The following is a 57085-nucleotide window of genomic DNA, read 5'->3' on the forward strand; positions in this document are numbered from 1 at the left end:
CACACTCCTGGCCCCCTACCAGGCCCACACCGTCGAACTCCCCTCCTACCCCTTCCAACGCCAGCACTACTGGCTCGCACTGGAAGCCCCCTCGGCGACGCCCGGCGCGCCCCGCCCGGCGGTGCCGGCTGCCGAGTCGGCGAGCCTGCTGGGCGTGCGACTTCCGTCGTCGCCGCTCGCGCAGGCGCAGTTCGCCCCGCCGCTCGACCCGTCGGCGCACCCCTGCCTCGGCGACTTCGTGGTCGGCGGGCGGCCGGTGGTCAGCGCCGGAGTGTTCGTGGAGACGCTGATCGAGGCGGTCACCGAACTCGCCGGACCGGGACCGGTGTCCGTCCAGGACCTGGAGCTGCCCGTCGATCTGGCGCTCGCACCGACCGGACCCGAGCACGCGGCTCAACTCATCGTGAAGGGGGAACAGTTCGGCTACTACGCGCAGGACTCGGCCGGTGGCTGGCAGCTGCACGCGCAGGCCCGGGCCCAGTCGGGCGCGGCGGCCGCGCCGACGGTGGCGCTCGCGGCGGGCGGGTCGGGCCGTGAGCTGACCGGCGACGAGCTGTACCGGCTGCTGTGGCAGCGTGCCCTGTACCTGGGCTCCGCCGCTCGCTGGGTGGAGCGGATCAGGCTCGGCCGGAACGAGGCCACCGCCGAGATCCGGTCCGCGGTGCCCGGCGAGACCGAGGCGTACGTGATCCACCCCGGGCTCGTCGACGCGATGTTCCAGACCGCGCTGGCCTGCTTCCCGGCGGACGGCCCGGCTCTCGTGCCGGCCGGTCTCGAACGCTTCGTCCACTACGACCGCGGCGGTCCCCAGGACGGGCTCCGATGTCATGCCGAACTGTTCGATGGCGGCGCCCGGGCACGTATCCGGCTCGTCTCGGCGAACGGCCGGCTGGTGGCCGAGGCCGACGGTGTACGGTTCGTCCCCGCCCTGACCCGGTCGGCGGCGGAGCCCGAGACGGCACAGGCGCCTACAACGCACCACGTACCCGCGGCGGCGCGGGCTCAGGTTCCGGCTGCCGGGGCGCGCCCGCGCGTCGTGGCCCCGGCTGCCGTCACCACGACGGCCCCGGCCGAGGTGGTCGAGGCGACACCCGCCGTGGAGCCCGAGGCGGCGCGGGCGTTCGTGACCCGGACCGTCGCCCGGGCACTCGGGACGACGGCGGTGCGGCTCGACGCCAAGCAGTCGCTGCAGGCGCTCGGCCTGGACTCGCTGATCGCGATGAAGATCCGGACGACGCTGAACAAGGAGTTCGACGTCCTGCTGCCGATGGCGGCGTTCCTCGAAGGCCGCAGCACCGAGGACATCGCCGACGACATACTGGCCGCCCTCGGCTCCGGCACGGGGAGCCAGGAGGGTGCGGAGGCGGATGCCCCGCAGGCCGGCGGTGCAGCCGTCGTGGTCGAGGACGACTCCGAGCGGTACGAGCCGTTCGGTCTGACCGACCTCCAGCAGGCCTACCTCGTGGGCCGCGGCGACGCCTTCGAACTCGGCAACACCTCCACGTACTTCCAGATCGAGATCGACCTGGAGAACGTGGACCTGGACCGGCTCGGCGCGTCCTTCCGGGCGATGATCGAGCGGCACGACATGCTGCGGGCGGTCTTCACCGCCGAGGGCGAGCAGCGCATCCAGCGTGACGTCCCGGCCTATGTGATCCGGGAGACCGACGCCTCCGCGCTGGCCCCGGCCGAGCGCGAGGCCGAACTGGTCGCCGTGCACGAGGAGATGCGGCACCAGGTCTTCGACACCACGTGCTGGCCGCTGTTCGACGTGCGGGTGACCCGTGTCGACGAGCGGGTGATCCGGCTGCACGCCGGCTTCGACGCCCTGATCATCGACGGTTTCAGCACGTCGATCCTGTTCAAGGAGTGGGCGGCGCACTACCGCGGTGAGACGCTGCCCGAACTGCGGCTGCACTACCGGGACTACGTCAGGGAGGCCCGCGCCCTGGAGGCCGGACCGGAGTACGACCGGGCGCTCGCCTACTGGCGTGACCGTCTCGACACCCTGCCGCCCGCGCCCCAGCTGCCGCTGGCCGTCAGCCCGTCGAGCCTGGACCGGCCGGTGTTCAACCACCGTGGCGCGACCCTGGCCAAGGAGGACTGGGACCGGTTCAAGCAGCACGCGACGGCGGCCGGGGTCAGCCCGTCGGCGGCCCTGTGCACCGCGTACGCGCAGGTCATCGCGGAGTGGAGTGCCACTCCCGACTTCTCCCTGAACCTGCTCTACTTCAACCGGCTGCCGCTGCACCCGCAGGTCGGTGACGTCATCGGTCAGTTCTCCACGACGCTGATGCTGGAGATCCGCGACTCGGCGACCGACTCGTTCGCCGCCCGCGCCTCCGCGGTCCAGAGCCGGCTGTGGAGCGACATGGAGCACAGCCAGGTCAGCGGTGTGCAGGTGCTCCGGGAGCTGAACCGGGCGCGCGGCGCCTCGGTGCGGGCCGCCGCGCCGGTCGTCTTCACCAGCCTGGTGAACATGGCCGGTCAGCAGGACGGCGAGCGCGGTGGAGTCGTGCAGTACCTCACCGGGATCGGTGAGAACGGCCGCCAGGTGAGCAGCTCGGTCCGCACCCCGCAGGTGTGGCTGGACCATCAGGCGGTCGAGGAGGCCGGTGAGCTCCTCCTGAACTGGGACGTGATCGAGGAGCTGTTCCCTGCGGGCTGCATCGACGCGATGTTCGCCGCGTACCAGCGGACGCTGCGCGATCTGTCCCGCGACCCGGCGGCCTGGCAGCGGCCCAGGCCCGCGCTCGCACCCGTCGCCGACCTGGACGTACGGGCCGAGGCCAACGCCACCGACGGGCCGGTGCCCGACGGACTGCTGCACGACGCCGTGCTCGCGCGGGCGGCGGAGACGCCCGACGCGCCCGCGGTCGTCACGGGGTCGCTGACCCTGACGTACGCGGATCTCGAGCGCAGGTCCCACCGGGTGGGTCACCGGCTGCGCGCGCTGGGGGCCGGCCCCGGTGACCTGGTCGGCATCGTCATGGACAAGGGCTGGGAGCAGGTCGTCGCGGCCCTCGGCATCCTGCGGGCGGGTGCGGCGTACGTGCCGATCGACGCCCGGGTGCCCGCCGAGCGGCTGCATGTGCTGCTCGACAGCGCCGGGATCAGCCGGGTGGTCACCCAGCCGTGGGTGGACGACATCGCCGACTGGCCGCAGGGCGTGGCCAGGACCGTGGTGCGGGCCGACGAAGGGGCCGGCGAGCAGGGCGACGGCGCGGGCCGGGAGCCGGGTGGCGATCTCGAGCCGCTCGGGCCGTCCGGTGCCAAGCCCACCGACCTCGCCTATGTGATCTTCACGTCGGGCTCCACCGGGCTGCCCAAGGGCGTGATGATCGAGCACGGCGCGGCCCTGAACACGATCGTCGACGTCAACGAGCGCTATCGCGTCACCGCGGCAGACCGGGCCCTCGGCCTCTCCGCGATGCACTTCGACCTGTCGGTCTACGACGTCTTCGGACTCCTTTCGGCGGGCGGCGCCCTGGTGCTGCCCGAGCCGTCGGCGCACCGCGAGCCCGCCCGCTGGGCGGAGCTCGTCACCGAGCACGGGGTGACGATCTGGAACAGCGTGCCCGCGCTGATGGAGATGTTCACCGAGCACGCCCTCGCGAACCGGCTCACCGGGCTGCCGCTGCGGCTGGTCATGATGAGCGGGGACTGGATCCCGGTGAACCTTCCGGGCCGGATCCGGCTGCTCCTCGAGGACGCCGAGCTGTGGAGCCTCGGCGGCGCCACCGAGGCGTCGATCTGGTCGATCCTGCACCCCATCGGGGAGGTCAACGAGGACTGCGTGAGCATCCCCTACGGCAAGGCGATGCGTAACCAGCGCTTCCACGTGCTCGACGGCGCGATGCGGCCGTGCCCCGTGTGGGTGCCCGGCGACCTCTACATCGCCGGGGTCGGTCTGGCCCGCGGGTATCTGAACGACGAGGCCAAGACCAGCGCCGCCTTCCTGCACCACCCGGTCACCGGTGAGCGGCTCTACCGCACCGGCGACCTGGGACGCTTCCTGCCGGACGGCACCATCGAGTTCCTCGGCCGCCAGGACTCGCAGGTCAAGATCCAGGGCTACCGCATCGAACTGGGCGAGGTGGAGGCCGCTCTCACCCAGTGCGAGGGCGTACGGGCCGCCGCGGTCGTCGCGGCGGGCGAGCAGCACGGGCCCAAGCGGCTGATCGCGTACGTCGTCCTCGACGACGGGCGCGACGACACCGAGCAGCGGATCACCGAGTCGCTGCGCAAGGTGGTCCCGCAGCACCTGGTGCCGCAGCGCATCCTCGTCCTGGACGAGCTGCCGCTCAGCGACAACGGCAAGGTCAACCGGGCGGCGCTGCCCGCACCCGACGAGGTCGCCGTCGAAGGCGCCGGCTTCGTCGCCCCCCGCGACGAGGTGGAACGCCGACTCGCGGAGATCTGGGCGGAGTTCTTCGGTGTCACCGATATCGGGGTGACGGCGAGCTTCTTCGACCTCGGCGGGGACTCGCTGCTCGCGGTGCGTCTGATGGCCAGGATCGCCCGCGGTCTGGGCCGCAGCCTTCCGCTGTCCAGCCTCTTCGCCCGGCCGACGATCGAGCTGCTCGCCCAGGCGGTCCGGGAGGCCGGCAGCGTCGAGGACGGCCGCAGGGCGCTCGTGCCGGTACGCACCACGGGCTGGCGGACTCCGCTGGTGTTCGTCCACCCGGTCGGCGGTGACGTGCTCTGCTACGCGGAACTCGCCGAACTCCTTGGCCACGACCAGCCGTTCTACGCGCTGCAGCTCCCGGACACGGAGCTGCTGAGCGTCGAGGACATGGCCGCCCACTACGTCGCCGCGGTCCGTGAGGCGCTGCCCGACGGCCCGTACCGGGTCGGCGGCTGGTCGATGGGTGGCGTGATCGCCCTGGAGATGGCGGCCCAGCTCACCGCGGCGGGGGCCGAGGTGGAGCTGCTCGCCGTGGTCGACCTGATGGAGCGGCCCGGCCCGGCCGAGGGTGCGCCGGTCTCCGACGAGGTGCTGCTGTCCTGGTTCGCCCGGGATCTCGCGGGCCTCGCCGGGGTGGAGTGGGAGCTGCCGGCCGAGGCGTTCGACGGCCGTCCGCCGGTGGAGGTGCTGCACGCCGAGGCACGTGCGGCGGGGGCGTTGTCGGAGGACATCGACCTCGACACGCTGAGCTCCATCGTCGGCCGGTTCCAGAGCAACTACCGTGCCCTGCTGCGGTACGCGCCCAGCGCCTTCGCCGGCCGGGTGCTGTCGCTGCGGGCGGCGGACGGCGGCGCGTCCGTCGACACCGCGTCCCGCTGGATGGAGTACTTCCCCGGCGACGCCGCCCTCGTCGACGTACCCGGCGACCACTACACGGTGATGCGCGGTGAGCGGCTGCGGGTCCTGGCGGACGAGCTGCGCCGGGCTCTCGACTCCAACTGAACCGACCCGGCCGGGCCGCCCCTCTGGCGGCCCGGCCGATCCACCCCGGACCGGTCCTTCGGGTTCCACGGGTCCAGGTCCAAGAAGTGAGGACAATCGGTATGGGAATTGATCAGGCCGACCCGGCACGGCGGCAGGCCGGTGAGCGGACGAGCACGCTGCCGGCCACCGTGCCGGTCGCCGTCGTCGGAGCGGGCCAGTCCGGGCTCGCCGTCGGGTACTACCTCCGGCAGGCCGGTGTGGAGTGCGTGCTGCTCGACGCGGGCAGCGAGGTCGGAGAGACGTGGGAACGGCGCTGGGACTCGCTGACGCTGTTCACGTCCGCGCAGTTCTCCGGGCTGCCGGGCCTGCCCTTCCCCGGTGACGGCCGGCACTACCCGGGCAAGGACGAGGTGGTGGCGTACCTGCGGGACTACGCCGAGCGGTTCGACCTGCCGGTGCTGCCGGACCACCGGGTGCTGTCGGTACGCCGGGACGGTGACGGCTATCTGCTGAGCACGACGCACGGCGACTGCCGGGCCGGGCAGGTCGTGATCGCGACCGGGGCGTTCGGCATACCCCGTCTTCCGGAGTTCGCCGCCGTGCTGAGTCCGGACGTGCCCACCCTCCACACCACCGAGTACCGGGGCCCCGCGCAGGTGGCGCCGGGGACCGTGGTGGTCGTCGGCGACGGCAACTCCGGCCGGCAGATCGCCGCCGAGCTGTCCACGACCCACGACGTGGTGCTCAGTTGCAGCGAGGCCGTCTCGCCTCCCCTGCCGCAGACGGTCGTCGGCCGGGACATGTTCTGGTGGATGAGCGTCCTCGGGGTGATGCGCCTGCCCGTGAGCATGCAGGCGCCCGACCCGGTCGTCGGCGACCGGGTGCCCGAGCTCGTCGCGGCGGGCGGGATCCGGACCGTGGGCCGGATCACCGCGGCCGACGGCGCCGAGCTCCTGGTCGCGGGCGGCGAGCGCGTCAAGCCGTCCACGGTGATCTGGGCGACGGGCTTCCGCACCGACTGGAGCTGGCTCGACCCGGAGATGCTCGACGACGACGGGCAGCCGCGGCACACCGAGGGCACGGGAGCCGTGCCCGGCAGCTACTACCTGGGGCTGTACCGGATGCGTACCCGCGGGTCGGCGCTGATCGGCTTCGTCGGCCGCGACGCCGAGCACGTCGCGACGGCGCTCGTCGCCACCGCCCGGGGCAAGGACACCACGACCACTCCGCCCACGACAGAAGGCCAGGCGTCATGACCAGTGCCACCTCCACCGAACTCGATGTGCTGGGGGCGCTGTTGGCGTTCGACTTCATCGGGTTCGCCCAGAAGTCGGCCGCTCTCGACCCCACCGGACCGCGGTACGGCCAGGCGGTCGGCACCGCCTTCGGTATCGCGGCCCGTCGGCGCTTCCCGCAGGGCGCGACGCCGCGGGAGATCGGCGACTACGTCGCGGAGGTCCTCGGCTCGCTGGACGCCGGTGCGGAGGACTTCGACCCGGCGTTCCTCCAAGGCCTGGTCGCCGCCGGACTCGACGAGGGCTCGGTGCCCGGCGGCGAGCACCCGGACCCCGAGACGACGATCCAGGCCCGGCTCGTGCTGACGCTCCGGCTGGTGCGGGAGCTGGGTCTCGACACCGACCGGCAGCGGGAGCTGCTGGCCGAGACGGCGGACCGACTGGCGGCCTGAGCGGCCCGAGGTCACCGGACCGGGCCTGGGATCCCGGAACCGGGGCCCGAGGCCGGCGGACCGGGAGCGGCGCCCCGGACGGTCCTGGTGCTCCAGGACGTCCGGGGCGCCGCTCCGTCGTTCACTCCCGGGGTGCCCCGGACCCCGTGGGCGCCTGCGCGTCGGAGTCACCCGGGCCCGGGAGCCAGACGTCCAGCGCCCCTTCCGCGTACAGGGTCCGTACGGCCAGCTTGTCGTACTTGCCGACGCTGGTCTTGGGCACCGCCTCCACGAAGGACCACCGCTCCGGCACCCACCAGCGTGCCACCCGCCCGGTCAGGAACTCCCGCAGCTCGTCCCCGTGGGCCTCGGCGCCCGGCACCAACGACACGCAGGCCAGCGGGCGTTCCTCCCAGCGCGGGTCGGGCACACCGACCACGATCGCTTCGAGGACCGCGGGGTGCTCGATGATCGCGTTCTCCAGCTCGATGGTGGAGATCCACTCGCCGCCGCTCTTGATGCCGTCCTTGAGCCGGTCGCTGACCACCACCCAGCCGCCCGGCTCGATCACGCCCAGGTCGCCGGTGCGCAGCCAGCCGTCGTGGAACTTCTCGGGGGAGTCCGGGGTGTTGTAGTACGAGCCGGTGACCCAGGGCCCGCGCAGCTCCAGTTCGCCCACCGAGGTTCCGTCCCACGGCTGTTCGGTGCCGTCCTCGGCGATCAGCCGTACGTCGACGTAGGGCATCACCCGGCCGCTCTTGGCCAGCCAGCCGACCTCCTCCTCGTCGGGGGTGCCGTACGGGGGGACCGCGAAGGTGGCGAGGGGGCTGGTCTCGGTGAGGCCCCAGCCCTGTGTCAGGAGGACCCCGTAGCGGTCCTTGAGCTGTTGCAGCAGGGCGCGCGGCGGGGTCGCGCCGCCGCAGCCCGCGAGCCGCACGCTGCTCAGGTCCAGCGGGTGCTGTTCGCCGTGGTGGACCAGGCTGTTCCAGATCGTGCAGATCGCGGCCACCGCGGTGGGCCGCTCCTCGTTGATGATGCGGACCAGGTCCGGGGTGTGCAGCTGCCGGCCGTTCATGATCAGGTCGGAGCCCGCCAGCCAGGCGGAGTACGGCCATCCCCAGGCGTTGGCGTGGAACATCGGCACGATCGGCAGGACGCGGTCGCCGTCGTGCATCGCGAAGCCGGAGCCGCCCGAGACGCCGAGGGTGTGCAGGGAGATCGAGCGGTGGCTGTAGGCCACGCCCTTGGGGTCCCCGGTGGTGCCGGTGGTGTAGCAGAGCGCGGCCGCCTCCCGCTCGTCCAGGTCGGGCCAGACATAGCCGGGCCGCTCGGCCGCGAGGAGATCGTCCCAGCGGTGCACGGCGATGTGCCCGGGCAGGTCGACCTCCGGCGGGCCGCCGATGACGACCACGTGGCGTACGCTGCCGAGCCGGTCGCGCAGGGGGATGAGCATGTCCTGGAGGGTCGAGTCGACCAGGAGGACGGAGTCCTCGGCGTGCTCGACGATGTAGCCCAACTGGTCGGGGTGGAGGCGGAGGTTGAGCGTGTGCAGTACGGCGCCCATGCTCGGTACGGCGAGATAGGCCACCAGGTGTTCGGGGGTGTTCCAGGCGAGCGTGGCGACGCGCTCGCCGATCTGCACTCCCAACCTGGCTATTGCTGCGGCGAGTTGTTCGGCCTGGGCGGCGATGTCGGCGAAGGTCTGTAAGGACCGTTCGTTCTGTGCGTCGGCACATCGGATCACCCGGCTGTCTGCGTAGACGCGTTGCCCGTGCGCGAGGAGGTCACGGACGAGCAGCTCGCGGTCCTGCATGGTGCTCTTCATGGTGCGGCCCCTTGGAGGTTGCGCCGTCAGAAGGGCGGAGCCGGCCCCGAGGGTGGAGCCGGCTCCGAGGGTGGCTGACGGCTCTGAGGGTGGTGAGGGTGAGGCGGGGGACGCCGAGAGTGGGTGACGGCAGGGCGCCGTCACCCACGTCTGCCTGGCCCGGGGCCAGTGCGTCGGATCAGCCCAGGTACTGGATGTCCCCCACCAGCGTGGCGCTGACGTGGTCGTGGTCGAGGAGGTTGACCCGGGCGTTCATCTTTCCGCTGCCGGCCACCATCGCGTAGTTGCCGGTTCCGCCGGTTATCTTGAACGTGCCGGTCGGGTAGACCAGGGTGGCCGTCGACACCGGCGCGGTGAGGGCGTAGCTGAGGTTGAGCTTGTCGCCGTCGGCCTCGGTGAGCGTCAGCGTCCCCTTGATGTCGTACTTGCCGGGGATGGTCGCGAGACACACCACCTCGGTCTGGGACCAGGTGGCGCTGCCGACCGGCTTGCCGGTGGCGGTCCCCGTCCCGACCACGTTGTAGCCGTTACAGCCCACGGTGTCCGGATGCGTGGTCGCGACCACGCCGAAGTTCGAGGCGATGTCGACGGTGGGCAGCCATGTGTCGGCGACGATGCCCGCGCGGTCGGTCTCGGTGGCGAACGTGACGCCGGCCGTCCCGCCGGTGATGAGTACCGCCGCGGCCGCCACCCCTGCGGCGCGCGCGAGCCATCGGTTCGTGAGTCTTGTCATCTTCTCCCCCGGAATGATGCAGAAATTGCCCAACTGCGCCTATATGAAGGCCTGTTGGGGACAGCTTCCCTGATCGAAAGCCCTTCCGTCGAGGCATTCCGGCATTTCCGTCCGGGAGGCTCGGATTCCGAAATGTGCCCTCTCCACGAATCCGCGCGGGGCGCCCGTCAGCCGAGCTGGCGGCGTACGAGCGCGTGGAACGGACCGCTCGTGTCGGCGAGCAGTTCGGCCGGCGGTCCCTGCTGGGCGACCCGGCCGTCCGCCATGACGATCACCCGGTCGGCGTCCATGACCGTGGACAGCCGGTGGGCGATCACGACGCGCGTGGCGCGCAGCGTGCGCGTCGACTCGATGACGACGCGCTGGGCCTCGTTGTCCAGGGCACTGGTGGCCTCGTCCAGGAAGAGGACGCGCGGCTTGCGGATGAGGGCCTGGGCGATCATGAGCCGCTGGCGCTGACCGCCGGACACGGTGCCGCCGCCGTCGGACAGCATGGTGTGCATGCCCATGGGCATGGCCTTGATGTCCTCGGCCAGACCGGCCATGGCGGCCGCCTCCCAGGCCTCCTCCGGCGGGTACGGCTCCGCCCCGCGGATGCAGTCGAGGATCGAGCCGGAGAACGGCTGCGCGTTCTGCAGGACGACGCCGCACTGCCGGCGTACGGCCGCCCGGTCGAGTGCCGTCAGATCCTGGCCGTCGTACAGCACACTGCCCGCGACCGGCCTGTCGAAGCCGATGAGCAGGCGGAGCAGGGTCGACTTGCCGCAGCCGCTGGCCCCGACGATCGCGACGAACTCGCCGGGTCGCACCTGGACCGACACGTCGTCCAGCACGAGCGGACCGTCCTCGGTGTACCGGTAGGACAGGTTCTTCGCCTCGACCGCCCCGCTCAGCACCCCCGGCCGGGTGCTGGAACCGCGCACCTCGGGGGTCTCCCGGAGGACCGGCCCGATCTGTTCGAACATCGGCTGCACGGCTGCGGCCGAGATGAGCGCGCCGGTCAGCTGGGTGACCGAGGACAGCAGGATCGTCACGGCCGTGCTGAAGGTGAGGAACTCGGCGGCGGACATGCTGCCCCTGGCCGGTCCCGCGAGCAGCATGAACATCACCAGCATGCACAGCGGCGGGCTGACCGCGTTGAGGACGGTGATGACGTTCTTGATCCGGCCGATCCGCTGCTGGAGCTCCCGGGTGCGGGCGAACTCCCGCGCCCAGGCGGCGTAGGCGAAGCTCTCGGCGGCGGCCACGCGCAGCTTGGGCAGCCCGCGCAGGGTCTGGAACGCCTGGTTGTTGAGCTTGTTGCCGAGCGTGAGCAGCCGCCGCTGGTACCGCAGCTGCCACAGCCCGAGCCCCAGGAAGAGCGCGGCGATGACGAACAGCATGGCGAGCGCGACCAGGGCCAGCGGCACGCTGTAGAAGAGCAGCAGGACGAGGTTCATCGTGCCGACGGTGCTCGCCTGCAGACAGACCGAGCCGATGCCGGAGAGCACGCTGCGGATGGCGCTGACGCCCATGGCGGCGCTCGCCAGCTCTCCGGTGGAGCTGCCGGCGAAGAAGGTCACCGGCAGCCTCAACAGCCGGTCCCAGACGGCAGGTTGCAGGGTGGCCTCGATGCGGCCCTCCACCCGCAGGATCGCGATGTTCTGCAGCAGCATGAAGGCGGCCGAGACGACACCGGCCGCGACGAGCGCGAGCGCCGTCTGCACGATGAGGCTGTCCTCGGCGCGCGGTACGTACTCGCCGAGGACCTTGCCGGTGGCGATGGGGACGAGCGCGCCGAGGCCGACCGCTACCAGGCCGCCCAGGAGGAGGCTGCGCAGGTCGCCGCCGGTCCCCCGCAGACTGAAACGGAGCAGGCGCAGCAGGCCCGGCCGGCCGTCGGGCAGCGGGCGGTAGAACATGACGGCTGCGGGTTCGAAGGTGCCCTCGTCGGCGGCGCCCACGCGCTCCCGGGTGCCGGTGGCGGGGTCGACGGCCTCGTAACCGCCGCGCCGCCACAGCAGGGCGACCGGTGCGCCGTCCTCCTCCCGCCGTCCCACCAGGGGCCCGCTGTTCTCGCGCCACCAGCGGCCGTGGAGGCTGACGACCCGGGTGCGGATCCGCGAGGCGAGTGCGATGCGTTCGACGGGATCGATCCGCCCGGCGTCGGCGCCGGTCCCGACCGGCGCCGACAGGGCGATGCCCGCCTCGCGTGCGACCAGCCGGCACACGGCGAAGGCCGCGTCGTCGCCCCCGCCGCGTCCGGACGCCCCGCGCGACCGGCCGCCGGAGCGGCCGATGGAGGCGATCAGGGCCTGGTCGGCCTGGGTACGGGCGGCCTCACCGGCCTCGATGCCGGCCGCCGTACGGTCCTCGTGGGCGCGCTCGACCTGTTCGATCCAGTTGTCCAGGGCGTACAGCAGCCGGTACTGCTGGTCGACCATGCCCTGCCACATCGCCCCGTCGACGAGAAGCGCGGCCGCGGTGTCGTATCCGTCGTACCCCTCGTACACGGCGCCGTACTGGACGCTGCCCGGGGTGATCTGCATCCACAGGACGTCGTCGTCGGCCGCGCCCGCGCCGGCGGTGGCGCGGCTCTCGAGCGGCGCCTGGTAGAGGACGCGCAGGCCGCGCCCGATGCCGAGCGCGAAGGCGTTCTCCAGGGGGCTCAACGGCACCTCGGCGACGCCGTACTCCCCCGGTCCGTACGCCTCCGGCCCGAACCGGCCCTGTCCGTACGGGTCGTAGCCGTACTCTCCGTGCCCGTACTCTCCGTGCCCGTAGCCCCCGTGGCCGTACTCCGCCTGTCCGTGTCCGTACTCCCCGTGTCCGTACGGCTGCAGCTCGCGCAGTTCGATGCGGCGCAGCAGGCAGCCCTGCAGGGGTCGGCCGATCAGGGTGTGGCCGGGGCCCTCGGCCGGGCCGAGCAGCAGCGTGCCCGGTGCGAGGCGGCCCAGGAAGTGCCAGTGGCCCTCCTGCGCCGCGTCGATCGCGAACAGGTCGAGCTCGCCCTCGACGACGAGCCACAGCACGAGCGGCCCCTCCAGGGACAGGCTGCGCATGCCCGTGCAGTCGAGGGGCGTACCGAGCCCGCCCAGGGCGGCCACGACCGGGTCCAGGACGGCGGGTGCGGGGTGGGAGGACGTCACCTCAGTGCTCCTTGACCAGTTCGGCGTAGGCGCCCCGCGCCGCGAGCAGCTGCTCGTGCCGCCCGCGCTCGACGACGGTGCCCCGCTCCAGGACGACGATCTCGTCGCTGTCGCGGACGGTGCTCAGCCGGTGGGCGATGACCACGCAGGCGCAGCCCCGGCGCCGCAGGTTGTCGATGACGAGACGCTCGGTCGCCGCGTCCAGGGCGCTGGTCACCTCGTCGAGGACCATGACGCTGGGGCGGCGTACCAACGCCCGTGCGATCTCCAGGCGTTGGCGCTGGCCACCGGAGAAGTTGCGGCCGTCCTGCTCGACCCGGCTGTGGATGCCGCCGGGGCGGCGCGCGATCACCTCGTACACGGCGGCGTCCTCGAGGGCGGCCACGACGGCCTCGTCGGGGATGGAGGGGTCCCAGAGGGCGACGTTGTCGCGGACGGTGCCCTCGAAGAGGAAGACGTCCTGGTCGACGAAGGAGACGGAGGCGGCGAGCGCGCCGCGCGGGATGTCCTCGAGACGCATGCCGTCGATGCGGATGGCGCCCTCCCAGGGGGCGTAGAGCCCGGAGATCAGCCGCGAGACGGTGGACTTGCCGCTGCCGGAGCCGCCGACCAGCGCGACCTGCTGCCCGGGGCCGACCGAGAGCGAGAAGCCGTTCAGGAGCGGGGCGTCCAGCGGGCTGTAGCCGAAGGTGATGCCGTCGAGCACCACATGGCCCTTGAGGCGGCGGGTGGCGGCGGGCGGCTCGCGCCGTGAGTAGATCGGGTCGACGGGGAAGTTCTCGACGTCCTTGAGCCGGGCGACGTCGGCCGCGAAGTCCTGGATGCGGCCTGCCACGCCGTTGAGGCGGGTGATCGGCGTGGTGAAGCTGGTGATGAGGGCCTGGAAGGCGACGAGCAGGCCGACCGAGAGGTGCCCCTCCACCGCGCGCAGACCGCCGATCATCAGGATCAGCGCGCTGTTGAGCGCGGCGAGTGTCGGGGCGACGATCGCCAGCCACATGCTGGGCACGCCGAGCCGCTGCTGCACGTCGAGGGTGACGGCGTGCTGGCCCGCCCAGCGGCGGAAGAAGCCGTCCTCGCCGCCGGTGGCCTTCATCGTCTCGATGAGCTGCAGACCGCTGTACGAGGTGTTGGTCAGCCGGGCGCTCTCGGCGCGGAGTTTCTGGGTGTCGGTGGCTCTCACATGGATCACGATCCGCATGGCCACGACGTTGAGCAGCGCGATGCCGATGCCGACGACCGTCAGCTGCGGGTCGTACGTCCAGAGCAGCACCGCGTAGAGGACCACGACCACCGCGTCCACGCCGGCGGCGGCCAGGTCCCGTGCCAGTGTCTCGGCGACCGCGTCGTTGGACTGCAGGCGCTGGACCAGGTCGGCCGGGTTGCGCTGGGAGAAGAAGGCGACGGGGAGGCGGAGCAGGTGCCGCAGGAAGCGGGCGCTGCCGAGCGTGGACGAGATGATGCGGCCACGCAGCAGGTTGGACTGCTGGAGGAGGGTGAGCACCGCCGTGAGCAGCAGGGCCGCCGCCATCGACGCGAAGAGCACGCCGAGGAGCGACGTCTGCTCGCCGATCAGGAACATGTCGATGTACGTACGGCTCAGCGCGGGTATCGCCGCGCCGACCACGACAAGGAGGAGGCTGGCGAGCACGGCGGCGAGGAGGGTTCCCGAGGTGCCGCGCAGGCGGGCCGGCATCGCGCCCATGACGCCGGGCCTGCGTCCGGTGCGGCGGAAGCCCTCGCCGGGCTCGAAGGTGAGCACGACCCCGGTGAAGCTGGTGTCGAACTCGTCCATGGGCACGAATCGCCGGCCCTTGGCCGGGTCGTTGATGTGGACGCCGCGGCGGCCGAGACGGCGCCCGATGCCCTCGTAGACGACGTAGTGGTTGAACTCCCAGAAGAGGATGGCCGGCGGCCCCACTCCGGCGAGCGCGGCGAGGTCCATCTGCATGCCCTTGGCCTTCAGGCCGTAGCCGCGGGCCGCCTTGAGGAGGTTGCTCGCGCGGGATCCGTCGCGGGAGACGCCGCAGGCGATGCGGAGCTCCTCCAGGGCGACGAACCGGCCGTAGTGGCCGAGCACCATGGCGAGCGCGGCGGCGCCGCACTCCACCGCCTCCATCTGCAGCACGGTGGGGGTGCGTACGGGGCGGGGCGTACGGCCCTTCGGGACGGGCCTGCGGCGCCGGGGGTTTCGGCCGTCCGGCTCGGGGCGGCGGCGCCGGCCGGCGCCCTGCGGCTCGGGGCGGTGCCGCCGGTGCCCGGCGGGCGGGAGCTGGGGGGTCTGGGTCGTGTCGGGCGACGCGGTCACGGGAGCGGCCAATCGAGCTGGGGGGTCGTGTCGGGCGACGCGGTCACGGGAGCAGCCAGTCGACGGGGCGTTGCGCGGCGAGGTGGACGGTTCCGGTGACGGGTGTCGTGGAGTCGACGGCGTACGGGGGCCCGTCGGCCGAGGACCACCGGTAGCCGGACGGGGTCGCGGCCGAGCGCTCCAGCTGGACGAGCACCGCGACGGGGTTGCCGTGCCGGGCGAACTGCGCGGCGAGCCTGCTGTCGCCGAGGAAGCCGCTGATCTGCGCCGGTGTCTGGGGGGCGCGGCCGACGGCCTTGACCCGGCCGCGGAGCACGCCGAACCGCTGCTGGGGTGCGGACTGGACGCCGAGGTCGACCTGGGCGCCGACGGGGATCGCCGCGCCGCTGTCGCCGGGCACGTAGAGCATGGCCGTCAGGGGGTCGTCCGGGTTCTTCACGCGTTCCACGGTCGCCACGTCGGCGCCGGTGGTGACGACGAGACCGGTCTTGGCGAGGAGGGCCGTCACCCGCCCTCCGTCGACCACGCGGACGTCCCGGTCGCCCTGCGGCGTCCGGACCGTGAGCAGGCGCGCGTCCGGGGACACCAGCTGCCCCTCCTTGGCGTGGACGGCGGTGACCTGTCCCGCGAACGGGCTCTGCAGGAGGTAACTGCCCTCGGCCCGGGTGAGAACGCCGGGTGCGCTCAGCTTGGAGGACACGGATCCGGTGAATGCCCAGAAGGTCGCGGCGGCCATCACGACGACGGTGACCGCGAGCACGAGCCGGCCCTGCGGGCGCGCGAACCGTACCGGCAGGTCGAGTTCTTCGGGCGATTGCAGCTTGGAAAGCGCCTTCTGACGGAACTGCACGGACTCTTCCTTCGACTGCATTCTTCACGGGGCTGCCGAATTGACCGGCGGAAGCCCGCTTGCGATGGGCGGGAAGGGCAGCCGTGAACCCCGGAACGGAAATGCGTTCCGGGGTTCACGGATATGCCGCTCAGAGACCGGCGACACCGACGTTGACACCGGCGAGGCCCGTGACGACGCCCGGCAGGGCCTGCACGCCCTGGACGGTCTGGAGCGAGGTCACGGTGCCGAGGACGGTGCTGACGTCGCCGACCACGGCGCCGGCGAGGCCACCGGAGATGGCGAGGCCGCCGGAAACGGCGTCAAGCTCGGCGTCGGCGATCTCACGGGTCTCGATGTCGTTACGCATGTGTGCGCACCCTTCAATTCGTGTGAATGTTTTTACCCCGGCTGGAATCAAGCACCGTTCCGACGGCGGCCGCGATGTGCAGATGTAAGCACGCGAACGGGTTGCCCGGCCAACCGAGTTGACGTGCTGCGGCACACGAATTCATCACCGAATCGAAGCACGTTTCGATCTATTTGGCAGATCGCCAGGAGATCACCACAGGTTCTCCGCAGGATCGAGTAACAGAAATCGGCCCTCCGTCGCCCCGGTGGAACGCAAGGGGACATAGACCCCTCAAACGACGGGAGCGCGGCCGTCATGTCGAGGGGCGACACAAGGGGAGGGGCCTCTTCCTCTTGCACGATGTGAAGATTCGCCGGAGCGACGCTCGGTGAGGAGGCCGACACCCCGGGTGCCGACCGAACTCCGAGCGCCGCTCCGGCGAAGAGACCTCGACCAGGGCCTCTCCGACCCTGATCGGCAAGACACTCCCTAGGACACCGACGTCTTCTCGGGAGCGGGGGCGGCGGCCGACGGCGTCCCCTCGGCCGGGCGCGCCGCCGCGCGCCCCCGCAGGCCGAGGCCCGCGATCAGTGCGACCAGGGCGAACGCCGTGGCGCCGATCCAGAAGGTGAGGGTGAAGCCGGACTCCGCCGGCAGCGGCGGGACGCCCGCCGGGAGGTGCTCGATGGTCTGCGAGGCCAGGATCGTGGTGACGACCGCGCTGCCGATCGCGCTGCCGGTGGAGCGGGAGATGGAGTTGATGCCGTTGGCGATGCCGCTCTGGTGGTGCGGGACGCTCGACATGATGACGGCCGGCATGGCCGCGTAACCGAAGCTGACGGCCGCGCCGACGACGATCCCCGCCCCGATCACCGAGGCCGTGTGGCCGTGGCCGAGGGCGAGCCAGGCGAAGCCGACGGCGCCGAGCCCCGCGGCCAGGGCGAGGGCCGTGCGCGGTCCGCGGTGGCGGACCAGCTGGCCGCCGATCGGGGAGGCGAGCAGCGAGACGATCGCACCGGGCAGCAGGAACTCCACGGAGGCGCGCAGGATGGACGCGTCGAAGCCGTAGCCGGTGAGGGCCTCGGGCATCTGGACGAGGTAGGAGACGCCCAGGAAGTTCGCGAACATGCCGAAGCCGACGAGGATGCCGGCCAGGTTGGCCATGAGGACCGGGCGGTGGACGAACATCTTCATGTCGACGAGTGGTTCGCGGACCTTCCGCTCCACGAGGACCCAGACGACCGCCATGACGGCCGCGCCGGCGAAGCTGCCGAGCGTCCGGGCCGAGGCCCAGCCCCATTCATGGCCCTGCGAGATGGGCAGCAGGAGCAGCAGCAGCGTGATGCCGAGGGTGAGCGCGCCGAGGAAGTCGGTCCGGCCGCCCGTCTTGTGGCGGGTCGCGGGGACGAGGAACACGACCGCGAGCAGGGCGAGCGCGGCGAAGCCGGTCGCCATCCAGAAGGCGCTGCGGTAGTCGGCGTCGGAGCCGGAGGTGAGCAGGCCGGTCGCGACGAGCGCGAGGCCGCTGCCGAAGGCGAGGGTTCCGCTCACCAGGGACATGGCGCCGGGCAGCTTCTGCGGCCTGACCTCCTCGCGCAGGACGGAGAGGGCGAGCGGGAAGATCGCGGTGGCGGCGCCCTGGAGGACGCGGCCGAGGATCAGCAGGGGCAGCGAGGTCGCGAGGGCGGCGACGACGGAGCCGACGACCATGACGCCGAGGACGGCGACGAGGGTGGGCTTCTTGCCGTGCTGGTCGCCGAAGCGGCCGAGCAGCGGGGTGAAGACGGCGGCGGAGAGCAGCGTGGCCGTGGTCACCCAGCTCACATTGGCCGTGGAGGTGCCGAGGTCGGTGCGGATGAGGCCGAGGATCGGGACCGGCAGGGTCTGCATCATCGAGACGACCATGGCGGCGAGACTCAGGGCGAAGACGATGACCGTCTCGCGCCGGGCATCGGCGGCGGGCGGTGTGGGGGCATGACTCATGGCAGGGAGGGCCTTTTCCGGTGACGCGGGAGCTTCAGATCATCGATGTTTGATGTCATCAAGTACTTGGTCGAAGGTAGACCCGGATACTTGAGGTGGTCAAGTAAACAATTGATAATGTCAAGTGTTCTGAGTACGCTCGACGCATGAGCGCGACGACCCAGACCCCCACCAGGCTCCAGCTCATGGAGCTCCTCGCCGCCATCGGCACGGCCCAGTGGCGCGACTTCGCGGCCGCCGCGGCCCACCACGGTCTGACCTCCACCCAGGCGAAGGTCCTCGCCCAGCTCAACGGCCCGCTGCCGATGCGCGCCCTCGCCACCCTGCTCGTCTGCGACGCGTCCAACGTCACCGGAATCATCGACCGCCTGGAGGCCCGCTCCCTGGTCCGCCGCGAGCCCGACCCCTCCGACCGACGCGTCAAGAACGTCGTGGCGACCGACGAGGGCCGGGACATCATCCGCCGCGTCCGCGAGGAGATGCAGGCCACCAGCGGCGCCCTCGACACCCTCGACGCGGCCGAGAGCACGACCCTCTACGACCTGCTCGCCCGGCTCCGCCCGGGCATGGAGAAGAACGCCTGACCGGCAGGTCAGGGACTCGTCGTCGAGACCGCGTACACCCGGGGGAACGCCGGCTCGGTGAGGTCGACCGTCAGATCGGTCGTCGGACGCGGTTCCTCGCGCTTCACCGTCGTGCCGGCCCAGTTCATGCCCTCGACGAAGTTCCAGCCCGCGATGTCCGCGTCACGGTCGCCGACCGTGATCCGGCCCGGGGTGAGCGCGGCGCGGCTCGTGCCGGACTCGGCGAGGAAGCCGTCCAGGCCGGCGGCGGTCGTCGTGAACTGCACGTACAGCCGGCTCGTCTTCCAGTTGCTGGTCTCGTAGTACGCGACGTCCCAGGCCCCGGCGGGGACCGGGACCTCGAAGACCCGGCGCTTCATCAGCGAGGGCCAGTTGTCCTGGAGGCCCGCGGCCGAGGACTCGCGCTCCTTGTCGCGGCCGCTGTCGCGGCTCTGGCCCGCGGAGATGACGAGATAGCCGGCCGGGATGCCCACGAGCAGGACGATGATGACGGCGGTCAGCCAGCGGCGGCGGATCATGTGCCGGCGGTCCTCGGGGAGCTTGCCCCCGGGGTCGCGCGGCGGGGCGGACTGGTGGGGCAGGGTCATGAAGGCGGGTCCTCGGGGATACGGGGGGCCCGGCCCGAGGTCCCGCTGCGCAGGGCCTGGGCGTAGCGCTCGTACCGTTCGTACCGCTCCACCCGGCGCCGGTTGGCGCGGCGGAAGCGGCGGGCGACGAGCCGGGCGAGGTCGGCGGCGCCGACCATCCCCGCCTCGGGGCCGAGCTGGGCGCGGGTGATACGGGCCTCGGGGCGGTAGCCGCGGCCGGTGAGGTGGCGGCGGAAGGAGTCCCTTGCGGGGCCGATGAGCAGGTCGTCGGCGGCCGAGACGCCACCGCCGATGACGAAGCAGGAGGGGTCGAGGGCGGCGGCGAGGTTGGCGATGCCGACGCCGAGCCACTGCCCGATGTCCTGGAACAGCTCCACGCACATGGCGTCGCCCTCGCGGGCGAGCTCGGTGATGAGCGGTCCGGTGATCTCGGGGACGTTCCCCTTGACCCGTTCGATGATCCCGTACGCGACCGGGGAGTCGGCGGCGGCCAGCTCGCGGGCCTCGCGGACCAGGGCGTTGCCGGAGCTGTACTGCTCCCAGCAGCCGCGGTTGCCGCAGGGGCAGCGGTGGCCGCCGGGGACGACCTGCATATGGCCGAACTCGCCGGCCACCCCGAACTTGCCGCGCTTGACCTGGCCGCCCTCCAGGATGGCGCCGCCGATGCCGGTGCCGAGGGTGATCATGACGAGGTGGTCCTCGCCGCGTCCGGCGCCGAAGCGCCACTCGGCCCAGGCGGCGGTGTTGGCGTCGTTGTCGACCATGACGGGGACGGCGAGGCGGCTCTGGAGGGCGTCCTTGAGGGGCTCGTTGCGCCAGGCGAGGTGCGGGGCGAAGAGCACGGTGGCGCGCTCGGCGTCGACCCAGCCGGCCGCGCCGATGCCGACGGCGTGCACGTCGTGCCGGTCGGACAGGTCCAGGACCAGCTCGACGATGGTGTCCTCGACGACCTTGGCGCTCTTGGACTTGTCCGGGGTCTCCGTGCGGAGCTTCTCCAGGATGTTGCCGTCGGCGTCCACGACGCCGGCCATCACCTTCGTACCGCCGATGTCGATGCCGACGGTCGGCACCCGGGGCGCCGTCAGATGGGAGCGCCGCTCCCGGGTGCCGACGGTCCGCAGCACGGTGCCCCGGGCCGATCCCCGGTGGGCGAGGTCACGGTAGGTACTCATCGGCTCCGATTCTGCCAGGTGGGGTGTCAAGGGGCCGTTCGATCGCGGCCGCGTCCGTCACGTCCCGGACGGCCGCTCCAGTTCGTGCCGCAGGTCCTCAAGCTCGGTGCCGCCGGCCATCTGCCGGGTCAACTCGTCGAGCGTGACGGAGCCCTTGGTGTGGCTGCCGGCCATGACGCCCCGCTTGAGCAGCACGAAACGGTCGCCGACCAGGTACGCGTGGTGCGGGTTGTGGGTGATGAGGACCACGCCGAGACCCTGGTCGCGGGCGGCGGCCACGTACTTCAGGACGACGCCGGACTGCTTGACGCCCAGCGCGGCGGTCGGCTCGTCGAGGACGAGGACCTTCGCGCCGAAGTGGACGGCCCGGGCGATGGCCACGCACTGCCGCTCGCCGCCGGAGAGGGTGCCGATGGGCTGGTCGACGTCGCGCAGGTCGATGCCCATGCGGAGCAGCGCCTCGCGGGTGGTGGTCCGCATCAGGCCGACGTCGAGCCGCTTGAGGGGGCCGGAGCCCTTGGTGGGTTCGGAGCCGAGGAAGAAGTTCCGCCAGACCGGCATGAGCGGGACGACGGCGAGGTCCTGGTAGACGGTGGCGATGCCCCGGTCGAGGGCGTCGCGCGGGTTGGCGAGGGTGACCTCCTCGCCCTCGATGCGGAAGGTCCCGGTGTCGTGCTGGTGGAGGCCGGCGACGATCTTGATGAGGGTGGACTTGCCGGCGCCGTTGTCGCCGAGGACACAGGAGATCTCGCCGGAGCGGACCTCCAGGGAGACCCCTTCGAGGGCGCGGATGTTGCCGTAGTACTTGCTGACGTCGTCGAGCTCGACGAGCGGAGCGGACTCGGTCTTCGTGGCCGTCGTCACTTGGTGGCCTCCACGCGCTTGCGGATCCAGGCGTTCAGCAGGGTCGCCAGGAGGAGCATCGCTCCCAGGAAGAACTTGAACCAGTCCGGGTTCCACTCGGCGTACACGATGCCCTTGCTCGTCATGCCGAAGATGAGGGCGCCGACCGCCGAGCCGATGGCGGAGCCGTATCCGCCGGTGATCAGGCAGCCGCCGATGACGGCCGCGATGATGAAGATCAGCTCGTTGCCGACGCCCTCGCCCGACTGGACGACGTCGAAGGAGAAGAGCAGGTGCTGGCCGGAGATCCAGGCGCAGAACGCCACACCCAGGTAGAGGCCGATCTTCGTCCGGTAGACCGGGACGCCGACCGCGCGGGCCGCGTCGGCGCCGCCGCCGACCGCGAAGATCCAGTTGCCGAAGCGGGTGCGGAGCAGGATCCAGGTGGCGAGCGCGACCAGGCCGAACCACCACAGGATGGTGACCTTGAACTCGACGCCGCCGATGGTCAGCTGCGAGGCGAAGAGCTTGCGGGCGGAGGAGAAGCCCTCCATGTCGGCGATGGTCTTGGTGGAGACGGTGCCGCTGATCAGCTTGGTGAGGCCGAGGTTCAGGCCGGTCAGCATGAGGAAGGTGCCGAGCGTGATGATGAAGCTGGGCAGCTTCGTACGGGTCAGCATGAAGCCGTTGAAGGCGCCGATCGCCAGGGTGACGAGCAGCGAGACGCCGACGCCGACCCAGACGTTCGCCGTCATCTGGTAGCTGAACATCGACGAGATCAGGGCCGAGCTGGTGACCAGGACACCGGCGGACAGGTCGAACTCGCCGCCGATCATGAGCAGCGCGACGGGGACCGCCATGATGCCGAGCGTGGAGGCCGCGTACAGCACGGTGCCGAGGCTGGACGGGTTCAGGAAGCTGTCGGCGACCACCGAGAAGAAGACGAAGACGGCGATCGCGCCGACGACCGAGCCGAGCTCGGGGCGGGCCAGCAGCTTCTTCAGCGGAGTGGTGCGCAGCAGCCGTTCGTCGACGTGGTCGAGCCCGTCCGACGGTGGGGCGGTGGAACTCATCGGGTGCCCCGCTCCGCGTACTCGACGAGCTTCGCGGCGTCGTCCTCGGTGATGATCTGCGGGCCGGTGAGGACCGGCTTGCCGCCGCCGAGGACGTTGGCGTTGTAGCGGTAGAGCCACAGCAGGTCGACGGCCTCGTAGCCCTGGAGGTAGGGCTGCTGGTCGACGGCGAAGCCGAGGGTGCCGGCCTGGAGGGAGGTGGCGACCTTGGCGTTGAGGTCGAAGGTGTCGATCTCGGCCTTGCTCCCGGCGCTCTTGGCGGCCTGGACGGCGGCGTCGGCGAAGGGGGCGCCGAGGGTGACGACGGCGTCGACGTCCTTGTCGGACTGGAGCTTGGCCTCGATGGAGGCCTTGACGTCCGGCATGTTGGTGCCGTCGACGTAGAGGTTGACCAGCTCGCCGTCGAAGGTCTTCTTCGTGCCGGCGCAGCGCTGCTCGTGACCGACGTTGCCCTGCTCGTGCAGGACGCAGAGCGCCTTCTTCTTGCCCCGCTTGTCGAGCTCCTCGCCGACGGCCTCGCCGGCGACGGTCTCGTCCTGGCCGATGTGGGTGAGCGCCCCGTACGCCTTGGACTGCTCGGCGCCCGAGTTCACGGTGATCACCGGGATGCCGGCCTTGACGGCCTTCTCTACGGCGGCCTTCATGGCGTCGGGCTTCGCGAGCGTGACGATCAGACCGTCGACGCCCTTGGCGACGTACGAGTCGATCAGCTGCGCCTGCTGCTGGGCCTCGTCGCTGTGGGCGTAGAGGAAGTTGATGTTGTCCTTGGCGGCGGCCTGCTTGGCGCCCTTCTGGACGATGTCCCAGAAGGTGTCGCCGTCACCCGAGTGGGTCACCATGGCGAAGGTCCAGCGGGGGGTGTCGACGGCCGCCCTGCCCTGGGCCTCGGCGGCCTTGCGGGCGTCCTCCGCCCGCTTTCCGCCAGTGCTGCTGCACCCGGCGAGCGCCCCGGTGAGCGCGAGCGCGAGCACGGCGCCGACTGCGGCGCGTACCCCTCCTGTCCGAAGCCTGGTCACGAGGCCGTGCCCTCCTTTGTGTCCTTTGCGTGCATTGCAGTCGTGCATTGCAGTATCGGTCATGCGGGTCGCGGCGCTCGCCAGGGGGCCGGTGTCCGGCTCTCGGGCCGGTGGGGTACGGCCTACGGACGGACCATCAGCTGGAACTCGAAGGAGTAGCGGCCGGCCCGGTAGAGATGGGAGCCGTACTCGACGGCGCGGCCGGTGTCGTCGAAGGTGACGCGCTCCATCGTCAGCAGCGGTGCGCCCTCCCGTTCGTCGAGCAGGCCGGCCTCGGCGGCGGTCGCGGCGCGGGCGCCGACGGCCTGGCGCGCGCTGTGCAGGGTGAGCGCGGCGGAGCGGAGCATCCGGTAGAGGCCGGTGGTCTCCAGCAGCGCGGTGTCCGGTTCGCCGGGGCCGAGGAGCCCGGCGGGCAGGTGGTTGCGCAGGTACGCCATGGGTTCGCCGTGCGCGGTGCGGAGCCGTTCGAGGTAGACGACCTCGCTGCCCTCGGGTACGCGGAGGGCCGCGGCGACCGGGCCGGTGGCGGGTTCGACGCGGTTGACCAGGACCCGGGTGGCGGGGAGCTGTCCGGCGGCGTCCAGGTCGTCGTACAGGCTGCTCAGCTCCAGCGGGCGGCGGACCGTGCTGTGCACGACCTGGGTGCCGACACCCCGGCGGCGGACCAGCAGGCCCTTGTCCACGAGGGTCTGGATGGCCTGGCGGACGGTGGGGCGGGAGAGACCGAGGCGGGTGGCGAGGTCGATCTCGTTGCCGAGGAGGGTGCCCGGGGTCAGCGTGCCGTTCTCCACGGCGCTCTCCAGTTGCTGGGCCAGCTGGAAGTAGAGCGGGACCGGGCTGGTGCGGTCCACGGAGAGCGGGGGCAGGGCGGAGCCTGACTGCTTGGACACGGGGGGAGCGTAGCCCGGGGCGCTGATGACGGGAAGTCGTGACGTCCGGTTGTCCTGACAAATCCTTGACACCGGGGACGGACGGCTCCACGGTGGGGCCATGCGCATCGGACTCATCGGTACGGGCCGGATCGGGAGCTTCCACGCGGGTGTGCTGGCCCGCCACCCGGAGGTCGAGTCGCTGGTCGTGGCGGACGCGGACGCCTCGCGGGCGGCCGGGGTCGCGGGGGCGCTCGGCGCGGAGGCCGCGCCGGACGTCACCGCGCTGTTCGCGCACGCCCTGGACGCCGTGGTGATCGCCTCGGCGACGGCGGCGCACGCGGAGCTGATCGCCCGCGCGGCGGGCGCCGGGCTCCCGGCCTTCTGCGAGAAGCCGATCGCCCTGGACGTGCCGGGGACGGCGACCGCGCTCTCGGCGGTGGCCGAGGCGGGCACGGACCTCCAGCTCGGCTTCATGCGGCGCTTCGACGCGGGGTACCGGGCGGCGCGCGAGGCGGTGCGCTCGGGGCGGCTCGGCCGGCTGCACACCGTACGGGCGGCGACCTCCGACCCGGCGCCGCCGCCGGCCGCGTACCTCCCGCTCTCCGGCGGGCTCTTCCGGGACTGTCTGGTGCACGACTTCGACATCGTGCGCTGGGTGACCGGGCGGGAGGTCGTGGAGGTGTACGCGACGGGCTCGGACGCTGGTCCCGCGATGTTCCGGGAGGCCGGGGACGTGTCCACGGCGGCCGCGCTGCTCACCCTGGACGACGGCACGCTCGTCACGGCGACGGCGACCCGCCGCAACGGCGCCGGGTACGACGTGCGCATGGAGCTGGCGGGCGATCTGGACCAGATCGCGGTGGGCCTGGACGACCGCACCCCGCTCACCTCGGTGGAACCCTGGGCGTCGGCACCGCCGGGGAAGCCCTGGACCGGCTTCCTCGAACGGTTCGCCCCCGCGTACGAGGCGGAGCTCGACGCGTTCGTGCGCCTGGTCCGCGGCGAGGCGCCCAACCCGTGCGACGGCCGGGAGGCCCTGGCGGCGCTCCGGATCGCCGAGGCCTGCGAGCGCTCGCGGCGGGAGCGGCGACCGGTACGGGTGGACGACATCGGCTAGCGGTCCCCCGGCGTCGGCACCGGACTGGCGGGCCTCCGCACCGGGCCGGTCGGCGTCACCACCGGACCGGTCGGCGTCACCACCGGACCGGTCGGCGTCACCACCGGACCGGCGGGAGTCACCACCGGACCGGAAGGTGCCGGACTCCGCGCATGAGGAGGCCGGGGAGCCACTCCCAGGGCTCGCCCTCGGGGTCGAGTTCCAGGTTCGGGAAGCGGTCGAGGAGGGTCCGGAGCGCGATCCGGCCCTCCAGCCGGGCGAGCGGGGCGCCCAGGCAGTAGTGGATGCCGTGCCCGAACGCGAGATGGCCCCGGGCGTCCCGGCGGATGTCGAAGCGGTCGGGTTCGGGGAACCGGGCCGGGTCGCGGTCGAGCGCCCCGATGGCGACGAGGACGTGCCGGCCCGCCGGGATCTCGGTGCCGCCGAGGGTGACGGGCTCCCGGCTGAACCGGAAGGTGCTGGTCTCCACCGGCCCGTCGTACCGCAGGGACTCCTCGATCGTCCCGTCCAGGAGGCTCGGGTCGGCGCGCAGGGCGGCGAGCTGATCGGGGTGGGTGAGCAGGTTGCGGACGGTGTTGGCGATCAGGTTGACGGTGGTCTCGTGGCCCGCGATGAGCAGCAGATAGGCCATGGCCCGGAGTTCGGGCCCGGAGAGCCGGTCGCCGTCCTCGGCGCGGGAGGCGATCAGACCGGAGAGCAGGTCGTCGGCGGGGCCCGCGGCCCGCTTGTCCTCGATGAGCGCGTCGAGGTACGCGCCGAAGTCCACCATGCTCCGGGCGAAGTCCTCTTCGCCGGTGGGGGTGACCAGCTCCGTCGACCAGCGGCGGAAGGTGTCACGGTCCGCCGCGGGGACCCCGAGGAGCTCGCAGATGACGGTGACCGGCAGCGGGTACGCGAAGGCGTCGACGAGGTCGGCCCGGCCGGCCGGTTCCATCGCGTCGACGAGGTCCGCGGTGAGCCGCTCGATGCGGGGCCGCAGGGCTTCCACCCGGCGGCCGGTGAACTCGCCCGTGACCAGGCGGCGCAGCCTGGTGTGGTCGGGCGCGTCGGCCGCGAGGAGGTGGACACCGATGACGTCCTCCTCCGGCGTCCGTACCCCGATCACGTGCGGGGACTTGGCGAACCGGGGGTCGGCGAGCGCCGCACGGCCCTCCTCGTGCCCGACGACCAGCCAGAACTGGAAGCCGTCGGGCATCCGCACCTCGTGGACGGGGCCGGCCTCGCGGAGCTTCGCGTAGTAGGGGTACGGATGCGCGGTGAAGTCCGCGCCGTACTCCCCCAGTTCGATGACGGACATCGACGCAGACTATCCGACAGGACCAGAGCCGAAACGATCAGTTCTGGCCGTCCTCGTCCAGGAGTCCCGCGTCGTGGACGAGGAGGGCGATCTGGACGCGGTTGTTGAGGCCGAGTTTGGCGAGAACCCGCGAGACATGGGTCTTGACGGTGGGCACGCTCATGTACAGCTCGGCGGCGATCTCCGCGTTGGACAGACCGCGGCCGACGGCTACGGCCACCTCCCGCTCGCGGTCGGCGAGTTCGGTGAGGCGTCCGGCGGCCGCGGTGCGCGGGGTCTGCTCCGGCTGTCCGGCGACATGGGTCATGAGCTGACGGGTGACGGCCGGGGACAGCACCGGGTCCCCGGCGGCGACCCGGCGGACGGCGGCGACGATCTCGGCGGGCGGCGTGTCCTTGAGGACGAAGCCGGCCGCGCCGGCCCGCAGGGCGCGCAGCACCTGCTCGTCGGCGTGGAAGGTGGTGAGGACGACGACCTCGGGGGCGCCGGGCTCGGCGCGCAGCCGCTCGGTGGCGGTGAGCCCGTCCACGTGCGGCATGCGGATGTCCATGAGGACGACGTCGGGGGCGTACCGGGTGACGAGTTCGGGGACCTCGCGGCCGTCGGCGCCCTCGCCGACGATCTCCAGGTCCTCGGCGCCGCCGAGCATCAGGGTGAGGCCCGCGCGGACCAGGGGGTCGTCGTCGACGATGAGCAGCCGGATGGTCATGGGGGCCACGGTAGCCAGGCGTGCAGGGAGAATCCGCCGTCGGGGGCGGGTCCGTGCTCCATCCGGCCACCGGCGAGTGCGGCACGTTCGGTGAGTCCGATCAGGCCCTGGCCGGAGCCGGGGACGGGCGGGACCGGTCCGGCGGGTGCCGGGTTGTGGACGTCGACGGTGAGGCCCTCGCCGGGGCGGCCGCGCACGGTGACGGTGACCGTGGTGCCGGGGGCGTGCTTGCGGGCGTTGGTGAGGCCCTCCTGGGCGATGCGGTAGACGGTGCGGCCGGTGGCGGCGGGCACGGCGGCCGGTTCGTCCACGGTGGTGTCGAGGACGACGTCCGCCCCGGCCTCGCGGGATTCGTCGATCAGCGCGTCGAGGGTGGCGAGGGTGGGCTGCGGCCGGTCGCCGCCGTCGCCGTTCTCGCCGGGTGCGCGCAGCACGCCGATGATCTCGCGGAGGTCCTGGAGGGCCTCGTGGGCGCTGTCGCGGATGACGCCGGCGGCACGGGCGACCTGCTCGGGCGGGGCGTCGGGCCGGAACTCCAGGGCTCCGGCGTGCACGCTGAGCAGGGTGAGGCGGTGGGCGAGCACGTCGTGCATCTCGCGGGCGATCGCCTCGCGGGCGAGCCGCTGGGCCTGGGCGGCGCGCAGCTCGGCCTCGGCCTCGGCGCGGCGGGCGCGCTCCCTGAGGGCCTCGACGAGCTGGCGGCGGGAGCGGACGAGCATGCCCCAGGCGGTGACGAGCAGGATGAGGGTGAAGCCGAGGGCGATGGAGAGCCCGGTGTTGGTGGTGGGGTCGGGCCGGACGAAGGCCTGCGCGGTGGAGGTGGCGACGGCGAGCGCGCCGATCGCGGCGACCTCGCGGAAGGGTTTGCGTACGGCGACGCTGAAGAGGCTCGCGAGGAGGGCGCCGGCGGCGACCGGGGCCACGATGTTGAGCAGCGAGAGGCCGATCGCGAGCCCGGCGGGCCAGCGGCGGCGCAGCCAGAGGGCGCAGCAGGCGGCGGCGCCCAGGAGCTGGTCGACGAGGGTGACGGCCTCGCTCGTGTACTGCGCGCTGGTGTCGGCGGCGATGAGGCCGACGAAGGCGGCGAGGAGGAAGAGCGAGGTGTCCACGATCCAGTCGCGGACGGTACGGCGGGGCCGGCCCTCCCCGTTCCCACCGGATTCGGCCAGGTGGGAGGGGAGCAGCCAGCGCTGCCGGTCCGTGCGAGTCATATCGGCAATGTACGCAGCCGGGGGCGGCGTGCGGGGCATCGGCGGCCGGGCCGCTACCGAAGTCGTGGAGGTCGATACTTCGGTAGCGGTGCCTGTGGACCGGAGGCGGACGCGACCGCTCTCCCGGCCGCGCCATGATCACTTCATGAAGAAGTTTCTGGGGGTCGCCGGTTTCCTGCTCGCTCTCTTCGGCGTCGCCGGGGTGGTGCGCGAACTGACGGACGGCTGGTTCCGTCTGCTCGGCGTGACCCGGTTCCTCACGGAGAACGTGTGGTTCCTCGAGGGCCGTGAGCTGTTCGCCGACATCGTGATCGCGGTGCTCGGCCTGGTCCTCATGATCGGTTCGGACCGGGTGGCGAAGTCCTGATCGGCCCGCCCCTCGGGGCTCAGGCGCTCGACGTGTCGAGCCGGGTCACCTCGGCGAGGTGCTCGGCCATCCGGTGCGAGACGGAGCCGCTGGTGTAGAGGGCGCCGCCGACCACGGCGAACGGGACGGAACCACCCAGGAGGGCGAGCATGCCGGGCCAGTCCCGGCTCTCGACGCACTCCTCGTCGTGGACGTAATCGCTGGTGAGCAGGGCGGGGCAGGGGCTGCCGCCGCCGTCGGCGTCCTCGTACGGGGTGAGGAGCAGGACGCCGAACCAGACCCAGCACAGGGCGGCGATCGTGAAGAGGCCGAGGCCCCAGCCCTGGGTGCGCCGGGCCTTGGCGCGGAACTCGTTGTCGTACACCAGTGAACGCATGATCGAATAACCTACCCGGCCCCGTTGTCGGCGGCACGGCGGCCCCAACTGGTGCCCGCGAGCACGAGGATCGCGCCCGCGAGGCCGAGGACGCCGGGGCGGTCGCCGGCGAGGGCGATGCCCGCGGCGGCGGCCCAGAGCGGTTCCGTGCCGAGAAGGAGGCTCACCCGGGACGGGGAGGTGCGGCGGACCGCCCACATCTGCACGAAGAACGCGAAGAGCGTGCAGAAGACGGAGAGGAAGATCAGCCCGGCCCACTCGCGCGGGCCGAAGTCGAGAGCCACCGCCCAGGGTGAGGCGCCGGTGCGGGGGAAGGCCGCGATGACGGCGAAGACGGCGACGGCGGAGCCCAGCTGCACAGTGGTGAGGGAGAGCGAGTCGGCCGACCGGACGGCCTTGATCCGGGACATCGCCAGGACGTGGACGGTACGGGCGAGGGCGGCGAGCAGCATGAGCAGGTCGCCGAGGGAGGGGGTGGTGAAGCCCCCGCCCTGGGTGAGGAGCACGACGCCGAGGACGGAGAGCGCGGCGGCGCCGAGGAAGGCGCGGGGCGGCCTGATCCGGGTGACGGCGGCCTCTGCGAGCGGGGTGAAGATCATGGTGAGGCTGATGATCAGACCCGCGTTGGTGGCGGAGGTGTGGACGACGCCGTAGGTCTCCAGGAGGAAGATCCCGCTGAGGATCAGCCCGAGGGCCCCGGCGCCACGCCACTGGGCGGCACTCAGGGCCCGGAGCCTGGCCCACCCGGCGACGACCAGGACGGGCAGCACCACCGCGAACCGCAGCACGAGGACCGCGATGACGGTGTGGGTGGTGGTGATGCCCTTGGCCGCGAGATAGCTGGCGCCCCAGACGACGGCGACGAGCAGAACGGGCAGGTCGGTGAGCCAGGCACGGCGCGGGGCGCCGAGGGACACGGGGGTGGCGATCGACGACGAAGCTGACATTGCGGCCGTATCTCCAAGTCTCGGGGTGGGGTGGAGACTTCGACGGCTCGCACGTGGAGCGATCACCGTACCGGGACGGGCCTGTGGTGGCTACACCTTTCGGGGCTCACTCCTGTCCGTCCGTACGTGGGCCGGTGGCGGGCGGGATGGACGGGGGTGTCTGACGGCCCGGCCGGTCAGGCGTAACTGCCGTACTCGGGTCGGCCCACGAGCTCGTACGTGGTGAGGGTGACGCCCGCGCCGGTGGTGCGCGCGTCGGTCAGCCGGAAGGCGGTGGGGCGTACGCCGTCCGCGAAGAGGCGGCGGCCGGTGCCGAGGATCACCGGGAAGACGAGCAGATGCAGGGTGTCGATCAGATCGTGGTCGAGCAGGGTCCGGGCGAGACCGCCGCTGCCGTGCATCTGGATCTCCCCGTCGGTGCGCTCCTTGAGCGCCCGGACCTCCTCGACGACGTCCCCGCGGAGCACGGTGGTACCGGCCCAGTCTGCGGAGTCGAGGGTGGTGGTGGCGACGTACTTGGGGAGCGCGTTGAGCTTCGTGGCGATCGGGTTGGCGGGGTCCGTCTGCTCGGGCCAGTAGCCGGCGAAGATCTCGTACGTGCGGCGGCCGAGGAGGAAGGCGGTCGGCCGGGCGAAGACCCCGTCCATGAACCGTCCGAAGTCCTCGTCCCCGAACGGCACGGACCAGCCGCCGTGCGTGAAGCCGTCGCCGGGGTCCTCCTCCGGGCCGCCCGGGGCCTGGTGGACGCCGTCGAGGGTCAGGAACTGGGTGAGGCTGAGCGTGGCCATGGTGGTGCCCTTTCGTCTCCGGTCCATCGTGTCTCAGCAGTTCAGACCGTGCCGTCCGACGGAACTCATCGGTGACCGGGTCGGCGTCCGATTCATGCCAGCGTCGGGACGCCCAGGCGACTTTCATTGAACCCGCAACCACTTATCGGCTTCTTCTTACGGAGGTTTCGGGATGTCCACGATGAACGGCACGGCGGTTCTGGTGACGGGCGGCAGCCGCGGGATCGGCGCGGCCACGGCCGTACGGCTCGCCCGGGAGGGCGCCGACGTCGCCTTCACCTACGTCCAGGACGAGGTGCGCGCCAAGGAGGTGGCGGCGCGGATCGAGGCGACCGGACGGAAGGCGCTGCCCCTGCGGGCCGACGCGGCCGACGCCGGGGACGCGGCGGGCGCGGTGAACTGGGCGGCGGACGCCCTGGGGCGCCTCGACGTCCTGGTGAACAGCGTGGGTGCCGGGGTCCTCGGCCCGCTGGAGTCGCTGACTCTCGCGGACGTGGACCGGGTCCTCGCCGTGAACGTCCGGGCGGCGTTCCTCGCCTCGCAGGCGGCGGCAGCGCGGCTTCCGGAGGGCGGGCGGATCGTCACGATCGGCACCTGCATGACCCAGCGGGTACCGGGCCCCGGCGGCACGCTCTACGCGACCAGCAAGTCGGCGCTGATCGGCCTGACGAAGAGCCTCGCGCGGGAGCTGGGCGGACGCGGCATCACGGCCAACATCGTCCACCCCGGACCCGTCGACACCGACATGAACCCGGCGGACGGCCCGTACGCGGAGGGCCAGGCGGCCATGACGGCACTGGGCCGCTTCGGCACACCGGACGAGGTGGCCGCGATGGTCGCGTTCCTGGCGGGACCGGAGGGGCGGTACGTGACGGGCGCGGAGTTCTCGGTGGACGGCGGGCACGCGGCGTAACCGGCCGACATTCCTGTGGACCGGACGGGCTCGTAGCGCCCGTATGCAGGGGGGCCGGCTCGAAGCGCCCACCCACATGACCGGCGAGTGAGCCGAAGGGCGCCGCCGGGGGAACGACCCCGAGCGCGCGGAGGCCCCCCGAGGAACGAGGGGGGTCGAGCACGGTCGGGGTCGTGAGCCCGGCTGCAGGCACCCGGAGGCGAACGAGCCCAAAAAAGGGGGGGTTCGCGAGGGCGCACCGGTGCTGTCGTGCCGGTGCGCCCTCGCGGGCCGGGCGGGGTGTCGTACCCGCCCAGTTCAGGGGGCGGGCCGGGGGCGTACCCCGGCCCGCCTGTTCGTACGGGTCCGGTCAGCCGCCCAGTTCCTGGTGGCGGGCCGTCAGGCGGGCCGTACCGGCGTCCGTGAGGGAGCCGAAGAGGCGGAGGCGGGAGATGCCGCCGTCCGGGTAGATGTCGATCCGTACCCGGGAGCCGACCGCCGGGGTGTCGAGCACGAAGCGGTGGTTGGTGTCGGGCTGGAGGCGGGTCCGGGGCAGGATCTCGGTCCACTCCTCGGAGCCCTCGGCCGCGACGGACAGCGCGGCCCAGCCGGCGCTGTTGCCCTTGAGGTACGCGGTGTCGATCTCGACGGCGCGGATCTCGGACTCGGCGGCCAGCTGGTAGCGGATCCAGTCGTTGCCCTTGTCGCGGCGGCGGCGGGTCTCCCAGCCGTCGTCCATCTTGCGGGAGCGGCCGGGCTGGATGGTGTTGGTGGCCGGGGAGTAGAAGCGGTCGGAGGCGTCCTCGACCTGGCCGCCGTTCTCCAGGGCCGCGAGGTCGAAGGTGCCGAGCACGCCGAGCCACTTCGGGTCGGGGGCGACCTCGCCGTACACGCGGAGGCGGGCGATGCCGCCGTCGGGGTGCTGGTTGACGCGGAGGTGGGTGAAGCGCTGCTGGACGTCGACGGCGAAGCCGTTGGCCGCGTGGCCGCCGACGGCGGTGCGCGGGACGAGCGTCGTCCACTTCACGTCGTCGGCGAGGAGCTCCTCGGGCGAGGGCGAGCCGGGGACGGAGGCGGCCTCGACGGAGACGGCCTGCGGGTAGTTGCCGCGGAAGTGGGCGGTGTCGACGACGATGCCGCGGACGACGCCGGGCGCGCCGAGCCGCACGAGGGCCCAGTCGTGGTCGTCCTCGGTGGGGTGCGGCTGCTGGGCGGAGATGCCACGGCGGCGGCGGGTCTCCCAGCCGTCCATGATCTTGCCCTTGTGGCCGAAGTGCTCGGGGTCGAACTCGGCGGCCTCGGGCTTGAGCAGGTTCTCGCGCTCGGCGAAGAACTCGTCGTTGGCCGCGGTCACGCCCGCGCCGAGGCGCCGGTCGGCGAGGTCGGCGTACTGGGTGAAGGGGAAGTCGGCCGTCCGGTAGTCGGCGTAGGGGTCGCCACCGCCGTAGGGGCTGGCGTCGCCGGTGAAGGAGGGTATGCCGGTGCTCACGGGTCAGTTGTTCCTTTCGAGGAGGCGGCCGGAGGGCTCGGCCAGGGTGCCGTGGTCGGCGATCCGCTCGCCGCGCAGCCAGGTGGAGGTGACGACGCCGTTGAGGGTCTTGCCCGCGTAGGCGGTGATCCGGTTGCGGTGCTGGAGCTCGGCCGGGTCGACGGTGAAGGTGGCCTCCGGGTCGAGGACGGCGAAGTCGGCGTCGCGGCCGGCCTCGATGGCGCCCTTGCGGGTGAGGCCGGCGAGCCGGGCCGGGCCCTCGGACATCCAGCGGACGACGTCCGTGAGGTCGAAGCCTCGGCGGCGGGCCTCGGTCCAGATGGCGGGGAGGCCGAGCTGGAGGGAGGAGATGCCGCCCCAGGCGGACGCGAAGTCGGGCGTCTTGAGGTCGGTCGTGGACGGGGAGTGGTCGGAGACGATGCAGTCGATCGTGCCGTCCGCGAGCCCCTGCCACAGCGCGTCCTGGTTGACGGCCTCGCGGATGGGCGGGCAGCACTTGAACTCGGTGGCGCCGTCCGGGATCTCCTCGGCGGTGAGGGTGAGGAAGTGCGGGCAGGACTCGACGGTGACCTTGACGCCCTCGGCCTTGGCGGCGGCGAGGAGGGGCAGCGCGTCCGAGGAGGAGAGGTGCAGGACGTGGACGCGGGCGTTGAGCCGGCGGGCCTGGTTGATCAGGTTCTCGATCGCCGTGTTCTCGGCGTCGCGGGGACGCGAGGCGAGGAAGTCGGCGTACGCGCCGCCGGAGCGCTGGGGCGCGGCGGCGAGGTGGTGCGGGTCCTCGGCGTGCACGATCATCAGGCCGTCGAAGCCGGAGATCTCGGCGAGCGAGGTCGCGAGCCGCTCCTGGTCGAGCTCGGGGAACTCCTCCACGCCGGAGGGCGACAGGAAGCACTTGAAGCCGAAGACACCGGCGTCGTGGAGCGGGCGCAGGTCCTTGACGTTGTCGGGCAGGGCACCGCCCCAGAAGCCGACGTCGACGTGGGCCTTGGCCCGGGCGACCTCCTGCTTGACGCGCAGGTTCTCCACGGTGGTGGTGGGCGGCAGCGAGTTGAGGGGCATGTCGAGGAGGGTGGTGATGCCACCGGCGGCGGCCGCGCGGGTGGCGGTCCAGAAGCCCTCCCACTCGGTGCGGCCGGGGTCGTTCACGTGTACGTGGGTGTCGACGAGTCCGGGCAGGACGACGTCGTCGCCGACGTCCTCGAGCCGGGCACCGGCGGGTACCTCCGCGTCGTACGGCAGCACGGCCGCGATCGTCCCTCCGGAGACGGCGATCGACGCCGGGCGTGTCCCCTCGGGGGTGATGACACGCGTCGAGCGCAGGACCAGGTTGACGTCCACCCGTACCCCTCTTCCAGTGCTTCAAGAAAAAATTCAACGAACTGTTGAAGGAGTCTTCACTTCCGGACGACATGTCGTCAAGGGCACACTTCCAGCATCGCCGCCGGCACCGGGCGCCGCCGCACGCCGCTTGGATGTTTCCACCAAGTGAAATGCAAATTCCGTACAGTAGAACGTAGCTCCGTACAGCCGGGGCCGACCCGGACGGCTCCGGGCCGTCACCGACACCGGACAAACACGTCCTGACCGGCGCGGACGCCGCCACCAGGAACATGTACCCCGGCCAATGGGCCGATAGGCTGCTGCCTTGCCCGCCTGCCCCGAAAGGACCGTTGACGTGCCGACGTCCAGCGCCAGCACCACCGACGCCGCCAAGCCCGCCGCGAGCGGGGGCGTCCAGTCCCTTGAGCGTGCCTTCGACCTGCTTGAGCGGATGGCCGACGCCGGGGGCGAGGTCGGGCTGAGCGAGCTCTCCGCCAGCAGCGGACTCCCGCTCCCCACCATCCACCGCCTGATGCGCACCCTGGTCGCCTGCGGGTACGTACGCCAGCAGCCCAACCGGCGGTACGCGCTCGGCCCCCGCCTCATCCGGCTCGGCGAGTCCGCCTCCCGCCTCCTCGGCACCTGGGCCCGCCCCTACCTGGCGCGGCTCGTCGAGGAGACCGGCGAGACGGCGAACATGGCGCTGCTCGACGGCGACGAGATCGTGTACGTGGCGCAGGTGCCGTCCAAGCACTCGATGCGCATGTTCACCGAGGTCGGCCGCCGGGTGCTGCCGCACTCGACGGGCGTCGGCAAGGCGCTGCTCGCGCACACCCCGGCGGAGGAGGTCCGCGCGCTGCTTGCCCGTACCGGCATGCCGGCCGCGACCGAGAAGACCATCACGACGCCGGACGGCTTCCTCGACGCGCTCGTCGCGGTCCGCGAGACGGGGTACGCGGTCGACGACAACGAGCAGGAGATAGGAGTCCGCTGCCTCGCGGTCTCGGTCCCGGACTCCCCTACGGCCGCGGCGATCTCGATCTCGGGCCCGGCGGGGCGTGTGACGGAAGCGGCCACGGAGAAGATCGTCCCGATCCTCCAGGAAGTGGCGCGAGAACTGTCCGCGGCGCTGGCGAACACGACGGCCAACGGCGGCGCGTAACCCTGCGGGGCGGTGGGTGCCACCACGCCGCGCCGGCACCCACCACGCCCTCGCCGCCCCCGCCGCCCCCGCCGTGTGGGCACGTGCCGCGCCCTCACCACCCGCCGTGTGGGCACGTGCCGCGCCCTCGCCGCCCCCGCCGCGTGAGCACGTGCCGCGCCCTCACCACCCGCCGTGTGGGCACGTGCCGCGCCCTCGCCGCCCCCGCCGCGTGAGCACGTGCCGCGCCCTCACCACCCGCCGTGTGGGCACGTGCCGCGCCCTCGCCGCCCCCGCCGCGTGAGCACGTGCCGCGCCCTCACCACCCGCCGTGTGGGCGCCCGCCGCGCCCTCGCCGCCCCCGCCGTGCGGGCACGTGCCGCGCCCTCGCCGCCCGCCGTGTTGGCGCCCGCCGCCGCACCCCACCCGCCGTGTGGGCAATCGTCCCGCAGGGCGGGACGGGTGGGCACACGGGACGGCGCCCTCTGGCGGCGCCTCCGCCCCTTGCGCCCTGGCCCGCACCCCCTGCGCGCCGCACCTGTGGTGCGGGTTCAGGCGCGGAAGCCTAGGCCCGGCAAAGGGGCGCCGTTCCGTTGCGCCCACCCGTTCCGCCCCTGGGGGTCCCCCCTGGACGAAGTCCTTGGGGGAGGAACGACTGCCCACAACGAGGGCGGCGGGCGGGCACCGCCGCCCGGGAGGGTGGGGTTCGGCCGGCGGGACGGAAGGGCCACAACGGGGTGGGCGGGCGGCAGCCCACGGCTGTGGCGGGGCCGCGGCCCCCACGGCAAGGCGCGGTGTCAGATACGGGCCGGTTCCGAGACGTGGCCGTCCCTGACCTCCACCACCCGCCCCGCCCGAGCCACCAGCCCCCGATCATGCGTCACCAGCACCGTCGCCGTCCCCCTCCCCACCGTCAGCCCCGCGAGCAGTTCCACCACCGCCGCCCCCCGTTCATGATCCAGCGCACTCGTCGGCTCGTCGACGAGCAGCACCGCCGGCTCGTTCATCAGGGCGCGCGCGATGTTGACCCGCTGCCGCTGCCCCCCGGACAGCTGGTGCGGCCGGCGGCCGGCCAGGTCCGCGAGGCCCACCGCGTCGAGCAGTTCCAGAGCCCTGCCGCGGGCCGACCTCGCCGGCCGCCCCGAGACGTGCGCCATCACCTGGAGCTGTTCCGCCGCCGTGAGCGACGGCAGCAGATTCGGCTGCTGGAACACGATCCCGATCCGCTCCCGCCGCAGCGCCGCCCGCCCGGCCGCGTCCAGCTCCCCCGTCTCCGTACCGTCGACGACGACCCGCCCCCGGTCCGGTGTCACCAGCGTCGCGGCGACCGCGAGCAGGCTGGACTTGCCGGAGCCGGAGGGCCCGACGACGGCCGTGAGGGAGCCGGCGGGGACGGTGAGGGAGACCGCGTCGAGCGCGGTCAGCCGGCCGTCGCCGTCCGGGTAGGTGAGGGTGACGGCGTCGAGGACGAGACTCATCGGGCACTCCCGAGCGCGGTAAGAGGATCGACGGCGGTGATCCGCCGGATGGACAGCGCCGCCCCGAGGACTCCGAGCACCACCATCACGGCGGCCGGCCCGAGGACGGTCAGGGGTTCGAGGACGAACGGCACGTTCCCGCCGCTGACCAGCGCCCCGACGCCGACCGCGAGCCCCGTCCCGAGCAGCGTGCCCGCCGTGAGCATCAGCACCGCCTGCCCGAGGGCGTCCTTGAGGAGGTAAGGGGTCGAAGCGCCGAGGGCCTTCAGGACGGCGACGTCGCCGCTCCGCTGAATCGTCCAGACGGTGAAGAAGGCCCCTATGACGAGGGCCGAGATGGCGAAGAGGAAGCCGCGCATGAGCTGGAGCGAGCCGTTCTCGGCCTGGTAGGACCCTATGGCGGTGAGGGCCTCGTCGACGGTCCGCGCCTCGGTGCCGACGGCCTTGTCACCCGCGCCCCAGTCCGTCCCCCCGCCGCCGCGGAGCGCGACGACCGTGGCCTGCTCCTCCGGGGTGGTGCCGCTGTGGCCGAGCCGCTGCCAGTCGTCGAGAGTCGTCCACACGACCGGCGTGTGGCTGTACGAGGCATCGCCCGCGACCGCCGCGACGGTGAGCTCCAGGGGGCCGAGGCGGACGGGGTCACCGACGGCGACGCCCAGCTCCTCCGCCGCCGACTCCGAGAGCACGGCCTTCCCCGACGCGGGTGCCACGGGTGCGAGCCCGCCCTCCGGCTCCGTACCGAAGGCGGACACGGCGGCGGTGCGGTCCCCGGCGGCGCCGTTGAGCGTCCGGATGCCGAGCGGCGCGGCCGCCGTCACCCCGGGCCGCTCGGCCCACGCGCGCCACTGCTCCTCCGTCACCGTCGAGTTGGTGAAGGAGACCGACTGCCCGGACGGCGGCGCCGCGAAGGCGAGCCGGTCGGCGGGCAGGCCGGTGATCGCGGAGATGTTCTCCCGCGCGAGGCCGGCGGTCAGTCCGGACAACAGGCCCACGAGCAGGGTGATCAACACGATCACGGTGCCCATGAGCGCGAAACGCCCCTTGGCGAATCCGAGGTCTCTCCATGCGACGAACATGCTGACCAGAGTGGTCGGCGAGGTGCCCCACGGGCATCGCGCCACGGATGGCCTCGGCATCAAACTTTCGGTTGAGCCCGGATCGTCTGTCGCTGTCTAGGCTGGAGGGGACATGGATCCGCACTCCTCCCTCCACCCCGCGCCCCACTCCTCCCTCCACCCCGCGCCCCCTTCCTCCCTCCACCCCACCCAGCGGCCCCTCACCCCCGCCCTGCGCGCGCTGCGCCTCTGTCTGCACCTGCTGATGGCGGGCCTGCTCGCCCTCGCGGCGCTACGGGCCGACTCGGTCGCCGGGACGGTGCTCGCGGTGGTGACGGGCGCGGTCTACGCCGCCGGGTCGTATCTGCCGTCCGTACGGGACTCGCAGCGGGCCGCCGCGGTGTGGCTGGGTGTCCTGGGCGTCTGCTGGCTCGCGATGCTGTGGCTGACCCCGGAGGCGCTCTGGGTGGCCTTCCCGCTCTACTTCCTCCAGCTGCATCTGCTGCCCGCCCGCTGGTCGCTGCCGGTGGTGGCGCTGACGGCGGTCGCGGCGATCCTCTCGTACGTGGGGCACGGCGCCGCGCTCAACCCCGGGGTCTTCATCGGGCCGCTGCTCGGCGCGGCGGTCGCGGTGGCGACGGTCCTCGGCTACCACGCGCTGTACCGGGAGAGCGAGCGGCGGCGGCGGCTCATCGAGGAGCTGATCGAGACGCGGGCGGAGCTGGCGGCCGCGGAACGGCACGCGGGGACGCTCGCCGAGCGGGAACGGCTCGCCCGCGAGATCCACGACACGCTCGCGCAGGGCCTGTCCTCGATCCAGCTGCTGCTCCGCGCGGCCGAGCGGGCGCTGCCACCGGGCTCCCCCGCCGCGGGCCACATCGACCGGGCCCGGCAGGAGGCCCAGGACAACCTGGCGGAGGCCAGACGGTTCGTCCGGGCGCTGTCACCGCCGGACCTGGAGCACGGCTCCCTGGCGGCGGCCCTGGAGCGGCTGTGCGAGCCGGGGGCCGGGCCGCGGGTCCGCTTCTCCGTCAGCGGTACGCCGGTCGAGCTGCCGACCCCCTACGAGGTGGCACTGCTCCGCATCGCCCAGTCGGCGGTCGCGAACACGGTGCGGCACGCGGGCGCGTCGCGCGCGGAGATCACCCTGTCGTTCATGGACGCCTCGGTGACCCTGGACGTGGTCGACGACGGCGGGGGTTTTGAACCCGGCGCGGTACGGCCCTCCTCCGACGGCGGTTTCGGGCTTCCGGCGATGCGCTCGCGCGCGGAGTCGCTGGGCGGCACCTTCACCGTCGAGTCCGCCCCGGGCCAGGGCACGGCCGTCGCCGTCTCCCTCCCCCTCCCCGCTGGAGCGTGAAGAGCATGACCATCCGTCTTCTCCTGGCCGACGACCACCCGGTCGTACGGGCCGGCCTGCGCGCGGTCCTGGACACGGAACCGGACTTCGCCGTCGTCGCGGAGGCGGCGACGGCCGAGCGGGCGGTGGAGCTGGCCGCTGCCGGGGGTGTGGACGTGGTCCTGATGGACCTGCAGTTCGGCTCCGGGATGCACGGTTCGGAGGCGACGGCGGCGATCACGGCGGTGCCCGACGGGCCGAAGGTGCTGGTCCTGACGACGTACGACACGGACGCGGACATCCTGGCGGCGGTGGAGGCGGGCGCCTCCGGCTACCTCCTGAAGGACGCCCCGCCGGAGGAACTGGCGGCGGCGGTCCGTACGGCGGCGGCCGGCCAGTCGGCCCTGGCCCCGGCGGTGGCGCACCGGCTGATGGACCGGATGCGGACCCCGGCGGAGGCACTGACCAAGCGCGAGCTGGAAGTGCTCCAGCTGGTGGGCGAGGGCTTGTCGAACCAGCAGATCAGCAAGGTGCTGTTCCTGAGCCAGGCGACGGTGAAGTCCCATCTGGTGCACGTCTTCGCGAAGCTGGGCGTGGACTCCCGCACGGCGGCGGTGGCGACGGCGACGGCCCGCCGCCTGATCAGGCGCTAGCCCCACGATCACCGCGCACACGTCGCGCCGCTTCTGTCATCGCACACCCGTCGCGACACTTCTGTCACCGCGCACCCGTCGCGCCGCGGTCGCCACCGCGCACCCGTCAGTCGACAGGTCCCCGGGGCGTCGGCGGCCCGAAGAGTTCCACCGCCCGCCGGACCCCGGCGAGCCCTTCCGCGAGCGCGCTGACGGACCCGACCGATCCCGCGACGAGCAGCAGCGAGCGGCGCAGCCGCCGTACCTCCGGGGCGCCGCTGAGTGCCATCGCGTCGAGCGCGGCGAGTTCGTCCTCGGCGATACCCCGGTCGGCGAACTCCACGCGGTGGGCGGCCAGTTCACGTCGCAGCCGGGACACGGCGGACCGCAGTTCGGCCACCCTCGGGTCCACGCCCTCGCCGGTCACTCGCCTCTGCCCCACGCTTCGCAACATGGTTCTCCCCCTCGCACGACACTGTGCGCAGAACTCCATACTCCGAACACCCGGAGCAGCGCTCCGAGCCGACCGCGGGCGGTGGTCGGGCGCCGTGAGTTGCGGGTCAGTTAACTCCTTCGCCACCCCACCGCGCCACCCTTCGCCCCGGTAATTCAGGCGACCGTGTGATTCCGCCTGATGAGGTATGCAGTCCCCATGACAACAGCGCATGACCGAACGGATGTCCACACGCCACTCGTCGCCGGACTGCTGCTCGCCGCCGGGGGTGGGCGGCGGCTCGGCGGGCGACCCAAGGCGCTGCTCACGCACCGGGGGCGGCCCCTCGTCGAGCACGCCGTGGGGGTGCTGCGTGCGGCCGGGTGCGATGTGGTGCACGTGGTTCTGGGTGCGTCGGCCGAGGTCGTACGGGAGCGGGCGGAGCTCCCCGGGTGTGTGCTCGTGGACAACCCGGAGTGGGCCGAGGGGATGGGTTCCTCGCTGCGGGCGGGGCTCGCCTCGCTGGCCGCCGATCCGCGCGGGGTCGACGCGGCGCTCGTCCTGCTGGTCGACCAGCCGGGGATCGGGGCGGAGGCGGTGGCCCGGGTCCGGGCGGCGTACGTCTCGCGGGATTCGCTGGCGGCGGCCTCGTACGACGGGCAGCGGGGCCATCCGGTGCTGTTCGGCGCCGGGCACTGGGCGGGGATCGCCGAGCTCGCGGTGGGCGACCGGGGCGCGCGGGACTATCTGGCGGCCCACCGGGATGCGATCACCCCGGTGGACTGTTCGGATGTGGCCGAGCCCTATGACATCGACACCGAGGAGGATCTGGCGCACTTGGAGTGAAGGGCGTGGCACCCAGCGCCATGGTCTGTCGATCCGGAGAATCTCGACATCAACAAACCATTGAACTTCCACCATGAGGAAACTAGTATCCACTGTTCAGAAGCGCCTGTCCGTTCAGAAGGCGCTTGCGGCCGTATCTCGGCGCCTGCGGCACTGCGTGCCGTCCCGCGACGCCCGGCGGCCGTCTGGTACCGCCCGTGAAGTCCGCTGAAGGAAGTGACAGTTCATGTCCGCACCAGCGCCGTCCCCCCTGGCCGTCGTCGATGCCGAGCCCCTGCCGCGTCAGGAAGAGGTGCTCACCGAGGCCGCCCTGGCCTTCGTCGCCGAACTGCACCGGCGGTTCACCCCGCGCCGGGACGAGCTCCTCGCCCGCCGAGCGGAGCGTCGCGCCGAGATCGCCCGCACGTCCACCCTGGACTTCCTGCCGGAGACCGCGGCGATCCGCGCCGACGACTCCTGGAAGGTCGCGCCGGCCCCGGCGGCCCTGAACGACCGCCGTGTCGAGATCACCGGCCCGACCGACCGCAAGATGACGATCAACGCGCTCAACTCCGGCGCGAAGGTCTGGCTCGCCGACTTCGAGGACGCCTCCGCGCCGACCTGGGAGAACGTGGTCCTGGGCCAGCTCAACCTGATCGACGCGTACAGCCGGAAGATCGACTTCACGGACCCGCGCTCGGGCAAGTCGTACGCCCTCAAGCCGGCCGGCGAGCTGGCGACGGTCGTCATGCGGCCCCGCGGCTGGCACCTGGAGGAGCGTCACCTCACCTTCGACGGCCGCCCGGTCCCCGGCGCGCTCGTCGACTTCGGCCTGTACTTCTTCCACAACGCCCAGCGGCTGATCGACCTCGGCAAGGGTCCGTACTTCTACCTGCCGAAGACGGAGTCGCACCTGGAGGCCCGCCTCTGGAACGAGATCTTCGTCTTCGCCCAGGACTACGTCGGCATCCCGCAGGGCACCGTCCGCGCCACGGTCCTCATCGAGACCATCACGGCCGCGTACGAGATGGAGGAGATCCTCTACGAACTCCGCGACCACGCCGCCGGGTTGAACGCGGGCCGCTGGGACTACCTGTTCTCCATCGTCAAGAACTTCCGTGACGGCGGCGCCAAGTTCGTCCTTCCGGACCGCAACGCGGTCACGATGACGGCCCCGTTCATGCGCGCGTACACCGAGCTCCTCGTGCGCACCTGCCACAAGCGCGGCGCGCACGCGATCGGCGGCATGGCGGCGTTCATCCCGTCCCGCAAGGACGCCGAGGTCAACAAGGTCGCGTTCGAGAAGGTCAAGGCCGACAAGGACCGCGAGGCCGGCGACGGCTTCGACGGCTCGTGGGTCGCCCACCCCGACCTGGTCCCGATCGCGATGGCCTCCTTCGACGCCGTCCTCGGCGAGAAGCCGAACCAGAAGGACCGCCTCCGCGAGGACGTCTCCGTCGCGGCCGGCGACCTGATCGCCATCGACTCGCTGGACGCCAGGCCGACGTACGCGGGCCTGGTCAGCGCCGTGCAGGTCGGCACCCGCTACATCGAGGCGTGGCTGCGCGGTCTCGGCGCCGTCGCCATCTTCAACCTGATGGAGGACGCGGCCACCGCCGAGATCTCGCGCTCGCAGATCTGGCAGTGGATCAACGCGGGCGTGGAATTCGAGCACGCCGGAAAGACCGTGAGGGCCACTCCGGAGCTGGCCCGCCAGGTCGCCGCCGAGGAACTGGAGGCGATCCGCAAGGAGATCGGCGAGGAGGCCTTCGCGGCCGGCAAGTGGCAGCAGGCGCACGACCTGCTCCTGCACGTCTCCCTCGACGCCGACTACGCGGACTTCCTGACGCTCCCCGCGTACGAGCAGCTGGTCGGCTGATCTCACGGCAGCACGGCTGACCCGGCGGCCCGCACAGCGGTCGGACAGCATCTGAGCAGGGCTTCGTCCCGGTGTCGCACAGCACCGGAGGCGGGGCCCTGTTCCCGTTCCTGTGGGCCCACAGGGGACGTGACGTAACCGAGATATGCAGCTACCTAGCGGTAACAAGCCAGTGGGTGACAGATTCCGCCATGCCACCGGCCGGCGGCTGTCCCCCACGTCACTGCGTACCGCAGGAGCACAGCCATGCCTTCGTCCCCCCACCGTGCGCTGCGCGCACTCCTGGCACTGTGTACCGCCGCCGGGCTCGCCTCCGTCGCCGCCCCTACAGCCACCGCCGCCGGCACTGCCTCCCCCGGCACGGGCCCCACCGCCGTCGTCACCATGGGCGACAGCTACATCTCCGGGGAGGCCGGCCGCTGGCTGGGCAACAGCCTCACCAACTCGGGGAACCGCAACGGCACCGACCGGGCCTGGACGGGCAGCGGTTACGACCCGTCCCGGGTGTACGGCACCACCGCGGGCGGCTGCCACCGCTCGGACACCGCCGAGGTGAAGAGCGCGGGGCCGCTCGCGAGCTCCCTGATCAACCTGGCCTGCTCCGGGGCGACGACCGAGAACGTCATCCGCGCCGCGCAGGGCGGCCGGACCTACAAGGGCGAGGCCCCGCAGGCCGACCAGCTCGCGGCCGTCGCCGCCTCGCACGACGTGGAGCTGATCGCCCTCTCCATCGGCGGCAACGACCTCGGCTTCGCCGACATCATCGCCACCTGCGCCAAGGACTACATCGTCTGGTACTCGTACTGCCACGACGACCAGCAGACCGAGGTCGACGCCCGGATCGACGGCGTGATGGCGGACGTCGGCCGCTCGGTCGACGAGATCCGGGCCGTGATGACCGGCGCCGGATACGCCTCCTCCGACTACCGGATCGTCCTCCAGTCCTACCCCTCCCCCATCCCCCGCGCCGCCGAGAACCGGTACGGCGAGAGCGGCTGGGCCCGTACGAACACCGGCGGCTGCCCCTTCTGGAACGCCGACGCCGACTGGGCCCGCGACTCCCTCGTCCCGCAGCTCGCCAACCGTCTGAAGGGCGTCGCGGCGGCCAAGGGCGTGCAGTTCATGGACCTGCGGGACGCGCTCCAGGGGCGTGAGGTGTGCGCGAAGGCGAGCCGTCAGGTGACGTCGACGGTGGCGACGTCGGGGACGACGAGCGAGTGGGCGCGCTGGATCGACAGCCAGAGCACGCAGGGGCTCGTCCAGGAGTCCATGCACCCGAACGCCTACGGCCAGCAGGCCCTCGGCCGCTGCCTGGCCCTGGTCCACGCCCGCCCGACGGGCAACCACAGCTGCCGGAACACGGCGGGGTCGGGACCGTCGGCGATGTACCTCACGGCGGGCTAGCGACAGAGCGGGGTCGGGCCAGGCACCTGGCACCTGGCACCTGGCACCTGGCACCTGCAACGGCGCCGGCTCCTGGTCGAGCGGCCGAGGACTGAGGACTACGGCGCCAGGCCGAGCGGGCCGAGGACCCGCTCGGCCTCGTGCCGGTCCGCCGCCCGCATCGCCCGGACGAGGGCGGCGGAACCACCCGGCCAGGCGGCGGCCGCCGTGTCGAAGGCGGCACGGCGGGACTCCAGGGGCCCCTTCTTGGCGGGCAGCGCGTCGAGCACGAACAGCGCCCGTGCCGAGATCCCCACCTGGATCAGGTCGGAGGGCTCTCCCCGCGCGCGGAGGGCCTGATGGGCGTACGCGCCGATCACCGGGTCGCGAAGGGTTCCGCGCAGGGCCTCCGGCGGGGCGGCGGCGGTGTCGAGGACGGCGAAGAGCCCACGGGTGGCGGCGGCGTCCGCGGTGCCGGCGTGGACGGTGCCGAGGGCGGCAAGCAGGTGCGACCAGGCGTCGGCGGAGTCCCCGCGCGCGTGGAGCCAGTCGGCGAGCACGCGCGAGGCCACGCACGTCGGCCAGCCCACGGCGGCGGCCACCGCCTCGGCGGCCGGCCACGCCCTGGCCTCGGCGGCGTCGGGGGCGGCGATCCCGCGTACCCCGAGGAGATAGCGGACGACCCCGGCACCGCGCGGGGTGAGCCCGAAGGCGTCGCCGGAGCGGAAGACCAGGCCCGTGGCGGCGAGTCGGTCGACGACGGCTGCGAGGTCACGGGCGGGGCCCTTGAGCCGGTCCCGGTCGGTCTCCGTCAGATCGGCCGTCCCGAGGAGCCGTACGAGCTCGGTGACGGGCGGAACGAGGTGCGAGGCCGCGGACGCTTCTTCCGGCACCGCCGCCGGCACGGGTACGGGCAGGTCCTCCACGGCCGGATCGACGGCCCAGTCCTCGTACTCGGCGGCCTTGCGGGCGACGGACTCGGCCGAGCAGCCGCGCCGGTAGACCACGTACAGCAGATGCGGAGCCTCGCCCCCGTAGGGCTCGAACTCCTCCTCGGACAGCTCCTCGACGGCCGCGATGAGGGTGTCGGCGTCCTCCTCGACCGGCCCTGCCTCGATCGCGGGCGGCGGGGGCACGGGGACGGCGATGTCGCCGTAGTGGTCGAGGTGCTCGTCCAGCAGGGCGTCGGCCAGGACGAGGTGGGGGAAGTCGTCTGGCCCGGGCGCGAAGCGCGCGTACGGCCCGGCGAGCTGCTCCGCGAGCCCGGCGGCGGTCCACCGGTCCTGGAGCGCGGCGGCCACCTGTCCGATGCCGGTCGCGACGGCGTGGTCGGTGAGCAGCGGCCCGGCGGCGGGCGGCGCCTCGGCGTCCCGTACGTACGCGCGCGTGAGGGCCTCGGCGAGCAGGACGTCGGCGAGGGCCGTACGCCCCATGAGGTCGGCCCGGTGCACCCCGTCGGGCAGGGGCGCCCCGTCGAGGGCGGCGAGCCTGCGCCGTACGTCCTCGGGGTCGGCGAGGTCGGCGCCGCAGGTGCGCAGGAGCGAGGCGTACCACCGGTGCCAGGTCAGGTTCCCCGGGTCGGTCATGGCCCGCTCGAAATCACCGGCGGCCTCCCGGACGGCCACGGCGACCTGTTCGCCCCGGCCTCCGTCGAAGCGCGCCGCGAGCCGGCCGACCACGGCGGGATAGACGGCGAGCGCCCCGGGCGGCACGTACACGAACGTCGGCAGGTCCTCGACGAGCAGCTGCCGTACGAGCCCGGGTGTCGGCTCGGGCACCCCCGACTCCCGGTCGGCCCCCCGGAGGGCGAGGAGACCCAGCACCGCCTCGGCGGCACGCACGAAAACGGGATCGCGGCGCTCGGGTGCTCCGTCGAGGAAGCTGTCGAGCCCGGTGTTGGTGAGAACGGTCTCGGCCACGCTTCCCAGGGTAGTTCGGCGGGGGACGAATCGGACGTACGACGCAGGGGGCGGGGGCGGGAAATCGCTTGCGTCACGGGCGTCTCCGCAGGGCGCGGACGACCTGGGCCATGTGCTGGATGTGACCCGCGCGCAGCCAGACGCCCGGGCCGCCGACGCCCTCGGTGCCCCGTCCGGTGGCGCAGGAGAGGAGCCAGCGTTCCCCGTCGCTGAAGCCGTCCCCCCGGAAGCCCTCCGCGTGGACGATCTCCCCGGCCTGCGCGCGGACCGCGTCCGCGTGGTCGGGCCCTCGGGTGGGCACGCGCGCGAGGAGGAACGTGCGCTCGGCGGTGTACCGCACGATGCCCCACGGCGAGCCGCCGTCGGCCTCGACCGGCCGGTCGTGGCTTCCGGGGTGGTCGGCGCCGTAGTCGCCGTAGACGACGTGCTCCGCCGGGCGGTCGGGTCCGTCGACGAGCATGTGCCAGACGTCCCAGTCGAATCGCTCCGCCTCCACGAGCGGTGCCCCGTAGTCCGCCGGGCAGGCGAGAGGGAAGGAACCGGCGAGCAGGACGACCGTTCGCCAGGGGTGGAGGGGGCCGAGCAGGGTCAGGGCGCGCTGCGCCCACTTCTCGGCGGGGCGGTGCTCGTCGACGACGGCTCCCAGGTCGAGCAGCAGGTCCACCGGGCAGTGGGCGAAGGCGATCCGGTGCAGCAGACGACCGACCTCGTCCCCCAACCCCTCGTCGGGCAGCCGGGTCAGGAACACCCGGACGCCGAGACCGCTGCCGCTCAGGCGGGCGGCCTCGGCGCAGGCCGTCTGCTGCTCGACGGCACGCTCGACGCCCGTCACGGGCCGGAGCGCGGTCGCCGCCGGCGTCTGCCGGAAGCCGGGAGCGAGGTGCGCCACCTCGTCCTCCACGTGGAAGACGTCGACCCAGGCGGGTCGGCCCCGCTGCACGGTCTCGATGCGGTGCAGCGCGGACCCGAGGTGGGCGGCGAGGGCGGCGGGGTCGGGGTCGAGCGGGTGGGACGGCCGGCGGCCCATGGTGCGGACCCGTCCGACCCGGGGCGGAACGACCCACAGCGGCGTCACGCACGCGCGTACCCGGTGCGGCAGACGGTCGTACGCGTCGAGCGCGCTCCGCCGCGCGGGCAGGGCGGGTACGTAGAGCGGCTCGTCGAAGGGGTCGCCGAGCGGGTCGTCGAACGGGGCGTTGAGCGCGTCGTCGAGCGGATGGCGGAGCGGATGGCGGAGCGGATGGCGGCGTGGATCGTGGCGTGGAGCGTGGTGCGGATCGTGGTGCGGATCGGACAACGGCTCGAACATCGGCGCCCCCCAGCGGCCCGCTGCATCCCCTGCTTCGCAGGGTGAGGGGCCGCGGTGCGCGGCGAAAGGGGGCGATTCCGGCCAATCCGTGGGCCGGTCCGCCGCGCCGTCAGCGCACCACCACCGTCCGGGGTGCCGAGAAGTCGCCCCAGGTGCCGTCCGGGAGTCGGGCGCGGAGCGTGACGGTGTAGCGGGTGCCCGGGGGGTCCTGGACCGGGAAGGTGTAGGCGGCGCGGCCGGGGGGTGGGGCGGTGCCCCAGATGACGGTGGTGGCGAACCTGCCGTTGAGGTGGAGCTCGTGGTGGGTCACCGGGGCGCCCGTGTCCGGCGGGGTCCAGGTGACGGTGATCTCGCCCTCGGCCGCCGTCGCGGTGAGGCGGGTGGGGGCGGTGTTCGCGGGCGCGCCCGGGGACGGTGCCGTGGTGAGGTCGGCGGGGGTGCTGTCCGGGGAGGAGTTCTCGGCGGCGTCGCGGGCGCGGACGGTGAACGCGTAGGCGGTGCCGGGGCGCAGGCCGGTGACGTGGGCGGTGGTGGCGGTGCCGGGCACGGTGTGGATGCGGGTGTCGGCCTGGTAGACGTCGTACGCGGTGACCTTGGTGTCGTCCTTGGCGGCGGACCAGCGGAGGGTCACGGCGCGGCTGCCGTCGGGGGTGGCGCGGAACGCGGCCGGCGTGGTGGGGGGCGTGTGGTCCTCGGCGGCGGCGCGGAGGGTGGTCGCGGTGACGGTGGCGCTCGGGGGCGAGACGTTGCCGGCGGCGTCCCGGGCCCGGACGGTGAAGCGGTGCGGGGTGGCGGGGGCGAGGCCGACCACGTCGGTCATCAGGGTGGTGGCGGGGAGGTCCTTGACCTTGCGGTCCTCGCTGTAGACCGCGTACCCGGTGACGGCCCGGTCGTCGGTGGCCGCGCTCCACATCACATGGACCGTACTGGCGCTGCCCGCCGCCGCGGTGACGCCGGAGGGGGCGGTGGGGGCGCGGGTGTCCTTGACCTCGGGAACGGCGGCGCCGGAGCACCCGGCGAGAGTGAGCGTCAGCGTGAGCGCGAGGGCAGTCAACAGGCTTGCGGCGAGCGGGCGTTGCACGGGCCGGCCTCCGTCCGTCGAAAAGGTCCAGACCTATATCGCACAGTCGGACCGGGCTCGGCAAGGGGGCGTTGTCAGTGGCGTGCGCTTCACTGAGAACATCACTCTCCGTAGTCGAATCTGGGGGAATCATGACGGACCGTACGACCTATGTGAGCCACGCCGGGGTACGCCGCCGCGGCTGGACCGACACGATGGTGCGGGAGCTGCTCGGTACACCCGATGTGCAGGGCCGCGACCCGCGTCGCTGGTCCCCCGCGCCCCTGCGGCTCTACCTCCTGGCGCGGGTCGAGACGGTGGAGCGGACACCCGAGTTCGCCGAGACGTCGGCGCTCTCACCGGCCCGCTCCTCGGCCGCCGCGGCCTATGCCGAGCGGCGCCGGGCCGCCGTCCTGGCCACGATCCGCGTGGAACCGATCGAGGTTCCCCTGGTCCCCGGGCCCGAGCTGGAGCGGCGGGCGGTCCGGCACCGGCAGCTCCTGGGCGCGCGCAGTCCCGGAACAGCACCGGGAGAGGGGGCTGCGGCCGGCGCGCTCGTGCGGTGGCAGGTGAGCTACCTCCGGCACGCCCTCGCGCGGTACGAGGCGCTGCTCGACGGCCTGTACGGGGAGACCGGGCGCGGCGAGGCCGAGCGGCTGCTGCGGCGACGGCTGTACGAGGCGATCGGCGCCGCGTATCCGGCGCTGGCCCAGGAGTGCCGCCGCAGGATCGCGGTGGAGCGGTGAGCGGGGGCGCGGCCGGGCGGGGTCATCGTCGGGCGAGTCGGAGCGCGGCCGGGCGCGGTCATCGTCGGGTGAGCCGGAGCGCGAACGGGCTCCGTCATCCCCGTCACCGGAGTCCGGGCGTGCCGCCCGCCGGGCGTCACCGCCGCAGCAGGTGCGCGAGCGCCCGGCATGCCGCCGGGATCGGGGCCACGATCCTGACCGCGCACCGGGTGCGGAGCTCCTCCGCCGCGTCGCCCAGCGGGCCGCCGCCGATGACGACCGCCCGTGCCCCGTCACGCTCCACGCACGCGCGGACCGCGCGCTCCAGTTCGTCGAGGAGCGACTCCGGGCGGTCGGAGAGGTGTTCGGGGCCGCCCGCCGTCAGGCGGAGGCCCGTGTACCGGTCGGCGAGGCCCAGGGCCGTCACATGGCCCGCGATGGCCTCGGCCAGGAGCGGTGTCGTGGTGGCGATGCCGAAGGGGGTTCCGCCGGCGGCCGCTTCCCGGAGGGCCGCCTCGCCCAGGCCCACCACGGGCACGCCGGTGGCCGCGCGCAGCTCCGCCGCGCCCGGGTCGCCGAAGGCGCCGACGAGGAGGGCCGCGCAGTCGCCGGCGGCCGTGACGCGGAGGCCCGCGGCGACGACCTCCCGGGCGGCGGCGTCCAGCGCGGCGGGATCGGTGAGCATGCGCGGGCCCCGGGCCACCGTCACGCCGCGGACGGGGAAGGCGCCGCCCAGGGTGCGCCGGGCGAGGGCGGTCATCATCGCGGTCGTGGCGGTGGAGGTGTTGGGGTTGATCAGCACCACGGCCCCGGGCCCCGCGGCGTGCGCGGGGACCGGGGCGTGCGGTGGGGCAGCGGGCGGGTTCAGTGGACGTGCGCCGCCTTCGCCGTGTGGCTGCCGGAGATCTCCTCGCCGGGCTCCATCGGCGCGGTGACGTCGTCGTCGTCCCGGCCCCGGCCCAGGTGGTTGAAGACCACGTTGAGCAGGACGGCCGCGACGCAGCCGGTCGAGATGCCCGAGTCCAGGATGATCTTCGCCGTCTCCGGGAAGGCGTGGTAGAACTCCGGCGCGGTGATCGGGATGATGCCGACGGCCAGCGAGACGGCCACGATGAGGACGTTGTTGTCCTTCTCGAGGCCGGCCTTGACCAGGGTCTGGATGCCGCTGGCGGCGACCGAGCCGAAGAGGACGACGCCCGCGCCGCCGAGGACCGGCCGGGGGACGACCGAGATCAGCGAGGCGGCGACCGGCGAGAGGCCCATCAGGACCAGGAAGCCACCGCCGCAGGCGACGACGAAGCGGCTGCGGATCCTGGTCATGGCGACCAGGCCGATGTTCTGCGCGAAGGCGCTGCACATGAAGCCGTTGAAGAGCGGGCTGATCGCGGAGCCGAGGGTGTCGGCGCGCAGTCCGGCCGCGATGGTCTTCTCGTCCGCGGGCCGGTCGACGATCTCGCCGAGGGCCAGCATGTCGGCGGTCGACTCGGTCATGGAGACCAGCATGACCACACACATCGAGATGATCGCGGCGAGGGCGAACTGCGGGCCGCCGAAGTGGAACGGCGTCGGGAAGCCGAGGATGTCCGCGTCCGTCACCGGGGAGAAGTCGGTGACGCCGAACGGTATGGCGATGAGGGTGCCGATGACGAGGCCCAGGAGGACCGCGATCTGCTTGACGAAGCCGCGGGTGAAGCGGCGGAGCAGGAGGACGACGACGAGCGTGATGCCGGCGAGCGTGAGGAACGTGGTCGAACCGTAGTCCTCGGCCGCGGGGTTGGGCCCCTGGGCCCAGCCGAAGGCGACCGGCAGGAGGGAGACGCCGATGAGGGTGATCACGGTGCCGGTGACGACCGGTGGGAAGAACCGCACGAGCCGGGAGAACCAGGGGGCGGCGAGGAAGCCGAGAAGGCCGGCGACGATGATCGCGCCGAAGATCACGGGGAGCGCGTCGGCCTTGTCGTCGGTGGTGTCGACGATGGCGAGCATCGGCGCGACACCGGCGAAGGTGACGCCGTTGACGAAGGGGAGCCGGGCGCCGATCTTCCAGACCCCGAGCGTCTGGAGGAAGGTCGCGAGCCCCGCGGTGAAGAGGCTGGCGCCGGTCAGGAAGGTGAGTTCGGTGCCGGAGAGGCCGACGGCCGCTCCGACGATCAGGGGCGGGGCGACAACCCCCGCGTACATGGCGGCCACATGCTGGAGGCCGCTGGTGAGCATCTTCAGTGGGGGCAACGTCTCGTCGACCGGATGCGTCTCGCGGTCGTCGGGGGCGGAGCCTGCGTCTTGTGCATTGCGAACCTGGGGCTTGGCGGCCACGGCGGTTCCTCCGGTCGGTTACACGTCGGCGGTGACGCGGGGTTCAGGGAGGTGGTGCGATGCGGTGCGGGGTGCAGGAGGTGCGGCTCGTTGCGGGGTGGTGCGGGGGTGGTGCGGTGCGCGCGCGGGGAGTCGGCGTCGCGGGGACGGATGCCCGGTGGGGGTGCGGGCGGACATCACCGTCCCGGGAGGCGCCGTACGTCTTCTGCGTACGGCACCTCCCGGTCGGGCTGCCGCGGACCCCGCTCGGGTCCGCGGCGACCGACCGAGGGCCGTCCCCCTCGGTCGGACTCCATGGGGAGGGTCAGCCCTGGGCCGCGATGCGGGCCAGACGCTGGGCCTCCGCGCGCGCGTCGCGCGCGATGGTGTCCTCGTCGACGGTGAGCAGTCGGTTGTTCTCGACGATCTGCTTGCCGTTGACGAAGGAGGCCGTGACCGGGGCCGCCGCGCCGAAGACGATGGCGGTGACCGGGTCGGCGATCGTGGAGTGGCCGAGGCCGTCGATCTTCCACAGGACGAAGTCGGCGAGCTTGCCGGCCTCGAGGGAGCCGATGTTGTCGGCGCGGCCGAGGACCTGGGCGCCGCCGTAGGTGCCGAGGCGCAGGGCCTGGCGGGCGTTGAGCGCGGACTCGCGGTGGGCGCCGAGCCGGTTGATGAGGAGCGCGTTGCGCAGCTCGGTGTGGAGCTCGCCGGACTCGTTGGAGGCGGTTCCGTCGACGCCGAGGCCGACGGGTACGCCCGCCTTCAGCATGTCGGGGACGCGGGCGATGCCGGCGGCGAGACGCGCGTTGGACGAGGGACAGTGCGCCACACCGGTCTTGGTGCGGGCGAAGGCCGCGATGTCGGAGTCGTTCATGTGGACGCAGTGCGCCATCCACACGTCCTCGCCGAGGAAGCCGGTGGACTCGAAGTAGTCCGTCGGGCCCATGCCGAACAGCTCGTGGCAGAACTTCTCCTCCTCCACGGTCTCCGAGCCGTGGGTGTGCATGCGCACACCGAGGCGACGGCCGAGCGCGGCGCCCTCCCGGAGGAGTTCGGTGGAGATGGAGAAGGGCGAGCAGGGGGCGACGGCGACCTGGGTCATCGCGTCGAAGGAGGCGTCGTGGAACTTCTTCACCGTCTCCTCGGTCGCGGCGAGCGCGCCCTCGGTGGTCTCGACGGCGAAGTCCGGCGGCAGGCCGCCGTCCTTCTCGCTGCGGTCCATGGAACCGCGGGCGAGGGTGAAGCGGACGCCCATCTCGGAGGCGGCGCCGATGATGGCACCGGACAGGTCACCGGAGTTCACCGGGTACACGTAGTGGTGGTCCATGGCGGTGGTGACACCGCCGCGGGCCATCATGGCCAGCGAGCCCTGCGCCGCGGCGCGCACCATCTGCTCGTCGATCCGCGCCCAGGTCGGGTAGAGGGCGACGAGCCAGTTGAAGAGGTTGTGGTCGGTCGCCAGGCCCCGGGTGATCCACTGGTAGAAGTGGTGGTGGGTGTTGACGAGACCGGGCGTGACGAGATGGCCGGTGGCGTCGATGCGCCGGACCACGTTCTCCAGGCCCTCGGGAGCCTTGCCGGCGCCGATGGACTCGATCTTGTTGTCCGCGACGACGAGGTAGCCGGAGGCGTACTCGGTGTCGTTCGCGTCGACGGTCGCGATCGCCGCGTTCTCGATGACGATGCGCTGGGCTGCCGAAGGTGCTGCCATGGCGGTGCTTCCTTCATTCCTCGGGGGTGGTGTGGGCACGGCAGGACCCTAGGAGGATTTGAGTGCCGGAGCCGTGTGACGGCTCCGGGTGCCGAGATGGTGGAAGAACAGATTCAGCAGGACGGCGACAAGCGCGCCGGCGCTGATGCCGGAGCCGAGCACGGTCTGTGCCCAGGCGGGGAACTCGGCGTAGAAGGTGGGCGCGGCGAGCGGGATGATGCCCGCTCCGAGCGCGACGGCCACCAGGATGATGTTGGAGCTGTCGTCGAGTCCGGCTTCCGACAGGGTACGGATGCCGCTGACCGCGATCGAGCCGAAGAGGACGATGCCGGCGCCGCCGAGGACGGGCATCGGGACCATGGAGACGACGGCGCCGAGCACCGGGAAGGCGCCGAGGACCAGCAGGGCGCCGCCGGCGACGGCGACCACGTACCGGGAGCGCACCCGGGTCAGCGAGACGACGCCGACGTTCTGGGCGAAGGCCGAGGTCGGGAAGCCGCCGAAGACGGGGCCGATCAGGGTGGCGATGCCGTCGGTGCGCAGTCCGCGGGTGATGGTCCGGCCGTCGCTGCGCCGCTCGCAGATCTCGCCGAGGGCGAGCATGCCGGCGCTGGACTCGGTCATCAGGACCAGCATCACGATGCACAGGGAGAGGATCGCGGCGGGCTGGAACTCGGGGGCACCGAAGGCGAAGGGGGCGGGCAGGGCCGCGACGGGTGCCTCGCGCAGGGCGGTGAAGTCGGCCATCCCGAAGGGGATCGCGGCGAGGGTGCCGATGAAGAGGCCGAGCAGCAGGGCGATCTGCTTGACGAAGCCCTTGCCGAAGCGCTGGAAGAGCAGGATGACGACGAGGGTGAAGCCGGCGAGTGCCAGGTACTTCATGGCGCCGAAGTCGGCGGCGTTCCGGTCGCCGCCCTGCGCCCAGCCGACGGGCACGGGCATCAGGGTGACCCCGATGAGGGTGATGACGACGCCGGTGACGAGCGGCGGGAAGAAGCGCAGGAGCCTGCCGAAGAAGGGTCCGACGGCGAGGCAGAATACTCCGGCGACCATCACCGCGCCGTAGATGGCGGGGAGTTGGTGGCCCGGGGCGCTGGTCTCGGCGATGGCGAGCATCGGCGCGATGCCGGCGGAGGAGGCCGCGTTGACGAACGGCAGCCGGTTGCCGGCGAAGCCCCGGACGCCGAGCGTCTGCAGGATGGTGGCGCAGCCGGCGATGAGCAGGCTGGCGGCGATGAGCCGGGTCATCCCGGCGGCGTCGAGGCCGACCGCCTGACCGATGATGAGCGGAGGGGTGACGACGCCGGCGTACATCGCGGCGATGTGCTGGAGTGCCGCGGGGACGAGCCGCGAGGCGGGGAGCTTTTCGTCCACCGGGTGGACCTGGTCGGTCGTGTCCGGCGGGGTGGAACACGGGCCTTCGGCGGATGCCGGCCCCTTTGCTGGCTGTGCCATGGGAATCCCTCCGGTCCGGCGCGGCCCCCGCCCGACTGCGGGCGGGCGGGGGCCGGTCACGCGGACGCCGCTTAGAGGTTGGTCATGTCGACCGGGATCTGCGCCGTGGCTCCGTCGCGGAGGACGGTGGCCTCGATGAGGCCGTACATGCGGTCGGCGGCGTAGTAGACCTCGTTGTCGTTCTTGAGGCCGAAGGGCTCGAGGTCGACCAGGAAGTGGTGCTTGTTCGGGAGCGAGAAGCGGACTTCGTCGATCTCCGAGCGGTGGTTGATGATGCGCGTGGCCATCTGGTACAGCGTCTGCTGGAGGGAGTACGAGTACGTCTCCGAGAAGGCCTCGAGCATGTGCTTCCTGGTCTGCTCGTAGGACCGCTCCCAGTTGGGCATGCGCTGCTCGTCGTCGGTCCAGTTGAACCGCCAGCGGGCGGACACCTGCGTGGCCAGGATGCGGTCGTACGCCTCCTGGAGCGTCGTGTACTGGTCCTTGATGTAGCCCCAGAACTCCGAGTTGGTGGAGTTCATGACGACGAGGTCCTTGAGGCCGGAGATGACCTCCCACGTGGCACCGTCGTAGGTGATCTGGGTGACGCGGGTCTCCTGGCCCTTGCGGGCGAAGGAGTGGTTGACCTCGTCGGCGCCGATGAACTTGGAGTTCGCCTCCGAGGACGCGATGCGCTCCCAGGAGTACTCCTCGATCCGGATGCGCGCCTTCTTGATCGGCTCCTGGCTCGTCACGAAGTGGCGGGCGAGGTGGATGCCGAACTGCTCGGCGGACTCGATGCCGTACTCCTTGGCGAACGCGAAGATGGTGTTCTTCGTCGTGTCGGTGGGGAGGCAGTGGGCGTTGGAGCCGGTGAGGTGGACGTCGTCGAGGTCGCCGGAGAGGGCGACGGAGACGTTCAGGTCCTTGATGTGGTGGGTGTCGCCGTCCCGCGTGATCTTGACGACGCGGTTCTCTGCTTTGCCGTACTGGTTCTGGCCGAGAATCGTGGGCATGTCTGCTAGCTCCCTCGGTATACGGAGTAGCCGAACGGGTTGAGCAGCAGCGGTACGTGATAGTGCTCGCCCGGCGTGACGGCGAACGTGATCGCCACCTCCGGGAAGAACGCACCGCTGTCCCTTACGCGGGGGGCGTCCTGCTGCGCCTCGGCTTGCTTCTTGGAACTGTGTTCATTGGAGAAATACGACTCGACCTCGAAGTCGAGGCGTACGTGGGTGGTGCCCTCCGGCAGCGCCGGCAGGTCCTTGCAGCGCCCGTCCGCGTCGGTGGCGGAGCCGCCGAGTGCGACCCACTCCGCGTCGAAGCCGCTGCGGGCCGCGAGCGTGATGGCGACGCCCTCGGCGGGGCGGCCGATGCTGGTGTCCAGGATGTGCGTGGACACCGAGGCCGTGGTGTCGGTGCTCATGCGGAGCTCTCTTCCTCGGAGGTCTCTACGAGACGGGTCAGCCGGATGCGGTTGATCTTGCCCAGTTCGGTGCGGACGATCTCCCGCTCCTCCTCGGGCGAGTTGCCGATCCGCTGCCGGAGCGCGTCGCGCATCTGCTCGCCGGTCCGGCCGGTGGCGCAGATG

Annotated in this window: 48 protein-coding genes (1 of these 48 cut by a window edge); 14 read left to right on the forward strand and 34 right to left on the reverse strand. The window is 72.5% G+C overall.

Annotated elements, in window-relative coordinates; all coding sequences use genetic code 11:
- The 3 genes from E0F75_RS33690 to E0F75_RS33700 form a co-directional block, all read left to right on the forward strand.
- Positions 1 to 5410, forward strand: a 5410-nt coding sequence (locus E0F75_RS33690; protein ID WP_229314769.1) for a non-ribosomal peptide synthetase, incomplete at its 5' end; no start/stop codon positions are given.
- Positions 5411 to 5511: 101 nt separating this feature from the next.
- Positions 5512 to 6648: an NAD(P)/FAD-dependent oxidoreductase gene (locus E0F75_RS33695; RefSeq protein WP_229314770.1), complete on the forward strand. Its 1137-nt coding sequence runs from the start codon at positions 5512 to 5514 to the stop codon at positions 6646 to 6648.
- A complete protein-coding gene (locus tag E0F75_RS33700; RefSeq protein WP_229314771.1) occupies positions 6645 to 7079 on the forward strand; it encodes a hypothetical protein in 435 nt (144 codons plus the stop codon). The genes E0F75_RS33695 and E0F75_RS33700 overlap by 4 nt, the downstream gene beginning before the upstream one ends.
- Positions 7080 to 7200: 121 nt before the next feature.
- Here E0F75_RS33700 and E0F75_RS33705 read toward each other — a convergent pair whose 3' ends face one another.
- The 7 genes from E0F75_RS33705 to E0F75_RS33735 all read right to left on the reverse strand — a co-directional run bounded on the left by E0F75_RS33705 (position 7201) and on the right by E0F75_RS33735 (position 18216).
- Positions 7201 to 8883 (reverse strand): long-chain-fatty-acid--CoA ligase, encoded by a 1683-nt coding sequence (locus E0F75_RS33705; RefSeq protein ID WP_229314772.1) that lies wholly within the window; start codon positions 8881 to 8883, stop codon positions 7201 to 7203.
- A gap of 178 nt (positions 8884 to 9061) precedes the next feature.
- Positions 9062 to 9616: a hypothetical protein gene (locus tag E0F75_RS33710; RefSeq protein ID WP_229314773.1), complete on the reverse strand. Its 555-nt coding sequence runs from the start codon at positions 9614 to 9616 to the stop codon at positions 9062 to 9064.
- A 167-nt stretch (positions 9617 to 9783) separates the two neighbouring features.
- A complete protein-coding gene (locus tag E0F75_RS33715) occupies positions 9784 to 12744 on the reverse strand; it encodes an NHLP bacteriocin export ABC transporter permease/ATPase subunit (protein WP_374115479.1) in 2961 nt (986 codons plus the stop codon).
- Position 12745: 1 nt separating this feature from the next.
- Positions 12746 to 14863, reverse strand: coding sequence for an NHLP family bacteriocin export ABC transporter peptidase/permease/ATPase subunit (locus E0F75_RS33720; protein WP_229314886.1), 2118 nt, complete (start codon positions 14861 to 14863; stop codon positions 12746 to 12748).
- Between the two features lie 232 nt (positions 14864 to 15095).
- Complete coding sequence (locus E0F75_RS33725) at positions 15096 to 15902, reverse strand: HlyD family efflux transporter periplasmic adaptor subunit (RefSeq protein WP_229314774.1); 807 nt, start codon at positions 15900 to 15902, stop codon at positions 15096 to 15098.
- Between the two features lie 130 nt (positions 15903 to 16032).
- Positions 16033 to 16251 (reverse strand): hypothetical protein, encoded by a 219-nt coding sequence (locus E0F75_RS33730; RefSeq protein ID WP_055600716.1) that lies wholly within the window; start codon positions 16249 to 16251, stop codon positions 16033 to 16035.
- A gap of 471 nt (positions 16252 to 16722) precedes the next feature.
- Entirely contained in the window at positions 16723 to 18216 is a 1494-nt protein-coding gene (locus E0F75_RS33735) for an MFS transporter (RefSeq protein ID WP_229314775.1), read from the reverse strand.
- 146 nt (positions 18217 to 18362) lie between these two features.
- Here E0F75_RS33735 and E0F75_RS33740 point away from each other — a divergent pair, with 146 nt between their 5' ends.
- On the forward strand, positions 18363 to 18800 hold the full coding sequence (locus E0F75_RS33740) for a MarR family winged helix-turn-helix transcriptional regulator (RefSeq protein WP_229314776.1): 438 nt from the start codon (positions 18363 to 18365) through the stop codon (positions 18798 to 18800).
- Positions 18801 to 18808: 8 nt separating this feature from the next.
- Here the strand turns inward: E0F75_RS33740 and E0F75_RS33745 are convergent, their stop codons facing one another.
- The 6 genes from E0F75_RS33745 to E0F75_RS33770 form a co-directional block, all read right to left on the reverse strand.
- Positions 18809 to 19387, reverse strand: coding sequence for a hypothetical protein (locus E0F75_RS33745; protein ID WP_229314777.1), 579 nt, complete (start codon positions 19385 to 19387; stop codon positions 18809 to 18811).
- Positions 19384 to 20559, reverse strand: coding sequence for an ROK family glucokinase (locus E0F75_RS33750; RefSeq protein WP_229314778.1), 1176 nt, complete (start codon positions 20557 to 20559; stop codon positions 19384 to 19386). Before E0F75_RS33750 ends, E0F75_RS33745 begins: the two co-directional genes overlap by 4 nt.
- 57 nt (positions 20560 to 20616) lie before the next feature.
- The gene (locus E0F75_RS33755; RefSeq protein ID WP_229314779.1) at positions 20617 to 21423 is read right to left on the reverse strand and encodes an ATP-binding cassette domain-containing protein; all 807 of its coding nucleotides are present in this window, start codon (positions 21421 to 21423) and stop codon (positions 20617 to 20619) included.
- A complete protein-coding gene (locus E0F75_RS33760) occupies positions 21420 to 22475 on the reverse strand; it encodes an ABC transporter permease (RefSeq protein WP_229314780.1) in 1056 nt (351 codons plus the stop codon). The genes E0F75_RS33755 and E0F75_RS33760 overlap by 4 nt, the downstream gene beginning before the upstream one ends.
- Positions 22472 to 23491, reverse strand: a complete 1020-nt coding sequence (locus E0F75_RS33765; RefSeq protein WP_229314781.1) for a sugar ABC transporter substrate-binding protein — start codon at positions 23489 to 23491, stop codon at positions 22472 to 22474. The genes E0F75_RS33760 and E0F75_RS33765 overlap by 4 nt, the downstream gene beginning before the upstream one ends.
- 122 nt (positions 23492 to 23613) lie before the next feature.
- A complete protein-coding gene (locus tag E0F75_RS33770; protein ID WP_229314887.1) occupies positions 23614 to 24342 on the reverse strand; it encodes a GntR family transcriptional regulator in 729 nt (242 codons plus the stop codon).
- 139 nt (positions 24343 to 24481) lie between these two features.
- On the opposite strand from E0F75_RS33770, the gene E0F75_RS33775 reads away from it, so the two are divergent.
- Complete coding sequence (locus E0F75_RS33775) at positions 24482 to 25480, forward strand: Gfo/Idh/MocA family oxidoreductase (RefSeq protein ID WP_229314782.1); 999 nt, start codon at positions 24482 to 24484, stop codon at positions 25478 to 25480.
- Positions 25481 to 25598: 118 nt separating this feature from the next.
- On the opposite strand, the gene E0F75_RS33780 is transcribed toward E0F75_RS33775, so the two are convergent.
- The 3 genes from E0F75_RS33780 to E0F75_RS33790 are packed head-to-tail and all read right to left on the reverse strand — an operon-like array spanning position 25599 to position 28697.
- A complete protein-coding gene (locus E0F75_RS33780; protein WP_229314783.1) occupies positions 25599 to 26777 on the reverse strand; it encodes a cytochrome P450 in 1179 nt (392 codons plus the stop codon).
- Positions 26778 to 26814: 37 nt separating this feature from the next.
- Positions 26815 to 27486 carry a response regulator transcription factor gene (locus tag E0F75_RS33785; protein WP_229314784.1) on the reverse strand — a complete coding sequence of 224 codons (672 nt, stop codon included), beginning with the start codon at positions 27484 to 27486 and terminating at the stop codon, positions 26815 to 26817.
- A complete protein-coding gene (locus E0F75_RS33790; protein WP_229314785.1) occupies positions 27483 to 28697 on the reverse strand; it encodes a sensor histidine kinase in 1215 nt (404 codons plus the stop codon). The genes E0F75_RS33785 and E0F75_RS33790 overlap by 4 nt, the downstream gene beginning before the upstream one ends.
- 145 nt (positions 28698 to 28842) lie before the next feature.
- On the opposite strand from E0F75_RS33790, the gene E0F75_RS33795 reads away from it, so the two are divergent.
- Positions 28843 to 29064: a hypothetical protein gene (locus E0F75_RS33795; RefSeq protein ID WP_229314786.1), complete on the forward strand. Its 222-nt coding sequence runs from the start codon at positions 28843 to 28845 to the stop codon at positions 29062 to 29064.
- 19 nt (positions 29065 to 29083) lie between these two features.
- Here the strand turns inward: E0F75_RS33795 and E0F75_RS33800 are convergent, their stop codons facing one another.
- From E0F75_RS33800 to E0F75_RS33810, 3 genes are all read right to left on the reverse strand, one after another.
- Positions 29084 to 29440, reverse strand: a complete 357-nt coding sequence (locus E0F75_RS33800) for a hypothetical protein (RefSeq protein ID WP_229314787.1) — start codon at positions 29438 to 29440, stop codon at positions 29084 to 29086.
- Between the two features lie 11 nt (positions 29441 to 29451).
- Positions 29452 to 30387 carry a DMT family transporter gene (locus E0F75_RS33805; RefSeq protein ID WP_229314788.1) on the reverse strand — a complete coding sequence of 312 codons (936 nt, stop codon included), beginning with the start codon at positions 30385 to 30387 and terminating at the stop codon, positions 29452 to 29454.
- A 176-nt stretch (positions 30388 to 30563) separates the two neighbouring features.
- A complete protein-coding gene (locus tag E0F75_RS33810; protein WP_229314789.1) occupies positions 30564 to 31175 on the reverse strand; it encodes a dihydrofolate reductase family protein in 612 nt (203 codons plus the stop codon).
- A 172-nt stretch (positions 31176 to 31347) separates the two neighbouring features.
- On the opposite strand from E0F75_RS33810, the gene E0F75_RS33815 reads away from it, so the two are divergent.
- Positions 31348 to 32088 (forward strand): SDR family NAD(P)-dependent oxidoreductase, encoded by a 741-nt coding sequence (locus E0F75_RS33815; protein ID WP_229314790.1) that lies wholly within the window; start codon positions 31348 to 31350, stop codon positions 32086 to 32088.
- Between the two features lie 349 nt (positions 32089 to 32437).
- Here E0F75_RS33815 and alc read toward each other — a convergent pair whose 3' ends face one another.
- Both alc and allB read right to left on the reverse strand, forming a co-directional pair.
- The gene (gene alc / locus E0F75_RS33820; protein ID WP_229314791.1) at positions 32438 to 33556 is read right to left on the reverse strand and encodes an allantoicase; all 1119 of its coding nucleotides are present in this window, start codon (positions 33554 to 33556) and stop codon (positions 32438 to 32440) included.
- Between the two features lie 3 nt (positions 33557 to 33559).
- Positions 33560 to 34894: an allantoinase AllB gene (allB, locus tag E0F75_RS33825; protein WP_229314792.1), complete on the reverse strand. Its 1335-nt coding sequence runs from the start codon at positions 34892 to 34894 to the stop codon at positions 33560 to 33562.
- Positions 34895 to 35231: 337 nt separating this feature from the next.
- Between allB and E0F75_RS33830 the strand changes: the two genes are divergently transcribed.
- On the forward strand, positions 35232 to 36038 hold the full coding sequence (locus E0F75_RS33830; protein WP_030323875.1) for an IclR family transcriptional regulator: 807 nt from the start codon (positions 35232 to 35234) through the stop codon (positions 36036 to 36038).
- 776 nt (positions 36039 to 36814) lie between these two features.
- Here E0F75_RS33830 and E0F75_RS33835 read toward each other — a convergent pair.
- Together E0F75_RS33835 and E0F75_RS33840 are read right to left on the reverse strand one after the other, a co-directional pair.
- Complete coding sequence (locus E0F75_RS33835; RefSeq protein ID WP_229314793.1) at positions 36815 to 37495, reverse strand: ABC transporter ATP-binding protein; 681 nt, start codon at positions 37493 to 37495, stop codon at positions 36815 to 36817.
- The gene (locus E0F75_RS33840; protein ID WP_229314794.1) at positions 37492 to 38571 is read right to left on the reverse strand and encodes an FtsX-like permease family protein; all 1080 of its coding nucleotides are present in this window, start codon (positions 38569 to 38571) and stop codon (positions 37492 to 37494) included. The genes E0F75_RS33835 and E0F75_RS33840 overlap by 4 nt, the downstream gene beginning before the upstream one ends.
- Before the next feature lie 112 nt (positions 38572 to 38683).
- Here E0F75_RS33840 and E0F75_RS33845 point away from each other — a divergent pair, with 112 nt between their 5' ends.
- Both E0F75_RS33845 and E0F75_RS33850 read left to right on the forward strand, forming a co-directional pair.
- Positions 38684 to 39910, forward strand: a complete 1227-nt coding sequence (locus E0F75_RS33845) for a sensor histidine kinase (protein WP_374115480.1) — start codon at positions 38684 to 38686, stop codon at positions 39908 to 39910.
- 5 nt (positions 39911 to 39915) lie between these two features.
- A complete protein-coding gene (locus E0F75_RS33850; protein WP_229314795.1) occupies positions 39916 to 40542 on the forward strand; it encodes a response regulator transcription factor in 627 nt (208 codons plus the stop codon).
- 106 nt (positions 40543 to 40648) lie between these two features.
- Here E0F75_RS33850 and E0F75_RS33855 read toward each other — a convergent pair whose 3' ends face one another.
- Complete coding sequence (locus E0F75_RS33855; RefSeq protein WP_229314796.1) at positions 40649 to 40975, reverse strand: DUF5955 family protein; 327 nt, start codon at positions 40973 to 40975, stop codon at positions 40649 to 40651.
- A 198-nt stretch (positions 40976 to 41173) separates the two neighbouring features.
- On the opposite strand from E0F75_RS33855, the gene E0F75_RS33860 reads away from it, so the two are divergent.
- The 3 genes from E0F75_RS33860 (at position 41174) to E0F75_RS33870 (ending at position 45062) form a co-directional block, all read left to right on the forward strand.
- Positions 41174 to 41800, forward strand: coding sequence for an NTP transferase domain-containing protein (locus tag E0F75_RS33860; protein ID WP_229314797.1), 627 nt, complete (start codon positions 41174 to 41176; stop codon positions 41798 to 41800).
- Between the two features lie 226 nt (positions 41801 to 42026).
- On the forward strand, positions 42027 to 43658 hold the full coding sequence (aceB, locus tag E0F75_RS33865) for a malate synthase A (protein WP_229314798.1): 1632 nt from the start codon (positions 42027 to 42029) through the stop codon (positions 43656 to 43658).
- 246 nt (positions 43659 to 43904) lie between these two features.
- Complete coding sequence (locus tag E0F75_RS33870) at positions 43905 to 45062, forward strand: GDSL-type esterase/lipase family protein (protein ID WP_229314799.1); 1158 nt, start codon at positions 43905 to 43907, stop codon at positions 45060 to 45062.
- A gap of 98 nt (positions 45063 to 45160) precedes the next feature.
- Here E0F75_RS33870 and E0F75_RS33875 read toward each other — a convergent pair whose 3' ends face one another.
- The 3 genes from E0F75_RS33875 to E0F75_RS33885 all read right to left on the reverse strand — a co-directional run bounded on the left by E0F75_RS33875 (position 45161) and on the right by E0F75_RS33885 (position 49350).
- Positions 45161 to 46960 (reverse strand): hypothetical protein, encoded by a 1800-nt coding sequence (locus E0F75_RS33875; RefSeq protein ID WP_229314800.1) that lies wholly within the window; start codon positions 46958 to 46960, stop codon positions 45161 to 45163.
- Positions 46961 to 47033: 73 nt separating this feature from the next.
- A complete protein-coding gene (locus E0F75_RS33880) occupies positions 47034 to 48269 on the reverse strand; it encodes a beta family protein (protein WP_229314801.1) in 1236 nt (411 codons plus the stop codon).
- A 109-nt stretch (positions 48270 to 48378) separates the two neighbouring features.
- Positions 48379 to 49350: a fibronectin type III domain-containing protein gene (locus E0F75_RS33885; RefSeq protein ID WP_229314802.1), complete on the reverse strand. Its 972-nt coding sequence runs from the start codon at positions 49348 to 49350 to the stop codon at positions 48379 to 48381.
- A gap of 131 nt (positions 49351 to 49481) precedes the next feature.
- Here E0F75_RS33885 and E0F75_RS33890 point away from each other — a divergent pair, with 131 nt between their 5' ends.
- The gene (locus E0F75_RS33890; protein WP_229314803.1) at positions 49482 to 50075 is read left to right on the forward strand and encodes a hypothetical protein; all 594 of its coding nucleotides are present in this window, start codon (positions 49482 to 49484) and stop codon (positions 50073 to 50075) included.
- A 136-nt stretch (positions 50076 to 50211) separates the two neighbouring features.
- On the opposite strand, the gene E0F75_RS33895 is transcribed toward E0F75_RS33890, so the two are convergent.
- The 7 genes from E0F75_RS33895 to uraD form a co-directional block, all read right to left on the reverse strand.
- The gene (locus E0F75_RS33895; RefSeq protein WP_229314804.1) at positions 50212 to 50859 is read right to left on the reverse strand and encodes an aspartate/glutamate racemase family protein; all 648 of its coding nucleotides are present in this window, start codon (positions 50857 to 50859) and stop codon (positions 50212 to 50214) included.
- Between the two features lie 59 nt (positions 50860 to 50918).
- Complete coding sequence (locus E0F75_RS33900; protein ID WP_374115481.1) at positions 50919 to 52367, reverse strand: nucleobase:cation symporter-2 family protein; 1449 nt, start codon at positions 52365 to 52367, stop codon at positions 50919 to 50921.
- A gap of 304 nt (positions 52368 to 52671) precedes the next feature.
- Positions 52672 to 54060: an 8-oxoguanine deaminase gene (locus E0F75_RS33905; protein ID WP_229314805.1), complete on the reverse strand. Its 1389-nt coding sequence runs from the start codon at positions 54058 to 54060 to the stop codon at positions 52672 to 52674.
- Between the two features lie 48 nt (positions 54061 to 54108).
- Positions 54109 to 55515, reverse strand: a complete 1407-nt coding sequence (locus E0F75_RS33910) for a nucleobase:cation symporter-2 family protein (protein ID WP_229314806.1) — start codon at positions 55513 to 55515, stop codon at positions 54109 to 54111.
- Between the two features lie 71 nt (positions 55516 to 55586).
- Positions 55587 to 56510 carry a factor-independent urate hydroxylase gene (gene pucL, locus E0F75_RS33915; RefSeq protein WP_030323851.1) on the reverse strand — a complete coding sequence of 308 codons (924 nt, stop codon included), beginning with the start codon at positions 56508 to 56510 and terminating at the stop codon, positions 55587 to 55589.
- A gap of 5 nt (positions 56511 to 56515) precedes the next feature.
- Positions 56516 to 56920, reverse strand: coding sequence for a hydroxyisourate hydrolase (gene uraH, locus E0F75_RS33920; RefSeq protein ID WP_229314807.1), 405 nt, complete (start codon positions 56918 to 56920; stop codon positions 56516 to 56518).
- On the reverse strand, positions 56917 to 57085 hold the 3' portion of the coding sequence (uraD, locus tag E0F75_RS33925) for a 2-oxo-4-hydroxy-4-carboxy-5-ureidoimidazoline decarboxylase (RefSeq protein ID WP_229314808.1). Its footprint extends 356 nt past the window's final position; only the last 169 of its 525 coding nucleotides appear in the window; its start codon lies off the right edge, out of view; it ends in the stop codon at positions 56917 to 56919. The genes uraH and uraD overlap by 4 nt, the downstream gene beginning before the upstream one ends.

The organism is Streptomyces sp. CB02980 (assembly GCF_014451325.2).
GTDB lineage: Bacteria > Actinomycetota > Actinomycetes > Streptomycetales > Streptomycetaceae > Streptomyces.

Coding starts and splice junctions, on each gene's coding strand:
- E0F75_RS33840 (WP_229314794.1), bottom strand. CDS start 38,571: ATGTTCGTCGCATGGAGAGACCTCGGATTCGCCAAGGGGCGTTTCGCG.
- E0F75_RS33815 (WP_229314790.1), top strand. CDS start 31,348: ATGTCCACGATGAACGGCACGGCGGTTCTGGTGACGGGCGGCAGCCGC.
- E0F75_RS33800 (WP_229314787.1), bottom strand. CDS start 29,440: ATGCGTTCACTGGTGTACGACAACGAGTTCCGCGCCAAGGCCCGGCGC.
- E0F75_RS33730 (WP_055600716.1), bottom strand. CDS start 16,251: ATGCGTAACGACATCGAGACCCGTGAGATCGCCGACGCCGAGCTTGAC.
- E0F75_RS33810 (WP_229314789.1), bottom strand. CDS start 31,175: ATGGCCACGCTCAGCCTCACCCAGTTCCTGACCCTCGACGGCGTCCAC.
- E0F75_RS33735 (WP_229314775.1), bottom strand. CDS start 18,216: ATGAGTCATGCCCCCACACCGCCCGCCGCCGATGCCCGGCGCGAGACG.
- E0F75_RS33870 (WP_229314799.1), top strand. CDS start 43,905: ATGCCTTCGTCCCCCCACCGTGCGCTGCGCGCACTCCTGGCACTGTGT.
- E0F75_RS33860 (WP_229314797.1), top strand. CDS start 41,174: ATGACAACAGCGCATGACCGAACGGATGTCCACACGCCACTCGTCGCC.
- E0F75_RS33890 (WP_229314803.1), top strand. CDS start 49,482: ATGACGGACCGTACGACCTATGTGAGCCACGCCGGGGTACGCCGCCGC.
- E0F75_RS33720 (WP_229314886.1), bottom strand. CDS start 14,863: ATGGAGGCGGTGGAGTGCGGCGCCGCCGCGCTCGCCATGGTGCTCGGC.
- E0F75_RS33740 (WP_229314776.1), top strand. CDS start 18,363: ATGAGCGCGACGACCCAGACCCCCACCAGGCTCCAGCTCATGGAGCTC.
- E0F75_RS33880 (WP_229314801.1), bottom strand. CDS start 48,269: ATGTTCGAGCCGTTGTCCGATCCGCACCACGATCCGCACCACGCTCCA.
- E0F75_RS33805 (WP_229314788.1), bottom strand. CDS start 30,387: ATGTCAGCTTCGTCGTCGATCGCCACCCCCGTGTCCCTCGGCGCCCCG.
- E0F75_RS33750 (WP_229314778.1), bottom strand. CDS start 20,559: ATGAGTACCTACCGTGACCTCGCCCACCGGGGATCGGCCCGGGGCACC.
- E0F75_RS33700 (WP_229314771.1), top strand. CDS start 6,645: ATGACCAGTGCCACCTCCACCGAACTCGATGTGCTGGGGGCGCTGTTG.
- E0F75_RS33745 (WP_229314777.1), bottom strand. CDS start 19,387: ATGACCCTGCCCCACCAGTCCGCCCCGCCGCGCGACCCCGGGGGCAAG.
- E0F75_RS33855 (WP_229314796.1), bottom strand. CDS start 40,975: ATGTTGCGAAGCGTGGGGCAGAGGCGAGTGACCGGCGAGGGCGTGGAC.
- E0F75_RS33795 (WP_229314786.1), top strand. CDS start 28,843: ATGAAGAAGTTTCTGGGGGTCGCCGGTTTCCTGCTCGCTCTCTTCGGC.
- E0F75_RS33705 (WP_229314772.1), bottom strand. CDS start 8,883: ATGAAGAGCACCATGCAGGACCGCGAGCTGCTCGTCCGTGACCTCCTC.
- aceB (WP_229314798.1), top strand. CDS start 42,027: ATGTCCGCACCAGCGCCGTCCCCCCTGGCCGTCGTCGATGCCGAGCCC.
- E0F75_RS33710 (WP_229314773.1), bottom strand. CDS start 9,616: ATGACAAGACTCACGAACCGATGGCTCGCGCGCGCCGCAGGGGTGGCG.
- E0F75_RS33790 (WP_229314785.1), bottom strand. CDS start 28,697: ATGACTCGCACGGACCGGCAGCGCTGGCTGCTCCCCTCCCACCTGGCC.
- E0F75_RS33695 (WP_229314770.1), top strand. CDS start 5,512: ATGGGAATTGATCAGGCCGACCCGGCACGGCGGCAGGCCGGTGAGCGG.
- E0F75_RS33845 (WP_374115480.1), top strand. CDS start 38,684: ATGGATCCGCACTCCTCCCTCCACCCCGCGCCCCACTCCTCCCTCCAC.
- E0F75_RS33780 (WP_229314783.1), bottom strand. CDS start 26,777: ATGTCCGTCATCGAACTGGGGGAGTACGGCGCGGACTTCACCGCGCAT.
- E0F75_RS33850 (WP_229314795.1), top strand. CDS start 39,916: ATGACCATCCGTCTTCTCCTGGCCGACGACCACCCGGTCGTACGGGCC.
- E0F75_RS33910 (WP_229314806.1), bottom strand. CDS start 55,515: ATGGCACAGCCAGCAAAGGGGCCGGCATCCGCCGAAGGCCCGTGTTCC.
- E0F75_RS33775 (WP_229314782.1), top strand. CDS start 24,482: ATGCGCATCGGACTCATCGGTACGGGCCGGATCGGGAGCTTCCACGCG.
- pucL (WP_030323851.1), bottom strand. CDS start 56,510: ATGCCCACGATTCTCGGCCAGAACCAGTACGGCAAAGCAGAGAACCGC.
- E0F75_RS33835 (WP_229314793.1), bottom strand. CDS start 37,495: ATGAGTCTCGTCCTCGACGCCGTCACCCTCACCTACCCGGACGGCGAC.
- E0F75_RS33785 (WP_229314784.1), bottom strand. CDS start 27,486: ATGACCATCCGGCTGCTCATCGTCGACGACGACCCCCTGGTCCGCGCG.
- E0F75_RS33905 (WP_229314805.1), bottom strand. CDS start 54,060: ATGGCAGCACCTTCGGCAGCCCAGCGCATCGTCATCGAGAACGCGGCG.
- E0F75_RS33760 (WP_229314780.1), bottom strand. CDS start 22,475: ATGAGTTCCACCGCCCCACCGTCGGACGGGCTCGACCACGTCGACGAA.
- uraH (WP_229314807.1), bottom strand. CDS start 56,920: ATGAGCACCGACACCACGGCCTCGGTGTCCACGCACATCCTGGACACC.